Raw genomic sequence first — 55,849 nt, 5'->3', positions numbered from 1 at the left:
GGCCCGATCACCGCGGCCCGGCACGGCATCCGGACCGTGGACATCGGCGTCGCGATCCTCTCCATGCACAGCGTGCGCGAACTGTGCGGCGCCGACGACCCGTTCCTGCTGGCGAACGCCCTGTCCGCGTTCCTGGAGGGCTAGCCGAGGGCTAGTCGGGAGCGGCGCGGGTACCCGGACGGCACCGGAGATTCCGGAACCGAAAGGGGAGGCGACTTCTCATGGGGCTCGGAGGATGCATCATCCTCATCGCCGTGGGGGCCATCCTCACGTTCGCGACCGACTGGCACATGCACGGCGTCAACCTCACCGTCGTCGGCCTGATCCTGATGGCGGTGGGGCTGATCGGCGTGGCGACGTTCAGCGGCATCGCCCGGCGCCGGCGGGTCGTGATGCCGCCGACGCCGGTGGTCGAGGAGGAACCCCACCATCACCATCACCGCGTCGACGGCTACAGCGACGGTTACGGCGTATAGGCGACAGCTCAGGCACCAGACGCAACGGCGATACCAGGAAAGCCACACAGCTCCGTAATTAACTGAGTAATCTGCGGAGTTATGGACTTCACCGTTATCGCCCACGCCGTCAAAGTGGACGACGGCATCAAACGGCTGTCGATGCGCTTCATCAAGAAGTACGCGGCGCCCGGCCGCCAGCGACTGAGCGCCGAACTGTGCGAGGAGATCTCGCGCGAGTTCGGCGAACTCGGTCTCCTCACCGTGCCACGACGCCTGCCGACCTCGGAAAACGAGTTCGTGTTCGTGATCGAGAAGGACAGCATCCTGGGCCAGGCCGTCCTGGTCGCATCCACGCTGGTGATGCTCGACCGGCTCGGTGAAAGTCCGCTGCCCAAGCTCTTCGACAAATACCCCGACGCGCTGACTCATTTGAGTCACTAAACAGGTCACGCACTAACACAGCCGGTTGAAGATCTTATCCAAACCGATCACTTGTGATCTCACCCCGACAAAACAAGCGCGGGGTGATCAACGAAGCCATATGGTCATACCTGCGTGAAGGCAGGCCATTCCCGTGAGGCGACAAGGTCCCTGCGACGCGCGAGCACCGCGTCGCAGCGGAGGCTCCATCACTTCAGTGGACGTGCAATGGAGTAGTGCAATGAACGCCAACGCGAATCGGTCTTCCCTTCCCGCCGCCGGCGGCGAGGGCGATCAATCGTCCCTTTCGATCAGAGATGCACACTTCGCCCCTCCTGAGGGTTATGTCTGTGCCCTCTCCGGTGACCGGGACATGTCCATCGCCGCATGGCTGCACCTGGACGCCGAGGCCCTGGAGTCGAAGGCGGCCGCTTCCGTCTGGGCCGAGTTCCGTGAGCGGCTCTACACGGACCCGATGCTGAACATCCGCCGCGGCGACACGCTGCGCGCCAGGAAACTGGCCGCCGGACAGGGCCGTCCCCGCACGACGTCCGCCCGCCGGGGCCCCAACCGAGCCGAACGCTGGGGCTACCAGTATGTCCTGCGGCGCGGGCTCGAGGTCATCGCGGGCCTGCCCGGCACCACTGTCGGCACCGCCCAGGCGCCCGGCACGACCGCCACGGCGACCGCCGAGGCCCTCCTCGCGCAGCTCTCCCGCCAGCATCGCGCCCAGGGCACGTCCGCGTTCGCCGTCGTCCGCACCAACACCGCTGCCCCGGCCTGGTACGACCTCACGCCCACGCCGGATCGGGCACCGTGCGCCACGGACGGTCCGGAAAGCCTCCTGGAGGCGGCCGAGTTCGTCGCGTACTGCGCCTACCAGCACCACGCGCGGCGCCACAGTCGCCGTTTCCTGTGGCAGTGGCTCCCCGAGCTGCTGTCCGACGCCGAGGGCCCGCTCGCCCTCTGACCGCACCACCGGCCGGGCGCAGGCGGGCAGGCCCCCACCGGCGGGGCCTGCCCGCGCCCGGCACCGGATTCCATCGTCCCGGCGTAGGCCGCCTCGTCGCCTCCCGTCCGCTCCCTCTCACCTCAGGAGGGCACCCATGTCCCTGCCCGCACCCCGCTCCTTCACTGTTGCATGGGGTTCCGAATCCATCCTCGTCTCCAACGTCGAGCCCGAACTGCCGGCCACATCCGCGGACGCCGACATCGAGAAGGTCGTCAAGGCCGGCCGGGACAATCCGGTGACGCTGCTGCCCGATCCCGCCCTGGAGGCCATCGGCCGCGCCACCACCGGCCCCGACGGAACGGCCGTACAACTGCGGCCCACCGCCGAGGAACCGACCGGCCTGCTGATGGTCGAGAACGTCGAGGGCGCGACCCTCCGCTCGGTCGTCACCCGAGTCCACCTGAGCGAGCTGCTGCCCGGCATCCAGCCCCGAACCGGCATGGAGGTCATGGAGATCCCGGACCCCCAGGTCCAAGGGCTCACCGACCAGGACCGGCCCTGCGCGATCGTCCGCTATCGCTTCCAGGACGTCGGCCATCTGCACAACCACGTGTGGCAGACCGTGCACGGGACGCTGTCCCTCAACAGCTACGCCCCCTCCGTCCTCGCCCGCAAGGTGACCCGCAACCTGATCACGCATCCCGTCGAGATCGCCTTCGAAGACGGCACGGAGTCCTTCTACGCCGTCGTGGTCCGCGACGGCATCACTCGGCTCGCGAGCGCCTGGTCCGTACTCGCCGGCCCCGACACCGAACCCGCCGACGCGGCGACGCTCGCGGTGGCGTCTCTGTTCGGGAACCACCACGCCGTGCCGCCCGGCCCGACCGGTTCGACGCTCGGACAACGGCTCGCCGATCACCGGAGGCGCTGGCGCAGGACGCTCCGGGATGAGTTCGAGCGCGAGATCGGCACGTCCGAGCCCGGGCCGCGTGCGGCCCAGATCGCCCAGACCTGCGTCGTACCGGCTCAGATCGCCGTCGGTTCCGAAGGGCATCCGGGGCATCTGCTGGCCGCCGAGGACATCTTCGACGACGCCATCCGCTCCGTCCTGGCCTCGGTCCACGTAGAGTTCAAGCAGTGGGACACAGCCGCCCAGAACGTGGAGGTGGCCACCCGCGCTCTCAAACGTGTGATCCAGCTGGGCGACACCCTGGTCGACAAGGACGACCTCCAGGCGGTGTACGGCCTGGCCGTGGGCCGGATCGCGGCGGAGGAACTGCCGCAGGTGTTCTCCGGTGCCGTGCCCCCACCCGGCACCGCGCTGTGGCGCAGCGTCTACCTCGTGCACGCGCTGACCCGGCCGGAACTCCTGGAACCCCTCAAGGACCAGGCCAAAGCCATCAAGGGCGGCAAGCGGATGGGGCTGAAGGGCTTCGCCGAGCTGCTCGGCCCGCTCGTCGACCTGCCCTGGCGCTCGCACAAGAAGCACGTCACCACGCAGGCACGCAATGCATGGAACAACGGCGGTGTCCTCACCACCGACGTCATCCAGGAGTGGGACCCGTGCCCCACGGACGACTTCACCTCACTCGTGGCGCCCGCCCTGTCCGGTGACGTCAACGCCCGCTGCACGCTGGCCGTGGCGGGCGGCGTGGCTCTGATCGCCGACAAGCTCCTCACCCGGAACGTCGGGTCGGCCCTGATGGTCGCCAAGGAGAAGGGCGGTGTTCCGTTCCGGGCCGACGTCAACCAGATCATCGAGGACCTCTCGCAGCAGCACAACGAGCTGGGCCTGTGGACCCTCGCCTTCGCCGCCGAGCGGTTCCGGAGCGACGCGCTGCCGGAGAACGCGGTCACCATGCGCCAGCTCATCCACAAGCAGAAGACGGGTGCCACGGCCCGCGCCCCCTATGTGCACTTCAAGGTCGACCTGGCGCAGCCCGACAGGATCACACGCGACGCCACCGGCGTCCCCGTGATGCTCCACCAGTGGGACGTCGTCTGGGCCTCCAACCCCGATCGGGCACGCAAAGCGCACTCGCCCAAGCCGTCCTTCATCCCGCCACCCGCTGCCGCCGGCCCGGGGCAGACGCTGGCGACGGCAGGCGCCCAGGTCGGCGGCACACCGACGTCCGCCGGGGTGGGGGGCACGCCGCCGTCCGGCGGGGCCCCGGCTCCGGCCGTGGTACCTGCCGCGGGCGGGTCCACGCCCGCGCAGCGGCCCGCCAGCCAGCGAGCCGCCGACTACAGGACCCTGCTGCGGGACAGCGTGGCGAGCGCCAAGGATGCCATCGACCTGCTGCTGGACCTCGAACCGGAGGTCGGCAGCCATACTCCCATCGTCCCCCCCGCCGTCCTCGACGCTCTGCTCAAGCAGTTGGTGGGTATCCAGACGGACGTGGAGAACCTCCGCAGGAAGATTACCCCTCAGGAGGAACCGGACTTGGAGACCCAGACGGAGGCGGACGCCCGGACGGAGACAGAGACGGACACGGACACGGAGACGGAGGCCGAGGGCACGTCGGTGGTCGCGGCGCTGTGATCCGCTCGACGCTGTGAACAGTTCTCCTACTGCTCGTCCATCCCCGCCAGGACGAGCGGCAGGCGGTCCGCCCCGCCCTCGGTGAGGCGGACCGGGACGCCCCAGTCCTGCTGGTGGACATGGCAGGCGGGGTACTCGTGGGAAGGATCGTCGTCACAGGAGGCGGCCATCGCCGAGACGTGCAGGACGCCTTCCGTGACGGCCGGGTTCAGCTCCAGCTCACGGGACAGGTCCGTATCCGCGCCCTCGCCCCTGAGCAGGAGTCCGGGCGGGGTCGAGGAGACCAGGAGACGCGTCGACGGACCGTAGCGGGTGTCGAGCTTCTGGCCCGCGGGCGCCTGGAAGACGACATCCAACCGCAGGGTGCCGGGGGCGACTTCGGTCGCGGCGCGCCGGGTGCGGTGGGCGACCGACTCCACCCGCACCGCCTCCTCCGGCAGCCGCAGCCGGGTCAGCCGGTGCCGGGCCGACTCCACGACCACGAGGTCCTCGCCGGCGAGCACGGCGTCGCTGGGCTCGCGCAGATCCGTGGCCAGCGTCGTGACCTCGCCGGTCGCCGGGTCGTAGCGGCGCAGGGCGTGGTTGTAGGTGTCGGCGACCGCCACCGAACCGTCCGGCAGCGCGGTGACGCCCAGCGGGTGCTGGAGCAGCGCCTGCCCGGCGGCGCCGTCACGATGGCCGAAGTCGAACAGACCCGTGCCGACCGCCGTGTGGACACGTCCGTCGAGATCCACCCACCGCAGGGCGCTGGTCTCGGAGTCGGCGAGCCACAGCCGGTCGGCGGTGGCCGCCAGGCCGGAGGGCTGGGCGAACCAGGCCTGCGCGGCAGGGCCGTCGACCAGTCCCTCGTTGGTGGTGCCCGCCGCGACGGCGACCGTTCCCGCCGCGGGGTCGTACGTCCACAGCTGGTGGACGCCCGCCATGGCGATCCACACCCTGCCGCCGAACACCGCCACGTCCCAGGGTGAGGAGAGGTCGACCCCGCGGGCCGGACCGGAGGTGGCGGACCCCTGCCACCACTGCTTTCCGGTGCCGGCCAGGGTCGTCACCGCGCCGGTGGCGAGGTCGAGGCGGCGCAGGGCGTGGTTGACGGTGTCGGCGACGACCACGCAGCCGCCGTCCAGCAGGGCCAGACCCTGCGGCTCGCTGAAGGACGCCTCCTGCGGGCCGCCGTCCACGAACCCGCGCATGCCGGAGCCGATCCGCCGTACGACGGTCTCGGCGTCCTCGGCCAGCTCCACCAGCTGGTGCCGGGTGGTGTCGCTGACCAGGAAGTTCCCCGACGGCAGCAGCAGCGCCTTGCCGGGGAAGCGCAGCGTCGTCGGCTCGGGCTCCGGCGGCACGTACGGGCCGTCGCCACGGCGCAGGGTGCCCTTCGCCTCGTGCTCGGCCTCCAACTCCTCGACCAGCCGCTCGATGGCGTGGGCGTGCCCCTCGCCCGCGTGCTGGGCGACGACGTACCCCTCCGGGTCGATCACGACCAGCGTCGGCCAGGCGCGCACCGCGTACTGCTTCCAGGTGGCCAGCTCGGGGTCGTCCAGCACCGGGTGCTCCACCCCGTACCGCTCCACCGCGTCCACGACCGCCTGGTGCTCGGCCTCGTGCACGAACTTCGGCGAGTGCACACCGATGACCACCACCGTGTCCCGGTGCTTCTCCTCCAACTCCCGCAGCTCGTCCAGGACGTGCAGACAGTTGATGCAGCAGAAGGTCCAAAAGTCCAGGACCACGATGCGTCCGCGCAGGTCGGCGAGGGTGTACTGGGTGTCTCCCGTGTTCAGCCAGCCGCCCTTGCCGACCAGTTCGGGGGCGCGGACGCGGGCGCGTCGGGGTGCGGAGTCGGTCATGGCTCCAAGAGTGCCACCCGACTCCGACAGCCGATCCGGCGCCTGTGGAAAAGTCGCTCCCCGGGCCCGGTCAGGGCAGGGCGTGGCCGGTGGTCGCGTCCACGTGGTCCGGGACCTCCTCGTGCCGGTCGCCGACCGTGAGGGTGCCGCTGGGCTCGATGACGAGGATCGTGGTGGGCACGCGCGCGAACGGCTTGTGCTCGGTGCCGCGCGGGACGGTGAAGACCGAGCCCCTGGACAGCACGACCGTGCGCTCCCCGGCCGGCTCGCGCAGGCCGATGTGCAGTTCGCCGTCGAGGACCAGGAAGAACTCGTCGGTGTGGTCGTGGACGTGCCAGAGGTGTTCGCCCTCCACCTTCGCCACGCGCACGTCGTAGTCGTTGACGGTGGTGACGATGCGGGGGCTCCACCGCTCGGTGAAGGAGGCGAGGGCCTGTTCCAGGGAGATCGGTTCCATGGGTTCATCGTGCGGGTGGCCGGGGCCGTCGTACGAGTGCTAGGAATCGCATATGCCGCAAGGATCCTCTCACCGCGTCGTGCTGGTGGTCGACGAGAACTCCAACCCCTTCGAGATGAGCTGCGCCATCGAGGTCTTCGGGCTGCGGCGGCCCGAACTCGGGCGTGACCTGTACGACTTCCGGCTGTGCGCCGCCGATCCGGAGACCCGGATGCGGGACGGCTTCTTCACGCTCACCGGCGTCGCCGGGCTGGCGGCCGCCGAGGACGCGGACACGCTGATCGTGCCGAACCGGCCCGACACCGAGGTCCCGCGCGAGGAGCGTGTCCTGGACGTCGTGCGCCGGGCACACGCGCGTGGCGCCCGGCTCGTCGGCTTCTGCTCGGGCGCGTTCACCCTCGCGGAGGCGGGCCTGCTGGACGGGCGCCGGGCGGCCTGCCACTGGATGTGGGCGGAGGCCTTCCGCGGCCGCTTCCCCCGGGTGCGCCTGGAGCCGGACGTGCTCTTCGTGGACGACGGCGACATCCTGACCGCCTCCGGCAGCGCCTCGGCGCTCGACCTGGGCCTGCACATCGTGCGCCGGGACCACGGCGCGGAGATCGCCAACCATGTCTCCCGGCGCCTCGTCTTCGCCGCCCACCGGGACGGCGGCCAGCGGCAGTTCGTGGAGCGCCCGGTGCCCGACGTGCCCGACGAGTCGCTCGGCCCGCTGCTGGCCTGGGCGCAGGAACGGCTGGGTGAGCCGCTGGCGGTGGCGGACCTCGCCGCCCGCGCGGCCGTCAGCCCCGCCACGCTGCACCGCCGCTTCCGGGGCCAGCTGGGCACGACGCCGCTGGCCTGGCTCACCGGGGAGCGGGTGGCGCTGGCCTGCCGGCTGATCGAGCGGGGCGAGGAGCGCCTGGACGTCGTCGCGGCCCGCAGCGGACTGGGCACGGCGGCCAATCTGCGGGCCCGGCTACGCCGGGAGACGGGGCTGAGCCCATCGGGTTATCGCAGGCGTTTCGGACCGACGGGACCGTGATGACCCGCTCGCGGCGGGGAACGGTCACCGCATGAGACTCCTCGTGCGCGACCGGCTTCTCGGCATCGGTGACGACTACTGGATCGAGGACGAGCACGGCCGGAAGGTGTTCCTCGTCGACGGCAAGGCCATGCGGCTGCGCGACACCTTCGAGCTGAAGGACGCCCAGGGGCGCGTCCTGGTCGACATCCACCAGAAGATGTTCGCGCTGCGCGACACCATGGTGATCGAGCGGGACGGCGAGGGCCTGGCCACGATCCGGCGCAAACGGCTGTCCCTGCTGCGCAACCACTACCGGGTGTCCCTGGCCGACGGCACCGAGCTGGACGTCAGCGGCAAGATCCTCGACCACGAGTTCGCCATCGAGTACGACGGTGAACTCCTCGCGGTGATCTCCCGCCGCTGGCTGCACCTGCGGGACACGTACGGCGTCGACATCGTGCGCGAGGACGCCGACCCGGCCCTGCTCATCGCGGTGGCGGTATGCGTGATCCACCTGGCGCAGAAGGAACGGGAGACCGGCTGACGGCCCTGGCGGGCAGCCGCTCGACTCCCACGGTTCCCGATCGGCCCCGCCGCCGGCTGCGGCCCCGCCAGTGGCGCAGACCCGTCCACGGCCGGGGATCCGTCGGCGGCCGGAGATCCGTCCGCGGCTTGAAGTCCGCTCAGCGGCGTGGGGGTTCGAGGCCCAGGACCCGGTCCTTCAGGGCCGGGAACTGCTCGCGGGTGGCCGCCACCTTCGCCGGGTCGAAGTCGACCGTGAGGACCTCCTCGTCCGGGCCCGCCTCGGCGAGCACCTCGCCCCACGGATCCACCACGATCGAGTGACCCGCCTGCGGAACTCCCGCATGGGTCCCGGCCGTTCCACACGCGAGCACGAACGCCTGGTTCTCCACCGCCCGCGCCTGAGCCAGCAGCGTCCAGTGCGCGCGTCGCCGCTCGGGCCAGCCCGCCGGGATCACCAGCGTCTCGGCGCCGGCGTCGACGAGTCCGCGGAAGAGTTCGGGGAAACGGAGGTCGTAGCAGGTGGCCACGCCGAGCGTGGTCCCGGGCAGCCGGACCGTCACCAGGTCCCGCCCGGCGCCCATCAGCACGGCCTCACCCTTGTCGAAGCCGAAGCGGTGGATCTTGCGGTAGGCGGCAGCCAGTTCACCGGAGGGGGAGAAGACGAGAGAGGTGTTGTAGAGGGGGCCGTCGGGGTCCCGTTCGGGGATGGAGCCGGCGTGCAGCCACACGCCCGCGTCGCTCGCCGCCTTGGCCATCGTCTCGTACGTCGGCCCTTCGAGCGGCTCGGCCTCCCGGCCGAACTCCTCGTAGGCGAAGGCACCGGTGGTCCACAGCTCGGGCAGGACCACGAGGTCGGCGCCGGCCTGCTCCCGCACCAGGGCGGCCACCCGCTGCCGCCGGGAGTCGACCGATTCGTCCTCGTTCACGGCGATCTGGATCAGCGAGGCGCGCACACTACCACCGTCCTGGCATTCGAGTCGTCCATACAGGCCTACGATCGTCACACGAAAGCACTGCCGGGGTGCCTGCAAGCAGCGTAACTTAGCGTCCCAGACACCCACCGAAGTGCAGCCGCCGCCCGCTGGCAACGCCGCCACAACCTGCCCGTGTACCGACCGCCGAGGGGTCCCGTTCCGTGAGTCTGCATCCCACCCTCCAGCCCTACGCCGACGCCTGGACCCACTCCATCGACGCGATATCCGAGATGGTCCAGTCGCTCGCGGAAGGCGAGTGGAACCGGCGGACCCCGTGCCCGGGCTGGTCCGTGCGGGACCTCGTGTCCCATGTGATCGGCCTGGACTGCGAGATGCTCGGCGACCCGCGTCCCATCCACTCGCTGCCCCGTGACCTCTTCCACGTCACCACCGAGCACCAGCGGTACATGGAGGTCCAGGTCGACGTCCGCCGCCACCACACGGCGCCGGAGATGACGGCCGAGCTGGAGTACACGGTCATCCGCCGCAACCGCCAGCTGCGGGGCGAGTCCCGCGACCCCGGCACCACGGTGCGCGGCCCGCTGAGCTCGGAGATCACGCTGGAGCAGGCCTACCGCACCCGGGCGTTCGACGTGTGGGTGCACGAGCAGGACCTGCGCACGGCCCTCGGCCGGCCCGGCAACCTGGACTCGCCCGGTGCGGCCGTGGCGCGGGACGTCCTGCTGGAGGCGCTGCCGAAGGTCGTCGCGAAGGACGCGGACGCGCCGCGCAGCTCGGCGATCGTGTTCGACGTGCACGGCCCGGTGGAGTTCCTGCGCACGATCCGCGTCGACATCCAGGGCCGCGGCACCCTGGAGACCACCCCGGCCCTCGGCCCGGCCGCCACCCTCACCCTCGACTGGGAGACGTACGTCCGCCTCGCCTGCGGCCGAGTCGCCCCGGAGGCGGTGGCGGACCGTGTGAAGACGGAGGGCGACCCGGACCTGGTGGCGGCGATCCTGCGCAACTTCGCGGTGACGCCGTAGCCCTGACGGCAGGAGCACGGGCGCAGCGCCGCCGGCGGAGCACCGCGCGGGGAGGACGCGGCTACGCCGCGGGGACGTGCACCGTCTCCACCCGGCTCGCCACCAACCGCTCCCGCTCCCGCCGCGCGGCCCGCCCCCGCAGCCGCAGAATCTGCGAGACCCCGAGTGCCTGCAGCACGAACACCGCGCTGAACGCCACGGCGTAGTCGTCCCCGGTGGCGTCCAACAGCACCCCGACCGCGAACAGCGTCGTCATCGAGGCGATGAACCCACCCATGTTGGTGATGCCCGACGCCGTGCCCTGTCGCTCGGGCGGGTTGGCCGGCCGCGCGAAGTCGAATCCGATCATGGAGGCCGGCCCGCAGGCGCCCAGCACCGTGCACAGCACGACCAGCAGCCACATGGGCGCGTGCTCGCCCGGGTACAGCAGCGTCGTCGCCCACAGCAGCGCGGTCGTCCCGACCGTGCCCAGCGCCAGCGGCAGCCGGGCCGCGTGGTGCCGGGCGACGATCTGGCCGTAGACGAGCCCGATCACCATGTTGGACAGCACGACCAGGGTGAGCAGCTCACCCGCCGTGGTGCGGCTGAGCCCCTGTGCCTGGACCAGGAACGGCAGGCCCCACAGCAGCAGGAACACCATCGCCGGGAACTGGGTGGTGAAGTGCACCCACAGCCCGAGACGCGTGCCGGGCTCCCGCCAGGCCGCGGCGATCTGCCGGCGGACGTAGGCCGCGCCCTGGTGCGGCGACGGCTCGGGCTCGTGCCCGTCGGGGTGGTCCTTGAGGAACAGCAGGGTCAGGACGAGGACGACGACACCGGCGAGCGCGCTGCCGGCGAACGCCGGGGTCCACCCGATGCCGTGCAGCAGCCGGGCGAGGACCAGCGTGGAGACCAGGTTGCCCGCCATGCCGACCAGCCCGGCGAGCTGCGCGACCAGCGGGCCGCGCCGGGCCGGGAACCAGCGGCTGCCGAGCCGCAGCACGCTGATGAAGGTCATCGCGTCACCGCAGCCGAGCAGGGCGCGGGCGGCGAGGGCGGTGCCGTACGAGGGGGAGAAGGCGAAGCCGAGCTGTCCGGCCGTGAACAGTACGGCGCCGATGCTGAGCACCTTCTTGGTGCCGAGCCGGTCGACCAGCAGGCCGACGGGTATCTGCATGCCGGCATAGACCAGCAGCTGCAGGATGGAGAACGTCGACAGGGCGGAGGCGCCCACATGGAAGCGGTCGGCCGCGTCGAGTCCGGCCACGCCCAGGGACGTACGGAAGATGACGGCGACGAAGTAGACGGCGACGCCCGTGCACCACACGGTGACGGCGCGCCGGCCGCCCGGCGGATCACCCGGAAGAGTGACGTTCCTCGACGGGCCGCTCATCGCACCTCACCCCGGGCGAGGTGCTCGAACCAGCTCACATGCCGATGCACGACCTCGACGGCCGCCTCCGCGTCCCCGGCGCGCAGCGCGGCCAGGATCTCCTCGTGCTCGGCGAGCGTCTTGGCGATCCGGTCGGGGTGGGAGTGCATGACGGCGACGCCCATCCGCAGCTGGCGGTCGCGCAGCTGGTCGTAGAGGCGGGACAGGATCTCGTTGCCGCCGCTGCGCACGATCTCGGCGTGGAAGCAGCGGTCGGTCACCGCGGCCGCGGCCAGGTCACCTGCGGCGGCCTGCGTCTTCTGCAGCTCCAGCAGCTCGGTCAGCCGCTGCAGCAGACCGGGCGGGGCGGGTACGGCCTTGCGGGCGGCGTGCTCCTCGACCAGCTGGCGGGTCTCCACCACGTCGGCGATCTCCTGCGCCGAGACGGGCAGCACCAGGGCGCCCTTCTTCGGGTAGAGCCGGATCAGGCCCTCGGCCTCCAGCCGCAGCAGCGCCTCCCGCACGGGCGTGCGGGAGACCCCGACGGCCTCGGCCAGCTCGCCCTCGGTGAGCAGGGTCCCGCCCTCGTAGCGACGGTCGAGGACACCCTGCTTGACGTGGGCGTACACGCGGTCGGCGGCGGGTGGCGGCTTGTCGTGCCGGCGTGTGGGCTGCTGTACGGCCGTCTGCATGCCCACAGGATAGATACAACACGTACGCATACGGCGGCGACGTCCAGCATCCGGACGTGAAACGGGGGCCCCGCGCAGCGACGGCACAACTTTCTGTGCTACTTACGTGTCTCACACGTGCGGCTCCCTGCTCCCGCCACCTCAACTGGGCCGCACTCCAGGGGCATTCACGACAATCGGGGTATTTTACTTTGATTACCGGCATCAAGGGCACACACGCCACACGTCTTCGCAGAGCCGCCGCCGTCGCCGTCACCTCCGGCGCACTGCTCGCGGCCGGTGCCCTCACCGCGGCGCCCGCTCAGGCGGTCACGACGCCCTCGATCGTGGCCAAGGGCGGCTACGTGATGAACAACGCGAGCGGTTCGACGCTGTACACCAAGACGGCGGACACCCGCCGCTCCACCGGCTCCACCACCAAGATCATGACCGCCAAGGTCGTGCTCGCGCAGTCGAACCTCAACCTCGACAAGAAGGTGACGATCCAGCAGGCGTACAGCGACTACGTCGTAAAGAACCAGGCCTCGCTGGCCCACCTGATCGTCGGCGACAAGGTCACCGTCCGCCAGCTGCTGTACGGCCTGATGCTGCCGTCCGGCTGCGACGCCGCCTACGCGCTCGCCGACACCTACGGTTCGGGCTCCACCCGTGCCGCGCGCGTCAGCAACTTCATCGGCAAGATGAACGCCGCCGCGAAGAGCCTGGGCCTGACGAACACGCACTTCGACTCCTTCGACGGCATCGGCAACGGCAGCAACTACTCGACACCGCGCGACCTGACGAAGATCGCCAGCAGCGCGATGAAGAACTCCACGTTCCGCACGATCGTCAAGACGAAGGCGTACACCGCCAAGACGATCACCAAGACGGGCAGCACCCGCACGATGGGCACGTGGACCAACACCAACACGCTGCTCTCCAGCTACAGCGGCGCCATCGGCGTGAAGACCGGCTCCGGCCCCGAGGCGGGTGCCTGCCTCGTCTTCGCCGCCACCCGTAACGGCAAGACGGTCATCGGCACGGTCCTGGCCTCCACCTCGTACGCACAGCGCGCGGCGGACGCCACGAAGCTCCTCAACTACAGCTTCGCCAAGCTGGGCTGACCCGCCACCAGGCACTGACGGGCCCGTCGCGCGAGCGACGGGCCCGTTCTGCTGCCCGGAAGACCCCGCCGGATGCACGATGAAGCTGATAGTGCTAGCTTCATTAGCACCATGCTGCTGCGTCTGGACAAGAACGACACCCGCCCCCTGCACGAGCAGGTCGCGGCGGCGATCCGGCGGGCCGTCGCCGAGGGCGAGTGCCGCGCCGGTGACCGGCTGCCCTCGGCCCGCGACCTCTCCACCGCGCTGGACATCAATGTCAACACCGTCCTGCGCGGCCTGCGCGAACTGCGGGACGAGGGCCTGCTGGAGTTCCGCCGGGGCCGCGGGATCACCGTCGCCGAGGGGGCGGACAAACGCTCCGGACTGCAGATCAGGGTGCGGGAGCTGATCGCGGAGGCATCCCGGCTCGGCTACAGCCGCACCGACCTCATCGAGATGATCCGGGGGACGACATGACGAACGGGCACGATCCGAAAGGCGGCCGGACCCGCGCCGCGCGCTGGGGCGGCGCGGGATGCGCGGTGGCCGTCGCCGCCCTGCTCGTGGCCCTCCCCTGGGCCGCGCACGACCGGCTGCCCGACCGACTGGCCACCCACTGGAGCGGCGGCGACACCCCCGACGGCTCGGCGCCGCTGTGGGCGGCCTCCCTCTTCCCGGCCGGCGTCTGGCTGCTGATCGCCATCGCCGTGAGCGTGCGCCGGCGCCGCTCCTGGCCGGCCGTACGACCCTGGCGGCTGATCGCGCTGGCGCCCCTGGCGACATTGCTCGTCGGCGCGCAGGCGTCCATCGTCCGCGCCAACCTCGGCCGCACCGACTGGCACGAGGCCCGCGAACCCGCCCTGGACATCGTGCTGATCCTGGTGCCGGCGGTGATCGCCGGCGTGGTGGCCTGGCGCTGGAGCACCCGGCCCACCCCCACACCGGTCACCGCCGCCCCGGAACTGAACCTGCCCGAGGGCGAGCGGCTGGTGTGGTTCTCCCGTGCGGCCAACCCCTGGTTGCAGCTGACGGCCGCGCTGACCGGCCTGGTCGCCGTCGGCGCCCTGGTGGCGCTGGCCGTCGGCCTGTCCGGCTCCGTCGCCCTGCGGCTGGTGTGCGCGGCCTGCGGCGTCACCGCCCTCGCCGGCGCCGTCTTCTCCTCGGCCCAGGCGAAGGTGTCGGAGGCGGGTCTGGAGGTGTCGTTCGGCCCGCTCGGCTGGCCCGTCCGCCGCTGGTCCCCGGCCGCCATCGAGTCCGCCCGCGCCGAGCACCGGCTGCCGTCCCAGGTCGGCGGCTGGGGCTACCGCCTCAGCGGCCTCGGCACGACGGTCATGCTCCGCGCAGGCGACTGCCTGGTCATACGCCCCCGGGGCCGCCGCACGGACTTCGCGGTCAGCGTGGACGACGCCGAACGGGGCGCGTCCCTGCTGAACGCGCTGCTCCGGAGGGCCTGATCCGGGCATGGACCGCCAGGACATCCAGGGGGACCAGGGGGAGGACGGCGGCCGGGCAGCCCCCTGGGACGCGGCCGCCGTGCTGGTGCGGGCCGCGCAGGACGGGGACGCCCTGGCCATGGACGAACTGCTCACACTGGTGACGCCGTACGTGACCCGGCTGTGCCGCCCGATCGCGCCGCACGATGTGGCCGACGCCGTCCAGGAGTCGCTGCTCGCCGTCTTCAAGGGCCTGCGCACGCTCCGCGATCCGCAGGCCTTCTACGGCTGGGTGCGTACGGCCACCGTGCGCGAGGCGGTACGGGTCGCCCGCCGCGCCCCGGCCGAGGAACCGGCCGACCCCGCCGACCTGGCCCGGCTCGGCGGACTGCGCGCGGACGCCCACGGGGAACTGCCGGCCGACGTCCGGGACGTCCTGGCACGGCTGCCGGTCCGGCACCGCGCGGTTCTGGTCCTGCGCGAGCTGGAGGGCCTGGACGAGGCCACCGTCGCCGGTCTGCTGGGCGTACCCCAGGGTACCGTCAAGTCCCGGCTGAGCCGGGCCCGTTCCTCCTTCCGGAAGGCGTGGTCACGATGAGTTCCTCCGATCCGGTACTGCGGCTGCGGGTGCTGGCCGCAGGGCTGCACGCCGGCCTGTACGCCGAGGAGCATCTGCCGCTGCCCTACGGCCGGGTGTGGGCGGTGGCCGCGGACCTGGAGGCCGAACTGCCGCACCTGCTGCCGTTTCTGCGTGAGTTCCGGGTGCCGCCCGGCGACACGGACCGCACACCGGCGCTGGCCGTGGGCCGCTCGGGCCTGACGGAGCCCTTCGAGGTCCGGCTCGCGCCCGGCTGGTGCCTGATGCAGTCCCGCCTCGTCGTCGGCGGCATGGCGGCCACCCCGGAGGCGGACGGCACCCGCTTCGCCGTCCTCGGCGCCACCCGCCCCACCGTCCTGCGACCCGCCCAGTGGCTCTACGGCCGGCTGCTCGGCGAACGGCGCGGACGGGCGTTCATCGACCGGCTCGCCGAGCGGGCGGCACTGCGCTAGACCTCCTGCGCCACGTCAGACCTCCTGTGTGTCCGGATCGAATGGGGTGAACAGCTCACGGATCGCCTCCACCACCTGCTCCGGACGCTCCTGCGGCAGATAGTGACCGGCCCCCGGCACCAGCCGCACCCGCAGCGCGTCGGCGTACGGCTCGGCGCCCGCCAGCATCGACGGCACGACGACGTTGTCCCGCGCACCGCCGAGCAGCAGCGTCGGCACGGTCAGCCGCTGCCGCCGCGCGGTGCCCCGCACCAGCGCCGGTATCTCGTGCAGGACGTACTGCCAGAACAGGGACTGGACGGCGGCTGCGCTGCACGAGGTGGCCCCGACGTACTCGGTGATCTCCGCGTCCGTCCACACGGCCGCCGGGTCGGCGACCTGGTGGCGCAGCAGGAAGCGGGTGAAGCCGGGCCAGTGCCGCAGCACGGCCCGCCCCAGCACCGGGTACTCGACGAACGCGGTGAACCACAGCCGCCACAGGTTCGGCAGCACCGCGCGGTGCCGGGGCCACGGGTGGGACATGTTGAGCGCGAGATAACCGGTGAAGCGCTCCGGCGCGCGCAGGCACAGCCGGAACCCGAGATGCGCTCCCCAGTCGTGCCCGACCAGCCCGACCCGCTCCAGCCCGAGCGCGTCGAGCAGTGCGAGTGCGTCGTCCGCCAGGCCGTCCATGTCGTATCCGCGCCGTGTGCTCTGCGACCAGCCGAAGCCGCGCAGGTCCGGGCAGAGCAGCCGGTACCCGTCGGACAGCTGCCCGGCGACCTTGTGCCACGCGTACCAGTGCTGCGGGAAGCCGTGCAGCATCAGCAGCGGCGTGCCGGTGCCGGCGTACTCGGCGAGATGCAGCCGGATGCCGCGGACGGTCGGCCAACGGTGCTCGGCACGCCCGTCGTTCGGCAGCGGACGTTCGCTGTGCGGTGCCATCCGTGATCCCTCTCGGGCCGGTGCGGTCCCCCGTCGGGCCCGCGCTGCCGGGTCAGGAGTACGGGTCAGCGCGAAAGGTTCCCCCCTTTCTGTTCCTTGTCGTGGTCGGCGGGGAGCTGGTCGTAGGTCTTGAAGGTGTACGAGGCGTCGTACGACAGCCGGTTCCCCTGGGCGGCCGGCAGACCGAGTCGCCGGTTCAGGGCTGCGGTGAGCGGCCCGCAGTGTCCGGCGGCCGGGGCCGCGAACGTGTCGTCGTACGCCGAGAACTCGATCACCGGAGGGTCCTGGGAGACCCACCGGGACGGACCTGAGCGCTTCAGCTGAAAGTCGACGGGATCGCCCGCCCCGATGGTGCAGCCGTGCGGCACCAGCGGGCCGAGGAGCCGGAACCGGAGGCTGAACCGTCCGGTGTAGAAGTCGGACCGGCCGCCGTACTCCGGCGCTATCGCCAGCCCCAGGACGGCCGTGCGATCGCCTGCGGGAGTGCCGGTCAGTCCTCCCGGCAGGGCGGTGGGCGAGCTGTGCATCGCGCCCCACACCTGCCCGTCGCTGCCGTCCGGCATCGGGCCTTCGGCGTGCGTCATGGTGATCGGGGCGAGGCTCACCGTGACGCCGCCCAGGGTCAACCGCGGGGCGGCCGTGTGCACTTCGCATCTCCACCGGCTCGGGTCGACGCCGCCGGGCAGGGTCGGGCAGTCACCGAAATCGGTCGCCGTGGCGGCGGTGACACGCGGCGCGGGGTGGGCGACACCCGGCGCGGAGTAGGCGACACCTGGCGCGCACACCGCCGCCGTACCGGCGAGGACGGCGGCGCCCGCGACGGCAGCGGCACGGCGGACGGGAGAGGAACCAGGGCGAGCGGCAGCGGATTTCGTCATGTCACCAGCGTGCCGCCGCGGCCACTCCACCACCATCCGTGACGTCCCCGACCGAACCCTCACGCGTCCCTGATGGAAGGTCAGGGGCGGTCGCCAGGAGTGGAGTCGAAGCGCCCGCCGTCAGCGGAGCCCGGGAATCCGCCGGAGCTCACCGACCTTCAGCGCCTTGCCCACCACCAGATAGCCGAGACCCAGTGCGAGCGTGCCGGCGACGGTCGTCAGGACCGCCCCCGCCGTGCCGTCCCCCAGCACACCAGCACAGCCCCGTGCCGCCGCCCAGCCGGCCAGGGCGCCGACGCCTCCGGCGCACAGCAGCTTGGCGTAGGTGCGGCGCAGGGTGCCGTCGTCGAGCCGGCCACCGGTGCGGCGGGCCAGCAGGCGGGCGGTGAGGACGAGTCCGGCGACGTAGGAGACGCTGTAGGCACCGGCCATGCCGGTGACCGCCCATCGCACCGGCAGCAGCAGATGGCAGGCGGTGGCGAGCGCGATGTTCACCGCCTGGGTCCACACGGCCATGAAGAACGGCGTACGGGTGTCCTCGAAGGCGTAGAAACCGCGCAGCAGCAGGTACTGCGCCGAGAACGGGATCAGCCCGAGCCCGAAGGCCTGGAGCATATGGCCGAGCGGCGCGGCGCTGGCGGGATCGGCGGCACCGTGGGCGAACAGGAGGGTGGCGATGTCCGGCCCGAGCGCGGTGAAGAGGAAGGCGGCAGGGACGATGACGACCCCGCTGACCCGCAGCGCCCGGGACAGATCGGCACGCAGATCACCGATCCGCCCTTCGGCCACCGCCTTGCTCATACGCGGCAGCAGCGCCGTGACCAGGGAGACGGTGACGATCGACTGGGGCAGCATCCAGATCGTCTGCGCGGTGCTGTACGCCGTGTAGCCGACGCCCGCGTTCGGCAGTCGTGTGTCGGCGGCCGTGGCGAAGTTGGTGACGACGGTGAGCCCGACCAGGTTGGTCAGCACGAACAGCAGCGTCCACTTGGCAGCGTGGACCCCGGATCCGAGCCCCGCGCCACGCCAGTCGAACCGCGGCCGGAACCGGAAACCGGCGGCACGCGCGAAGGGAACGAGGGCCAGGGCCTGCACGGCGATCCCGAGGGTCGTACCGACACCGAGCCAGCGGACCTGGGCGTCCGTGACGTCGGCGACGGAGTGGGGGACGGTCATCATCCCGAGATAGACGCCGAACATGGAGACGAGGACGACGTTGTTGAGCACGGGCGTCCACATCATGGCGCCGAACTTCTCCCGTGCGTTCAGCACTTGGCCGAGGATCGCGAACAGCCCGTAGAAGAAGATCTGTGGAAGCAGGAACCTGGCGAAGACGACGGTCAGCCGGAACGCCGCGTGCTCCTTGGGCGTATCCCTGATGTACAGGCTCACGATCTCCGGCGCTGCCCACACGGCGAGCAGCGTCCCGACGGCCAGCACGCTGACGACGAGCGTCACCAGCCGCTGTTCGTACGCCCGCCCGCCATCGGCATGCGTCGCCCGGGCCCGCACCAGCTGCGGCACCAGCACGGCGTTCAGCGCGCCGCCGATCAACAGGGTGTACAGGCTGGTCGGCACGGTGTTGGCCGTGTTGTACGTGGTGGCGAGCAGCCCGGTCCCGAGCGCGGCCCCCTGCAGCACCTGCCGGATCAGACCGCTGGCCCGCGAGACGACAGTGCCGGCGGCCATGAGCGCAGAGGCGCGCCCCACCCCCGCCGTCGCCTTGGGTTTCGCATGCCGGGCTGCGGTCTTCTCCCCCGTTACCATGCGGTAAATCTACGGCAGTTGAGAGGCGTGCCCGCCCGCCAGGGGACCGGCGAAGGGACCCCGAGCGGCGATGTCCGGAGTTCTCGGTGATCGAGACGGTTCAGCGGGAGGGTTCCTACTCTCTCGAAGAGGCCGAGGTGCATCCGCCGAACCGGGCGCCCCCGTCGCCTACGCCATGCCGGACCAGGTCGCCGAGGCCATCGTCCGGCTGGAGGCCCACAATTCACAGCTGTGCGTGGCGCCGGTGTACGTGCTCCACCGGAGCTGAGAGCCGGACCCCGAAGAAGAGGGGGCGGCCGCAAGTCCATGTTGCGGCCGTCCCCTCGTGCTTCCGACGCTGTCGGCGCCGGATCGTCACGCCCAGGTGATCAACCGCTTCGGCTGTTCCAGGATCGCCGCGAGATCCGCCAGCACCTTCGAGCCCAGTTCGCCGTCCACCAGGCGGTGGTCGAAGCTCAGCGCCAGCGTCGTCACCTGACGCGGCTTGACCTTGCCCTTGTGGACCCACGGCTGGAGCTTGATCGCGCCGATCGCGAGGATCGCCGACTCGCCGGGGTTGAGGATCGGCGTGCCGGTGTCGACGCCGAAGACACCGACGTTGGTGATCGTGACGGTGCCGCCCTGCATGGCCGCGGGGGAGGTCTTGCCCTCCCGTGCCGTCGACACCAGCTCGCCGAGTGCGGCGGCCAGCTGCGGCAGCGTCTTGTCGTGCGCGTCCTTGATGTTCGGCACGATCAGGCCGCGCGGGGTGGCCGCCGCGATGCCCAGGTTGACGTAGTGCTTCTGCACGATCTCCTGGTTGGCCTCGTCCCAGGACGCGTTGATCTCGGGGTTGCGCTTGATGGCGACCAGCAGGGCCTTGGCGACGAGGAGGAGCGGGTTGACCCGCAGGCCCTGCATCTCCTTGTCCTGCTTCAGCTCCTCGACCAGCTTCATCGTGCGGGTCACGTCGACCGTCACGAACTCCGTGACGTGCGGCGCCGTGAACGCCGAGCCGACCATCGCCGCCGCCGTGGCCTTGCGGACGCCCTTCACCGGGATGCGGGTCTCCCGGGCGCCGTCGTAGGAGGCGACCGGCGCCGGTGTCACCGGGGCGGTGGCGGCCGGGGCGGCGGTGGCGACCGGCTCGGCGGCCTTCGGCGTGGCCGCCGCGTGGACGTCCTCGCGCGTGATGATGCCGTCCGGGCCGGACGGGGTGACCGTGTCCAGGTCGACGCCGAGGTCCTTGGCCAGCTTGCGCACCGGCGGCTTGGCCAGCGGGCGGGCCTTGTCGATGACCGGCGCGTGGCCGTTCAGCTCGGCCTGGATCGCCTGTGCCGGGGCCGGGACGGTGACCTCGGGGCCCTTGCGGGGGCGCCGCTTGGTGGAGGAGGTCGACACGCCGTAGCCGACGAGGACCGGCTGGCGGCCCTGCGCCTTCGGCTCCTCCTCGGCCGGCTGCGCGGGCTGCGCCTCGGGCTGTTCCGTCACCGGCGGCGCCGCTCCGCCCGCCACGTCCACCGCGATGATGGCCGTACCCACGTCGACCGTGGTGCCCTCGGGGAAGTGCAGTGCGCGCACGACACCGTCGTAGGGGATGGGCAGTTCGACGGCCGCCTTGGCGGTCTCGACCTCGCACACCACCTGGCCGTCGGTGACCGTGTCACCCGGCTGGACATACCACTTGAGGATCTCGGCCTCGGTGAGTCCCTCGCCGACGTCCGGCATCTTGAACTCGCGTACGGACGCTTCCGTCATCGTCGTCACGACCCTCTCCTCAGTACGCCAGCGAGCGGTCGACGGCGTCGAGCACGCGGTCCAGGTCCGGCAGGTACTCCTCCTCCAGACGCGCCGGCGGGTACGGGGCGTGGTAGCCACCGACCCGCAGGACGGGCGCCTCCAGGTGGTAGAAGCAGCGCTCGGTGATCCGTGCGGCGATCTCCGCACCGGAGCCGAGGAACACCGGCGCCTCGTGGACCACGACCAGTCGGCGGGTCTTCTCCACCGAGGCCTGGATGGCGTCGAAGTCCAGCGGAGAGACCGAGCGCAGGTCCAGGACCTCCAGGGACTTGCCCTCCTCGGCCGCGGCGGCCGCGACCTCCTGGCAGAGCTTCACCATCGGGCCGTAGGCGGCCAGGGTCAGATCGGTGCCCTCGCGGACGACCTGCGCCTTGTGGAGCGGGGCCGGGATCGCCTCGAGGTCCACCTCGCCCTTGTCCCAGTAACGGCGCTTCGGCTCGAAGTAGATCACCGGGTCGTCGCTCTGGATGGCCTGCTGCATCATCCAGTACGCGTCCGCCGCGTTCGACGGAGACACGACCTTCAGGCCCGCCACGTGCGCGAACAGCGCCTCGGGGGACTCCGAGTGGTGCTCGACCGCGCCGATGCCGCCGCCGTAGGGGATGCGGACGACGATGGGCATCTTGACCTTGCCCAGCGAGCGCGCGTGCATCTTCGCGAGCTGGGTGACGATCTGGTCGTACGCCGGGAAGACGAAGCCGTCGAACTGGATCTCGACCACCGGGCGGTAGCCGCGCAGGGCGAGGCCGATCGCGGTGCCGACGATGCCGGACTCCGCCAGCGGGGTGTCGATGACACGGCTCTCGCCGAAGTCCTTCTGGAGGCCGTCCGTCACCCGGAACACGCCGCCGAGCTTGCCGACGTCCTCGCCCATGACCAGGACCTTGGGGTCCTCCTCCAGGGCGCGGCGCAGCGACTCGTTGATGGCCTTCGCCATCGCCATCTTCTCGGCCATCTCAGCGACCCCCTTCAGCTGCGTCCGCGAACGACGCCTGGTAGGCGGCGAACTGCGCGCGCTCCTCGTCGACGAGCGCGTGCCCGTCCGCGTACACGTTCTCGAAGATGGCGAAGTGGTCCGGGTCGGGCATGGCGCGGACCGCTTCGCGCACTCGCTTGCCCAACGTCTCGGACTCGGCCTCGAGTTCCGCGAAGAATCCTTCGTCCGCGTGGTTCGAGGCCTCCAGGTAGCGGCGAAGGCGCAGGATCGGGTCCTTCGCCTCCCAGGACTGCCGCTCCTCGTCACCCCGGTAGCGGGAGGGGTCGTCGGAGGTGGTGTGGGCGCCCATGCGGTAGGTGTACGCCTCGACCAGGGTGGGGCCCTCGCCGTCGCGGGCGCGCTCCAGCGCCCACTTGGTGACCGCGAGGCACGCCAGTACGTCGTTGCCGTCCACGCGCACGCCGGGGAAGCCGAAGCCCTGCGCGCGCTGGTAGAGCGGCACGCGGCTCTGCTTCTCGGTCGGCTCGGAGATCGCCCACTGGTTGTTCTGGCAGAAGAACACCACGGGCGCGTTGTAGACCGCGGAGAAGGTGAACGATTCAGCCACGTCGCCCTGGCTGGAGGCGCCGTCGCCGAAGTAGGCGATCACCGCGCTGTCCGCGCCGTCCTTGGTGATGCCCATCGCGTAGCCGGTGGCGTGCAGCGTCTGGGAGCCGATGACGATCGTGTACAGGTGGAAGTTGTTGCTGTTCGGGTCCCAGCCGCCGTTGTTCACACCGCGGAACATGCCGAGCAGGTTGGTCGGGTCGACCCCGCGGCACCAGGCGACGCCGTGCTCGCGGTAGGTCGGGAAGACGTAGTCGTCGTCGCGCAGGGCGCGGCCGGAGCCGATCTGGGCGGCCTCCTGGCCGAGCAGGGAGGCCCACAGGCCCAGCTCGCCCTGGCGCTGCAGGGCGGTGGCCTCGGCGTCGAAGCGGCGGGTGAGCACCATGTCCCGGTACAGACCGCGCAGGTCTTCGGGGGTGAGGCCGGCGACGTAGGCGTCGTACTCGGCGTTCTTGACCCGCTTGCCCTCGGGCGTCAGCAGCTGCACGAGCTCCGGCTCGGCGCTCTGCTTCGCGGCGGCGCGCGTGGTGCGCTTGGTGCCGGTGGCTCCGGACGCGGTCCCGGCCCTGCCGGTCTTCGCCCCGGTGGTGCCAGTCTTGGTGCCGGTGGTGCCGGCCTTGCCTGCGGCGCTGCGTCGCGGCTTGCGCGCGGCACTGCTGTCCACGGTCACGTGTGCTCCTCCGTCGTTCCGGCCCCCGGGGTTGCCGGTAGGCCAGTGCGGCTCACCTGTCTCGACCACCGGGCACGGGGTGGGTGCCACTCGGCCGGGAACAGGCGTGACAGGTGCCCCGGCGAGCGCCCTGCAACCATCACGTTACCCAGTGCTCCACATTTCTGTGAAACCCCACCTGACCTGCGATTTTGCTTGGATTTCCAAGTAAATCGGAGAAGGCTGGAAGCGTGCTGGTCACAGCCTTGCGAAAGGCCGGAGCACCGGCACGTTATCCCGCACACCCAGCTCTCGGGAAGAGTTTGTGTCGGAGACCGATCCCGTGCGCGAAGCACGAAAAATCAGCGTATTTCATCTCGCGGACCGGCAAACGTTTGCGTCTCCCCGAGAAGTCGATCAAGAATTGCGTGTCGAGTCCGCCGCGGAACTCGGTATGCGGCGCCATCCCCAGGCCGCCGCTTATGCCGCCCGAATGCAGGCGGAAAAAAGCGGAAGTGCCGGAACTCTCTGATAAAGCCTGCCGCGTGACCGAAAGCGATCATCGGCGACTGCCTGTGACAAGCCCCAGCTCACAGCGGCTTTTCGTGCCCTAGCATCTGCGGCGTGCCGCGCTCTTGTGTACCACCCCTTGTACCCCATGCGCCCCCTCTCAGCGCCCTGCTCCGCCTGTACGCCGCCGGTACCGCCCTCACCTGTGAGCCGGTCGACCAGGGCCTGCTGAACCGCGGCTACCGGCTGCGCACCACCCGCGGCCGCTATTTCCTCAAGCACCACTTCGACCCCGACACCGCGGACCCGGCCGCCATCGAGCGCCGGCACCGCGCCACCCAGCGCCTGGCCGACCTCGGCGTCCCGGTCTCCGTACCGCTCGCGCACCGCGAGGGCCGTACGGTCGCCGTCGTGGGGGGCCATGCCTACGCCCTGCACCCCTGGATCGACGGCAGGCACCGACACGGCGGCCAGCTCACGCTCCGGGGGAGCGCACGCCTGGGGGCGCTCCTGGGGGCCGTACACGCCTGTCTGGAGCGCGTGATGCCCCCCAAGGGGCGCACCCGCCCGGCTACGAGCCCCCACCCCGTGGAGAGCGCCGATCCGGACGACACCTTCGCCCTCATCGACGACCTGCTCGCCCACGTACGGCGGCACCGCCCCGCCGACGCCTTCGACGAGCTCGCCCGGCACCGGCTGCTGGAACGGCGGGCGCTGCTGGAGCAGCACGCGGGCCGGCGGCCGCCGCGTGGCGACTCGGTGGGCTGGGTGCACGGCGACTTCCACCCGTTCAACCTGCTCTACAAGGACGACGCCCCGGCGGCCATCGTCGACTGGGACCGGCTCGGCGTGCAGCCCCGCGCCGAGGAGGCCGTACGTGCCGCCGCGATCTTCTTCGTCCGGCCCGCGGGCGCCCTGGACCTGCCGAAAGTACGCGCCTACGCGCGCGCGTACCGGCGCGCGGCCGGCGCCACACCGGCGGAGCTGACGGCGGCCGTGCACCGGGTGTGGTGGGAGCGGCTGAACGACTTCTGGATGCTGCGCTGGCACTACGAAAGGGGCGACACGCGCGCGGACTGCCAGTTCCCGGCCGCGTCGGCGCTCGCGGTGTGGTGGACACGCGAGTACGACGCGGTGTGCGACGCGTTCGTACGGTGAGCGCCCGCGGTCACGGGCCGGGACACCTCGGCATGCCCGCGCCCGCGGCGACGGCCCGGATCACCTCAGGGTGACGCGGTCACGGGCGCGGTGGGCGTCCTTCAACCGGTGGGGTCGCCCGCGCCGCCGTCCGCCGTGTTCCCGACGGTGGTGCCGCCGTCCGCCGTGTTCCCGACGGTGGTGCCGCCGTCGGTGGTGCCCGCGTCGGTGCCGGCGTTGGTGGTACCGGTGTCCGTGCCGCCGGTGGTGGTGCCGGTGTCCGTGCCGCCGGTGGTGGGGTCCGTGGACTGCGACGGGGAGGTCTGCGGGTCCGACGGCTCGTCGGTGGGGCCCGTGGACTGCGACTGCGAGGTCTGCGGGTCCGACGGCGGGTAGCCGCCCCCGCCCGAACTCGTGTCCGAGCTGGTGTCGGTGTCGGTGTCCGTGGGCTGGTTGGTGTTGTCGTCCGACGGGGTCGGGGAGTCCGAGTGGTCCTTCGTGGACTTCGAGTGCGTCGTCGCCGGCTTGGTGTCCGTACCGGGGTGGGTGCCGGTGCCGGTGCCCGCGCTCTTCAGCGCCAGCGCGACACCCGCCGCGATCGCGATGACCGCGAGGACGGCGAGGATCCACAGCTTGCCGCGGCCGCTGCCCTTGTTGCCGTGCCCCTCGAAGCCGCCGTCGTCGCCGTGGCCGTACCCCTGGGGCAGGATCGGCTGCGGGATCTGCGCGGTCCCGGCGCCGAAGTCGCCCGGGTGCTGCATCGCGGTGGTGCCCGCGAAACCGGCCGCCGGGGTGTGCCGGCCGTCGTGGGCCTCCACCGGGCCGGTGTTCCAGGTGCCGGTGTGAGCACCCTGCTCGTAGAGCATCTGCAGGCCGTACTGGACCAGGCCGCGCATCTCCTCGGCCGTCTGGAACCGGTCGTCGGGCTCCTTGGCGAGCGAGCGCATGACCAGGCCGTCCAGCTCCGGCGGCACGGCGTCGGAGACCTGGGACGGGGGCGTGGGGATGTCCTGGACGTGCTGGTAGACCACCGACAGCGGGGTCTCGCCGGTGAACGGGGGCCGCAGCGCGAGGAGTTCGTACAGCAGGCAGCCGGTCGCGTACAGGTCGGAGCGGTGGTCCACGGCCTTGCCGAGCGCCTGCTCCGGGGAGAGGTACTGCGGCGTGCCCATGACCATGCCGGTCTGCGTCATCGTTGTCGAGGCGCCGTGCAGGGCGCGGGCGATGCCGAAGTCCATCACCTTGACGGCACCGCTGTCGGTGATGATCACGTTGGCGGGCTTGATGTCGCGGTGCACGATGCCGTGCTGGTGCGAGTAGGCGAGCGCTTCCAGCACTCCGGAGACGATGATCAGGGCCTGCTCGGGACCCGGTGCCTCGGCGTTCAGCAGCAGATCGCGGATGGTGCGGCCCTCGACCAGCTCCATCACGATGTACGGCACGGACTGGCCGCCGACGAAGTCCTCGCCGGAGTCGTACACGGCGACGATCGCGTGGTGGTTCAGGCCGGCGACGGACTGCGCCTCGCGCGTGAAGCGGGCCTTGGAGACCGGGTCCTCGGCCAGGTCGGCGCGCAGCAGCTTCACCGCGACGGTACGGCCCAGACGGACGTCCTCGGCCGCGAACACCTCGGCCATGCCGCCCCGGCCCAGCCGGTGGGTCAGCCGGTACCGGCCGTCGCCGACGAGCCCGCCGTTGCCCCACAACTCCGGCGCGTCCGACATACCGCCGCCACTCGCCTCGGGGTCGGACGGGCCCTGGGCGCGCTGCGTCTGTGCCATCAGTCCTCGCCGTCGTTTCTGCCCGCGGTGCGCGCGGTGTTGTCACGGTCTCCGTCGGCCACGCTACAGCCTCCGCGCGGGCCACCGGTTCGGAACCGGAACCCGGACCGGCCGGAGCCGGACCGGTCATGAAACCCGTAGCACGCGCTGTCGTGCAAATTCTGTGCACTGGTCGTACGCCCCCTGTAACGCTTGCGCGACGCTTCTTGCGCGTACGGTCACGGAACGGGCACCGAGCTTGACGTGTCAGTGCCCTGGGGCAGACTTGGCCGGGAATGACACATTCGATCAAGGCCCGCGCGATGAGCGAAGGCGCCGGGCGGCCAGTGGGGGACGCGGAGAGATGAGCCAGGACGGCGCACACGGGCGGTACGCGGGACAGGCGCTGGCCGGTGGCCGCTACCAGCTGCGCGACTTGCTCGGCGAGGGCGGCATGGCCTCGGTGCACCTGGCGTACGACGCCGTGCTCGACCGCCAGGTCGCGATCAAGACGCTCCACACGGAACTCGGCCGGGAGCAGGCCTTCCGCGAGCGCTTTCGGCGCGAGGCCCAGGCCGTGGCCAAGCTCACGCACACCAACATCGTCTCGGTCTTCGACACCGGCGAGGACGATCTCGGTGGTCTGACGACGCCCTACATCGTCATGGAGTACGTCGAGGGCCGCCCGCTGGGCTCGGCCCTCGAAGAGGACATCCGGCAGTACGGCGCGATGCCGGCCGACAAGGCACTCAAGGTCACCGCGGACGTGCTGGCCGCGCTGGAGATCAGCCACGAGATGGGGCTGGTCCACCGCGACATCAAGCCGGGCAACGTGATGGTGACCAAGCGCGGCGTGGTCAAGGTCATGGACTTCGGCATCGCCCGCGCCATGCAGTCCGGTGTGACGTCGATGACGCAGACCGGCATGGTCGTCGGCACCCCGCAGTACCTCTCCCCCGAGCAGGCCCTCGGCCGTGGCGTGGACGCCCGCTCCGACCTGTACTCGGTCGGCATCATGCTGTTCCAGCTGGTCACCGGGCGGCTGCCGTTCGACGCCGACTCACCGCTGGCGATCGCCTACGCGCATGTCCAGGAGGAGCCGGTGGCTCCTTCGTCGATCAACCGGTCCCTGCCGCCGGCGGTGGACGCCCTGGTCGCCCGCGCGCTGAAGAAGAACCCGAACGAGCGCTTCCCGACCGCCGAGGCCATGCGGGACGAGTGCCTGCGCGTCGCCGGCTCCTTCCAGGCGGCCGCGCCGAGCATCGTGTCGGGCGCCGCGCCGACGCAGAGTGGTGCGGGCGTCGGCTCCGCGGTGTTCCCGCCGGTCGGCCAGAGCGCCCCGACGGCCCCCGGACCGGTCCAGACGCCGTACACGCCCGGCCCGTACGGCGCGCCGCAGACACCCGCCCCGTCCTACGGCTACCCGCAGCAGGGCGGCTACCAGACGCCGCCTCCGATGGGCTACGGCCCGCAGGCTCCGCAGGCCGCGTCGACCCCGCCGCCGTACACGGTCGCGCAGCAGCCGTCCGCCGCGGGCTCCGGCGGGGGCAAGAGCAACAAGCCGGTGATCATCGGCTCGGTCGCCGTGTCGCTCGTCGCGGTCGTCGCCCTGGTCGTCGCGCTGACGCTGAACAGCGGCAGCGACGACCAGGCCGGCAAGGGCGGGGCGAGTGCCTCCGCGTCCAGCTCCCGGAAGGCCGGCTATCGCGGGCCGGACAGGAGCCGGGTGATCGACAAGGAGAAGTGCACGAGTCCGACGGAGGCCTGGGACGACCCCAACAAGGTCCAGCTGCCCGACTTCCGGTACAAGGACATCAACTCCGTGAAGGACTGCATCCAGGCCGCCGGCTGGAAGATCAAGGTCGACAAGCAGGACGACAACACCTGGGGCGACGGCACGGTCCTGAACCAGTTCCCCTCCCAGGGCTCGGATGTCAGCCAGAAGGACCCGGGCACCATCGAGGTGACCGTCTCGACGGGCAACCCTGCCTGACACCATCCGCCCCACACGCGACGAGCGGAGCCCGGCACGATTCCGTGCCGGGCTCCGCTCGTCGCTGGTCGCTCGTCGCTGCGCCCGTTACAGGTACGGACCGCCCGAGCGGCCCGTTGCGCGGGGGTCGTCGCCGCCCTCGTGACCGGACACACCCGGCGGGAGCGCGCGGCGCATCTGCTCCAGCTGGGCCCGCGCGGCCATCTGCTGGGCGAACAGCGTCGTCTGGATCCCGTGGAAGAGGCCTTCCAGCCAGCCCACCAACTGGGCCTGCGCGATCCGCAGTTCCGCGTCGCTCGGGGTCGCGTCATCCGTGAACGGCAGGGAGAGCCGCTCGAGTTCCTCGACCAGCTCCGGCGCGAGGCCGTCCTCCAGCTCCTTCACGGAGCTGGCATGGATCTCCTTCAGCCTCACCCGGCTCGCCTCGTCCAGCGGAGCCACGCGCACCTCCTCCAGGAGCTGCTTGATCATGCTGCCGATCCGCATGACCTTGGCAGGCTGCTCGACCTGCTCCGTCACCGGAATCTCGCGGGAGTCGTCGTCCCCGTTGCCGCCGCCGAGCGCCATCCCGTCCTGGCCCACGACGAGGATCTGGGGGTTCTCCGGCGACCGTTCGTTCCTCGGCATCTCCATGCCGCCATTCTCTCGCACCCGTACACCTCATCACCGTGGTGCCCCCTCATGGGGCTGATCCACCGTTTAGACCCAACGGAGCATTCTGAAATGCCCTGTTTGCCATTGAATGTGAGGCTTATTTCCGTCGGTCATCCATCGATCACGCCATCCGGGCTCCGGGAGGTCACCGACGTGACTCCATGGCTGCGCATCACGTTCCCCTGTGCACGGCTGCTGCTCGTCCTCGCGGCGGCTCTTCCCGCGTACGGCACCGTCCCCCTGTACGCCACCGTCGCGTACGGCGCCGAGTCCCCGGTCGGGTCCGCCGCCCCGGGACACCCGCACCGGGCCGCCCCCGCGGACGAGGGCCGCCCCGGCCATGCGGGGCAGACCGCGGGCTCGGCGTCCGCGGAGCTGCCGGCGGACGCAGGCTCGGGCGGGGCCGGTGCCGAGCACCCGGACCCGCCCGGCCACCGTCACGGCCACCAGGGTCCCGTCACCGCCTCGCGCGACCCCATACCCACCGATTCCGCCTCCGCCTCGTACCGCCCGGTGGCCGTCGAGCCGTCCCGTGCGGGCAGCCGCGCGGGCGAGGGACGGCTGCGGCCGGGCCGGCCGGACGGGCCGCCGGCCGCGGAGGAGGGCGACGACGATCCCGTGACCACCCCCGCTCCGGACAGCGGCCGGCCGGAGGAGCCGGAGACCGCGGACCTCCCGACCGTGACGCCGTCGGCCTCGGCCGTCCCCGACCAGGCCGGCCTCGACCCCGCCCGGACCCCGGCCCAGAGCGCCGCCGCCCAGCAGAGCGGGAACGCCACCGAACCGGTCCTGCAGCTCCTCCCGCTGGGCAGCGGTCTGGTGCTCATAGGCCTCGGCCTGGGGCTGGCCTTCCTGGCCCTCCGACTCCGCCGAGGCTGACGGCACCGACGTACCCCACCCATCGGCGGGCAGCCGTACCCTCACAGCCTCGGGCAGTCGTACCCGCGCAGCTACGGGCAGTCGTACCCGCACAGCCGCGGGCAGTGGTGCCGCCGGGGCGTCAGGGCCTCAGGGCCTCAGGGGGCCACCAGCAGCACCTTGCCGACGTGCCCGCTCTCCTCCACCACCCGATGCCCCTCGGCCGCCTCCGGCATCGGCAGCTCACGGTCCACGACCGGCCGCACATGCCCCCCGGCGAGCAACGGCCACACATGCTCCCGCACCGCCGCCACGATCGCCGCCTTCTCGGTCAGCGGCCGCGCCCGCAGCGAGGTCGCGCTGATCGCGGCCCGCTTGCCCAGCAGCATGCCGATGTTCAGCTCACCCTTGACGCCGCCCTGCATGCCGATGATCGCGAGCCGTCCGCTGACGGCGAGCGCCCGGACATTGCGGTCCAGATACTTCGCCCCCATGTTGTCGAGGATCACATCGGCCCCCGCGCCCCCGGTGGCCTGCTTGATCTCGGCGACGAAGTCCTGTTCCCGGTAGTTGACGAGGATGTCCGCGCCCAGTTCGGCGCAGCGCTCCAGCTTCTCCTTCGTGCCCGCCGTCACCGCGACCTTGGCCCCGACGGCCTTGGCGAGCTGGATGGCCATGGTGCCGATGCCACTGGACCCGCCGTGCACGAGCAGCGTCTCGCCGGGCAGCAGGTGGGCGATCATGAACACGTTGGACCAGACCGTGCAGACCACCTCGGGCAGCGCGGCCGCCTGCGTGAGGCCGACCCCGTCGGGCACGGGCAGCAGCTGCCCGGCCGGTACGACGACCTTCTCCGCGTAGCCGCCGCCCGAGAGCAGCGCGCACACCTCGTCGCCGACGGCCCAGCCGGACACGCCGGAGCCGAGCGCGGCGACCCTGCCGGAGCACTCCAGGCCGGGGTAGGGGGACGCACCGGGCGGCGGGTTGTAGAAGCCCTGGCGCTGCAGGATGTCGGCACGGTTGACGGCACTGGCCACCACCTCGACCAGTACCTCGCCCTCGCCGGGCTCCGGGTCGGGGACCTCCGCCCACACCAGCGCCTCAGGACCACCAGGTTCGGGAATCGTGATCGCATGCATGCGCGCGACGCTACTCCCCGTGGACGGCGTCTTCGAGGCGGACCCGCTCGCTCCCGGGGGCCCGGGGCGCCCCGTCAGTCGCGGGACATCTGCCGGGTGCCCGGGCCGGTCTGGGCACCCGGAGTGACACGGACGATCGTGATGAGCCGGTCGGTCAGCTGGAGCGTGCCGACGGCCGGGTCGTCGTAACCGAGCACCCGGTGCCCGCGTACGACGCTCAGGACGAGGTCGTCGGTCTCACGCGCCCGCTTGCCCACCTCGCTGCGGACGACCGGGCGTTCCACGAGGTCCAGTCCGCTGCCCTGCTGGATCAGGTCCTCCATGACCATGCCGGCGGCGGGGCTGAGCACGGAGAGGCCGAGCAGCCGGCCGGCCGCGCTGGCGCTGGTGATGACGGCGTCGGCCCCGGACTGCTTGAGCAGCGGCGCGTTCTCCTCCTCGCGCACGGCGGCCACGATCTTCGCGCTCCGGTTGAGCTGCCGTGCCGTCAGCGTGACGAGGACGGAGGTGTCGTCGCGCTGCGGGGCGACGATGATCTGCCGGGCCTTGTGCACCTCGGCCCGTTTCAGCACGTCACTGCGGGTCGCGTCGCCCATGACTCCCGCATAGCCCTCGGCGTTCGCGGCGTCGACCGCCTTGGCGCTCGGGTCGACCACGACCACCTGATCCCTCTTCAGCCCCGTCGCGCAGACGGTCTGGATCGCCGACCGGCCCTTGGTACCGAACCCGATGACGACGGTGTGGTCACGCAAGGTGGACCTCCAGCGCTTTCTCGAAAGTACCCTAAGGCCCATGGACAACGACCTTGTGCAACGCGCCCGTTGGGGCGACTTACAGGGGCAGAACTGGGCCGGCCTGGTCCGGCTCTCCTTCGAAGTGGACGAGGGGCCCGGTACCGGTGAGAGCGACGGTACCGGCACCACGGAGGGCAAGGCCGCATTCCGACCGATGACAGGGCGGGACATCCGGAGCCGGGACGAGCAGGAAAAGGACAACCGGTCCTTCGTCGAGTCGCGCGGGGGGCGGTACGTCTACACCTACGAGGAGCCCGACACGAGCGCGTGGAAGCGCAAGCGCGTCCGTCTACCGAACGGAGAGATCGGATACCGCGTGATCCGTCCGGTCTTCGAGGGCGCACTCGAAGACCTGAAGCGAGGCGTCGCGCCGAACGGCGAACGGTTGGACGGCCTGATCGTCTACGACATCGACCGCCTCACGCGCGACAACCGGCACCTTGAGGACGCGATCGAGGTCGTGGAGAACTTCAAGCGTCCCATCCTCGACATCACGGGCACTTTGGATCTCCTGACCGACAACGGACGCACGGTCGCGCGCATCGTCACCGCTACCGCCAACAAGCAGTCCGCCGACACGGCCCGCCGGGTGACGCGCAAGCACCGTGCGCTGCAACAGGCCGGCATCCCGACCGGCGGAGTCAGGCCCTTCGGGTGGAAGAAGGACAAGCGCACTCTCGACCTGGATGAGGCCGAGTGGCTACGACGGATCGTCCATTGGCTGCTCGCGGGAAAGCCGATCTCCGCCGTCATCAGGAAGCTGAATGAGGCTGGAGTGACCACGTCGACCGGCCGGAAGTGGTCGCATCCAGGGCTCAAGGCAGTGGTGAGGAACCCCCGCCTTTGCGGCTACCGCTCCCGGCAGGTCATCGACATCGACCCGGTGACAGGCACAGAGAACAAGCGGGTCGAGATCGTCTTGGACACCGAGGGCAAACCCGTCGTCGGGCAGTGGGAACCCGTGATCTCCGTCGACGAATGGGAGGCCGTCACAGAGCTGCTCGGGGCGAACCCTGAGCCGGGTCTTGGACACAACACACGTAAGTACCTCTTGCGGGGCACTCTGAGATGCGACCGCGACGGGTGCGGCGCGCCGCTTCGGGTCCGAAAGGCCGAGAAGAGCCGCAACAAACCGGAGGGCTACTTCTACTACACGTGCCCCAGCAGCGGCAGCGTCCCGTCAGGCTGCGGCGGTACGAAGATCGGTGGTCCGGAGACGGACAAGGCCGTCTCCATGATGGTGATCGCGAAGCACCAGGAGGAGGCGGCCAAGCGGCAGGCCGAGCCGGAGGTCGCGACGTGGGACAAGGAAGAGGAGCTGGAGCGGGTCGACGAGGACATCGAGGATCTGAAACAGGCTCGCAAGGCCCGGATCATCACCGCCGAGACGTACTTCACACAGCTTGCAGAACTCGAAGCCGAGAAGCGCCGTCTCAGGAATGAGCGAAACCGCGTCCTGCGGAGCAAACACGCAGCGCAGAATGCGCCGGTCGATCTCGCAGAGGCTTGGGGCGGCTTGTTGCTCAGCGAGCAGCGCGCGTACGTCGAGGACCTGTTGGTTGCCGTACTGGTCGCACCCGCAGTCGGACGCGGGAGGCCCGTACGCGAGCGTCTGACTCCGGTGTGGAGGTCGAAGGGGAAGCAGCCGGAAGCGGAGTCTGAGGACGGCTCTCAATAGCCTCCGGCACCCGGCAGGCAGGACGAGGGGCGATGGGCAGACCGAGGATCGTGTTCGCCCGTCGCCAGTCGTCGTCTCCTTCCAGGGGAAGTCTCAAGCGGACCTCCCCTCACGGTTCACCCAGTCCTCGGCGGCCATCTCGCGATTGAGTACGAGATCGTTCGCGATACCTGCCGCGATGAGGGCGGCGCCGGGGGTGTGGCCAGAGCCGACGTAGCGCCAGTTCCGTTCCGTGATCGCACCCGGTAGGTCGGTGTGGCCCAGGTGGTGGGCCCGCTCAGCGCGGAGTGCTGCGTAGGTGGTGGAGTAGGCCCGGGATTTGGTCAGGATGTGGCCCCGGTAGCCGAGGGTGTGCGCCCAGTCTCGAAGGCGAAGACAGGCGTACTCGGGAAGGCCGCCGAGGCGCCAACACGTCCGTATGAGGGCACGGACGTGTTGACTCACAGGCACCGACTCGATGTCGCCCCAGGTCGAAAGCGGGTAGTCGGTGCCGGCGCCTGTCACTCGCGCCCTTGGTGACGTACTTGGCCACGTACGCGGCCACCGCGTCGTCATCCGGGTCGCCACCGTCGGCCCGTAGGGCCCGTACGTCGATCTGGGCGCCCCATAGCAGGCTCAGCTCACCAGCGGCCGGGCTGTAGGGGGTGCGGCCCATGACCCGCCGCGCGGAGGCGCATACGGCGCCTGTGAGCAGTTCGGCCGTTGCCCAGGCCGGGGGTTCGTCGTCGGGTCCGGTCGGTCCGTCGAGGCGGACCACGGCATGCACACGCTCACGGGTGACCAACCCGACGTGCGCCGGACACGGCATGACCGTGCCCAGTCCTCACCCGATCGCACGAGTCTCGGATGTCGCCTACTAATGCCGGGCCTCCGGCGGGATGTTGCCTTCAGCGATCCGATCGCCAACTACATTCCCTTGCTGCTCGCTCCGGTGAGGCCCGCCGACAGTGAGGCATCTTTATCCCGAGCGATTACGTGATGTCCTTCACTTGGGCTGCTTCCTCCATCAGATCCATAAAGAAGAGTAGCGAGCCCAGTGCCGGCAAAAGGCTTGTCAGAGTCCAAAGGGTAAGGAAGCCAGCAACGCCACCAAACGCAACCCTAAACCCTTTAAGCAAACAGTCAGGCATTCCCGCCACCAGAAGCAGGAAGATACCCGAAAGCACACCTAGGAAAATCAAGGCAAGAAAAGGGGAAAAGAACTTAGCAACAGGCGTTTGGCTGGTCATCCTCAATTTCCTCAGGAGTTGAGTATCCAAGGCCCTTGCCATCATGGCCAGCCCACCAATCACCGCACCCATGATGATACCGAGCAAAGCGGCGGCGACGCGGGTTACATCGGCAAGTTTAGGGGAGTCGATGTACACCAGCCACGCTCCACCCGCTCCACCCGCAAGCGCGAAAAGCAGCGTAGCGACTGACCAGTTTTTGGGGGCAAGGCCAGCGAAGGATAGGAATCTGTTAAGCGCCTTATCGCCCTCTGTCCAGCCGCGTGGCTCCGGAGGATACGCGGCTTCACCGCCTTGCTGTTTAACGGTCAAAGCAGCCCCGTTTCTCCATGCCAAGGCCAGTTCTGCATCAGCCAAGCTAGTGCAAATAGGAGCGCCAATAGTTCTACGACTTCCCGCGGCCCGCCAGAATCCTTGACCTCATACTCCTCAGGATCACCGTCTGATTCCCACCGACCACCGTTCGTCGACTGGGCCGACACGGACATGCCACCCTTTTCTACTTCTGAGCCAATTTTGTATAGCTCCAAATCCGAAACATTCAGGCCTGCCTGCTCTTGAGTTTCATAGATCTCCAGCCTCCTTTCGGCCGCCAGCTCCCTCATGCGCTCCCGAGCCTCCCGGTATGTATCACCAGGATTTGCAGGCTTCAAGGCCATGGACAGCTCCTTGATAAATCCAAGGCTTTTGATGCCTGCCGACAGACGGCGGCGGGAACAAATTAGATCAACGTCAATGATCAGTCCTGCATTGATTTCCGCACCCTCGGCTACGTGGCGCAAAAAAGTTTGTACAGTGTCTGCCGCGTTACGCGGCGTGGCCTCATTCGAGACGTACATGGCTAGCCATCGCCCATGCTGATGAAGGGCAAAAAGAGAACCTTCTGCAGTGGCACAGATGACGGAATCACGTTTCACGGCTCGAACTTCGGGATCTGACGTCTCCGACTTCAGCGCATCGTCCACCCAAGACATCTGATGACGTTTTAGCTCTTGCACCAGCAAGGTGAAGGCCATCTTGTGTTCATCAGATTGCCGTTGCCCAACCGCAGGCGACTCGTAAGTATCCCTACCAGGGACAGAACGAATGTTCACCCGTCCGAAGATAACTCTAGCCATGTGCTTATATCATCATATTGAAGGCTGAGGGAAAAGAAGCTAATCGAGTGAAGGGTGGTATGCGCCGCCAGCAAGGATTGGGGACACTGTGCGCACTGGAGCTCACCGCTTCCAAGACCGAGCACGGCTTGTGGCGGTCTAGCCTGCAACCACCCTTCACCTGGAGAGTCGCGTGCCGTAAGCACGCGTGGCGTCCGTGGCGGGTGGACGTCACTGAACGGGAACAGCGAAAGCCCCCACCGTCTTGGTGCGGGCTTTCGCTGTTCCCGCTCTTCGGTGATCCAGCGCCGGAAGCCAAGGGCAACAATGTCGGAGTGGTCCCCAGCATCACGACACCGACAGCAGAGGAAACGCACGATGAGTGCCCCACAGCAACCAGGGTCGGGCAGGACTCGTCTCCCGCTCCTGCGCTCCCTCCGTTATTGGTCCAGAACTGAGGACGGTCAATCAGTCCGTTTGCCGGTCGGCGCGACGCTGCCACCCCTGCAACAGGTGCTTCGGCGCCTGTCTCTGGCACTGCTGCTGCTTGTCCTCACGACGCTGCTCGTCTGGGTGGACCGTGCCGGCTATCGAGACAGCGCGGACAGCACAGTGGACTTGATCGACTCGGCGTACTACGCGACCGTCACGCTCTCCACCACCGGATACGGCGACATCACCCCGGTCAGCCACGGCGCCCGGCTCACCAACATCTTCGTCATCACGCCCCTGCGCGTGCTGTTCCTGATCATCCTGGTCGGCACCACTCTGGAGGTCCTCACCGAACGCACGCGGAATCAGGTCCGGATCGAGCGTTGGCGCGCTCGCATCCGGGATCATGTCGTTGTGGTCGGCTATGGCACAAAGGGCCGTCATGCCGTCGAGACTCTTCTGGGGCAGGGGAAGTCAAAGGACCAAATCGTCGTGGTCGATCCGCAGAAGAAGGCAGTGGACCTTGCCACCAGTGATGGGCTCGCCGCGGTACACGGCGACGCCACCCGCACAGAGACGCTGAGCAGAGCAGAGCTGCACCAGGCGGCTCACGTCATCGTGGCTCCCCAGCGCGACGACACCGCAACCTTGGTCGCCCTCACTGCTCGGCAGCTCAATACGAGAGCCTCGATCGTCGTTGCCGTCCGGGAGGACGAGAACATTCCCCTGCTGAAGCAGAGTGGCGCCAACGCCGTGATCACCAGCTCCAGTTCAGCCGGCCGGTTGCTCGGCCTGGCCATGTCCAGTGCGCGCAGTGCGGACGTCCTGGAGGACCTGATGACGTACGGGAGCGGACTAGATCTTGTGGAGCGCCCAGTGACCACGGACGAGGTAGGGAAGTCTCCGCGTCAGAGTTCTGATCTTGTTGTCGCCGTCATGCGACGCAAGGAGATGCTGGACTACACCGATCCCCGAACAGAAACTCTCCAGACCGGGGACCGGTTGATCACCATTCAGCGTGCTGTGCCCCAGCGCTGATCAGGCAAAGCATCCAGCGGTTCAGGCGCCATTCCTCCCGTGTGCGTTCGGTGAGGACCTCCAGCGTGGTGCCGACCAGGATGATCAGGAACAGCACGCGCAGGGGTGTGATGACGAAGATGTTGGTGAGCCGGGCGCCGTCGCTGACCGGGGTGATGTCGCCGTATCCGGTGGTGGAGAGCGTCACGGTCGCGTAGTAGAAGGCGTCGAGCAGGTCGACCGGGCCATCGGCGTTGTCGCGGTAGCCGTCGCGGTCGGCGTAGACGACCAGCGCGGTGGCGACCAGCACGAGCAGGGCCATGAGCAGCCGTTTGACGACCTGGCGGATCGGGCGGTCCACCACTTTCCTCGGGAGTTTCACCCGCTGGGTCACCAGATGCTCGCCCGCCTGGCGGGCGATGGCGTCATGGCCCGGAAGTTTCACGTGAAACACACCTCGATGCCGGCCGCCGCCCACGGCAGGGCGATCAGCTCCGCCTCCTCCCCCTGCGGTGCCCCACCCGGCGGTACGACGGCCAGCGCGTCGGCAGCGGCGACACCGCGGAGCATGGCCGGACCGTTGAAGTGCAGCGGTACGGCAAGGTCGCCGCGCAGCATCACGGGGACGAGCCGGGTGTCGTACGGGTGCCCCTGGACCGCCTCCCTGAGCGGCAGCGCGTACGGCTCCGGGGCGGGGTGGGCGGCGAGGGTGCGCAGCAGCGGCTCGGCGAGCGTGAGGAGGCCGGAGACGGCCGCGAGGGGGTTTCCGGGCAGGCCGACGAGGTGCTGGTTGTCCTTGGTGCGGGCCAGCAGCATGGGGTGGCCGGGGCGCACCTTGACGCCGTCGACGAGGAGTTCGGCGCCGATGCGTTCCAGGACGGGGTGGACGTGGTCGACGGGGCCGCCGGCCGTGCCGCCGGTGGTGATGACGAGGTCGGCCCGGGAGCCGGTGACGGCCCGCTGGAGGGCCTTGGCATCGTCGCCGATCCTGCGCACGGCCAGGACCTCGGCACCGAGCGCGCGCAGCCAGGGCGGCAGCATGGGGCCGAGCGCGTCCCGGATGAGCCCGTCGCGCGGCAGTCCCTCGGTGAGCAGTTCGTCACCGAGCACGAGGACTTCGGCACGCGGGCGCGGTACGGCGGTGACGGTGTCGTATCCGGCCGCCGCGGCCAGTCCCAGGACGGCGGGGGTGACCACGGTGCCGATGGGCAGCAGCTGGTCACCGCTGCGGCATTCCTGGGCGCGCGGGCGGATGTCCTGGCCGTGTGCCATCTCGCGGGTGGCGTGGAGCCGGTCCTGTGCGTCGACGCGGCCGTGTTCGCTGCGCAGGACGGCGGTGGTGTCGGCGGGGATGCGGGCCCCGGTCGCGATGCGGACCGCCTCGCCGTCGCTGAGCGGCTCGGGCTGCGCATGCCCGGCGAGCACTCCCTCGTCCCGTACGTCCCAGGGGCCGGGTCCGGCGACCGCCCAGCCGTCCATCGCGGAGGTGTCGAAGGAGGGCAGATCGGTCAGCGCGTTGAGGGGGGCGGCCAGGGTGAGGCCGAGGGCGTCGGCGAGCGGCACGGTGACGGGGGCGGGGCGGACCCGGGCGCGGGCGGCGCGGGCGGCGGTCTCGCGGGCCTCGGGCCATGGGGTGGCCCGGTGCCGCTCGCTGTGTGCTCCGGGCGCCGGGGCGGGCACCTGGCCCTGGCCCCCGGGGTCGTCCTTGGCTTCCCTCACCAGAGCCAGGGCCTCCTCGACATCGAGGTCGTCGCGGTCCTCGGCGGGCGCTCCGGCCCGCGTTCCGGGGGCGGTCATCCGGCGTCCGGGGCACTCGGGCCCCCGCTGTCGCCTTCGTTGTTCTCCTCTTCCCAGCGCAGCGCGAGCGCGGCCGCCTTGCGCGCGGCCTCGGCGACGGCCTCGGGGCCTCCCTTGCCCTGGGCCGCTGCGTAGCCGACGAGGAAGGTGGTCAGCGGGGCGGCCGGGCGGGCCACGCCGTGCGCGGCGTCGCGGGCCAGGTCGAGCAGGACGCCGGTGTCGACATCCAGGTCGATGCCCAGTTCGTCCTTGACTGCGGAGATCCATTCATCCAACACGTGCCCATGCTCCCTGATGCGTGCCCTGGCGTCGGCGATGTCGTCCCAGGTGTCGCAGTCGAAGGACGCGAGCAGGTCCGGGACACGGGTGAGGCGGAGGGCGCCGGTCAGCCGGCGCAGCGGCAGCCCGGTCAGTCCGTCCGGGCCGGCCGTGAGGCCGGCCAGCTCGCGGCGGAGCGCGGCGGTGCGGTAGGCGGCCACGAGGGGCTGATCGCGGCCGTCGGCGTCGGTGAGCAGCGCGCCGTCGGCTCCGGTGCCGCACAGGGCGGTCAGCAGGCGCCGCAGCGTGTCCGGCTGGAGGAAGGGCAGGTCGGCGGAGAGGACGACGGCGTGTTCGGCGGTGGTGAGCCGCAGGCCTGCGGCCAGCGCGGCGACCGGTCCGCCGCCGGACGGTTCCTCGCGCGCCCAGCGGACGGGCCGCGCGGTGGGCCGCCGGTCGGCCACCACGACGGTCGTCCCCGCGCCGGCGCAGGCCGTGAGGACCCGGTCGAGCAGGGCCCGGCCGCCGACGCGCAGGCCGGGCTTGTCGGCTCCGCCGAGCCGCCGGGCGGCGCCGCCGGCCAGCACGACGGCGTCGTACGGCACCGGCGTCCCGGGGGCGGCGGGGGCGTTGTCGGTCACCCCCCGAGTATGTCCCGAGGGGTGCTGCTCGTGTCTCCCGAGGGGGCCTTCCCCGCGGGTGTCACAGGGTGCGCAGGAGCACCGCCGGGTGTTCCACGCAGTCCGCCACGTAGCGAAGGAAGCCGCCCGCTGTGCCGCCGTCGCACACCCGGTGGTCGAAGGTGAGCGAGAGCTGGACGACCTGGCGGACCGCCAGCTCTCCTTCGTGGACCCACGGCTTGGGGACGATCCGGCCGACGCCGAGCATGGCCGCCTCGGGGTGGTTGATGATCGGTGTGGAGCCGTCGACGCCGAAGACCCCGTAGTTGTTCAGTGTGAAGGTTCCGCCGGTGAGCTCCCCTGGGGTGAGCGTCCCGGTGCGGGCGGCCTCGGTGAGCCGGGCGAACTCGGCGGTCAGCGACTCGGCGTCGCGCGCGTGGGCGTCCCGGACGACCGGTACGACGAGCCCGCGCGCGGTCTGCGCGGCGAACCCGAGGTGGACCTGGTCGAGCTGGACGATCTCGCGGGCTTCGACGTCGACGTAGGAGTTCAGTTCGGGGAACCGGGCGAGCGCGGCCGTGCAGATGCGGGCGAACAGCGCGAGGAGGGAGATCTTCGGCCCTCCCGCGGCGTTCATCGCGGCACGCGCGCCCATGAGTTCGGTCGCGTCGGCGTCGACCCAGCAGGTGGCGTCCGGGATCTCCCGGCGGCTGCGGGAGAGCTTGTCGGCGACGGCACCGCGAACGCCCTTGAGGGGGATGCGGATGCCCGCGGCGCGCGTGGCCGAGGCCGCGGCGGGTGCCGGCGGGGCCACGACGGGACTGTGCGTCGCGGCGGGTGCCCCGGCCGTACGGCTGCCCGGGGCGGCCCCGGCCCGCAGGGCGTCCTCGACATCCGAGCGCAGGATCAGTCCGTCGGGGCCCGAGCCTGCGAGCTGCCGCAGGTCCACACCGCCCTCGCGGGCCAGCCGGCGGACCAGGGGGGAGATCACGGGCACCGGGCCCTCCAGGTGGAGTGCGTGCACGCGCGCGTGGGCCGTCCCGTCGGTCGCCTTACCGGTGGGGTCCGCGGCCTGGTCGGGCCGCGGGTCCGGGCCGGTCTTCGAGGGCGCGCTCGTGTTCCGTGCGCCGCCCGGACCGGTGCTGCCGTTCGCGGTACCCGTCACCACGGGCGTCGGCCGCACCCTCCGGCGCCGGGCCGGCGCGTCGGAGGTGCCGTATCCGACCAGGACGTTGCCGGAGCCCTCCGGCTCGGTGTGCGCGGCCGGTTCACCGACGGCAACCGTCAACAGCGGTGCGCCCACCGGCAGTTCGGTGCCCTCCTCGCCGAAGCGGGCGGTGACGACACCACCGTAGGGGCAGGGCACCTCGACCATCGCCTTGGCCGTCTCCACCTCGACGACCGGCTGGTCGATGGCGACGACGTCACCCACCTGGACCAGCCAGCGGACGATTTCCGCCTCGGTGAGTCCCTCGCCGAGGTCGGGGAGCTTGAACTCCAGCACCTGTGCCATCAGCCCTCGGCCTCCCACTGCAGCCGGGCCACGGCGTCCAGGATGCGGTCGACGCCGGGCAGGTGGTGCCGCTCCAGCATGGGTGGCGGGTAGGGGATGTCGAAGCCGGCCACGCGCAGCACCGGCGCCTCCAGGTGGTGGAAACAGCGCTCGGTGATCCGGGCCGCGATCTCGCCGCCCGGTCCGCCGAACCCGGTGGACTCGTGGACGACGACCGCGCGTCCGGTGCGGCGCACGGCCGCGCAGACCGTCTCGTCGTCGAACGGCACCAGCGAGCGCAGGTCGACCACTTCCAGGTCCCAGCCCTCGGCCTGCGCGGCCTCGGCGGCCTCCAGGCAGACCGGCAGGGAGGGGCCGTAGGTGATCAGTGTGGCGCTGCTGCCGGGGCGGCGCACCATCGCGCGGCCGATGGGCTCGACCTTTGCGGGGTGCTCGGCGTCCCAGGAGTCCTTGGACCAGTACAGCCGCTTGGGCTCCAGGAAGACGACCGGGTCGTCGGAGGCGATGGCCTGGCGCAGCAGGCCGTAGGCGTCGGCGACGGTCGCGGGTGTGACCACGTGCAGGCCCGGGGTGGCCATGTAGTAGGCCTCGGAGGAGTCGCTGTGGTGCTCGACGCCGCCGATTCCGCCGCCGTAGGGGACACGGACGGTGATCGGCAGGGGCATCTTGCCGCGGGTGCGGTTGCGCATCCGGGAGACATGGCTGATGAGCTGCTCGAACGCCGGGTAGGCGAACGCGTCGAACTGCATCTCCACCACCGGGCGCAGGCCGTACATGGCCATGCCGACAGCGGTGCCGAGGATGCCGGCCTCGGCGAGGGGGGTGTCGGTGCAGCGGTCCTCGCCGAACTCCTTGGCGAGGCCGTCGGTGACGCGGAAGACGCCGCCGAGGGTGCCGACGTCCTCGCCCATGACGTGCACGGACGGGTCGGCGGCCATCGCGTCGCGCATCGCGCGGGTGAGGGCCTGCGCCATGGTGGCGGGCTTGACGGCGACGGTGGTCATCGGGCCCCGCCTTCCTGCGTGCCGTGCTGCTCCTGCTCGGCGTCCAGTTCGGCCCTGAGCAGGGCGCGCTGTTCGCGCAGCTGGGCGGTGGTCTCGGCGTAGACGTGGTCGAAGAGGTCCATCGGGTTCAGTTCGGGGTCGCGGTTCATGGCTTCGCGCAGGGAGGCGGCCATCGCCTCGGCGTCCTGCCGGGCGGCCTCGATGCCGGCCTCGTCGATCAGCCCGCGCGTGGTCAGTTCCGCCTCCAGCAGCTCGATCGGATCGTGGGCGCGCCAGGCCTCGACCTCGGCGTCGCCGCGGTAGCGGGTGGCGTCGTCGGCGTTGGTGTGGGCGTCGATCCGGTACGTCACCGCCTCCACCAGGGTCGGGCCGCCGCCGGCGCGCGCGTGCCGTACGGCGTCGCTGAGGACCTCGTGCACGGCCGCGGCGTCGTTGCCGTCGACCAGCCGGCCCGGCATGCCGTATCCGACGGCCTTGTGGGCCAGGGAGGGCGCGGCGGTCTGTTTGGCGAGGGGGACGGAGATCGCGAAGCCGTTGTTCTGGACGAGGAAGACGACCGGCGCCTGCCAGACGGCGGCGAAGTTCAGTGCCTCGTGGAAGTCGCCCTCGCTGGTGCCGCCGTCGCCGACCAGGGCGAGCGCGACCACGTCGTCGCCCTTGAGCCGGGCGGCGTGCGCGAGGCCGACGGCGTGCGGGAGCTGGGTGGCCAGCGGGGTGGAGAGGGGGGCCACGCGGTGGGTGTGGGGGTCGTAGCCGCTGTGCCAGTCGCCGCGCAGCAGGGTGAGGGCCTCGACGGGGTCCACGCCCCGGGCGACGACGGCGAGGGTGTCGCGGTAGCTGGGAAAGAGCCAGTCGCGCTCTTCCAGGGCCAGGGCGGCGGCGACCTCGCAGGCCTCCTGGCCGGTGGTGGAGGGGTAGACGGCGAGGCGGCCCTGCTTGGTGAGCGCGGTGGCCTGCGTGTTGTAGCGGCGGCCGCGCACCAGCTGGGCGTAGAGCCGGCGCAGCAGGTCCGGGTCTGCCTCGGCGGCCGCCTCGGTGCCGAGGACGCGGTAGGGCTCGGCGTCGGGCAGCAGCGGCGCGGGGTCCATACGGGGCTGCCAGGCGGGCGGCGGCGAAGGCCGGTACGCGCCCCGCTGCTCCAGAACCGTCATGACGGCACCTCCTCGTGGGAGCGGCTACGGGAGGCGCGTCGACTCTGATGCGCCTCACCAACCGATTGTTCGGTCGTCGGCACATTTTGGCTACAGCCCCCTCCAGGCTGTGGACAAACGGTTCTCCACAGCCTGGAATGAACGCAGGACGTCCACGCCGAGGGAGCGGGGGGCAATGGCAGCTGAACAAATGGCCGACGGACCGCAGGACGGCGTCCCGCTGCCCCCGCGCCCGCTGGACGCCATCGACCAGGACATCCTGAAGATCCTTCAGGCGGACGGGCGCGCCTCGATACGGTCCGTCGCCGAACGTGTCCACGTCTCGCGCGCCAACGCCTACGCGCGGATCAACCGGCTCGTCGAGGACGGAGTCATCCGGGGCTTCAGCGCGCGTGTGGACCACGAGCGGGCGGGGCACGGCACCTCGGCGTACGTCACGCTGAAAATCGTCCAGAACACCTGGCGCACGGTCCGCGAGCAGCTCAGACAGTTGCCCGGCGCCTCCCACATCGCGCTGGTGGGCGGCGACTTCGACGTGCTGCTGCTGGTGCACACGCCCGACAACCGGGCGCTGCGCGAGCTGGTGCTCACCCGGCTCCAGGCGATCCCCGAGGTGCTCAGCACGCGCACGCTGCTGGTGTTCGAGGAGGACGACCTGGAGCCGGAGGCCTGAGCTGAGGAGTGCCCGAGGCGCGACCGGGGGGTGCCTGAGACGTGGCGAAGGGAGTGCCGGAGGCACGGCCCGAAGGTGCGCCGCAGGCGTGAACCGGGGAAGTGCCGCGGGCCCGGTCGAGGGCGTGCCCGCGGCCTGGGGTCAGCTCTGCTTGAGGCCCGCGAAGACGAGCTGGACCACCGCGTCGGCCACCTCGCGCTCGCCGGCGCCCCGCGGGTCCGGCCGGTACCACTCCACGATCGAGTTGATCATTCCGAAGACCAGCCGGGTGGCCAGGCGGACCTCGACGTCACCGCGGACGTCCCCGTCGGCCGCCGCGGCCTTCAGCAGTTCCGCGACCCGGTGGTCGAAGTCGCGCCGCCGCTCCAGCGCCCACCGCTCGGTCTCGGTGTTGCCGCGCACACGCAGCAGCAGCGTCACGTACGGCAGCTCGCCTATGAGCACCTCGACCATGCGCCGCACGACGTACTCCAGCCGGTCGACGGACCGCCCCACGCACGCGTGCTCCTCGTCCAGGATGGCGAACAGACCGTCCAGGGCCCGGCTGACCGCCCGGCGCAGCAGCTCCTCCTTGCCGCTGACGTGGTGGTAGATCGACGACTTGGAGATGCCGGCCGCCTTGGACAGGTGCTCCATGGAGGTGCCGTCGTAGCCGCGCTCGTTGAAGACCCGCACGGCCACGGAGAGCAGTGTCTCGGGCGTGTACGTGTCACGCTTGGCCGTGGTCATGAGGTGCCCTCCCGCCTGTCCTCGACGGCGTACGCGTGGCGGTAGAGCGCGAGGGAGGGCGCGTAGCGTCCGGAGGGGTCGCGCTCGTGCATCTCGTCCAGGACGTCGAAGGCGAACTCGCGGCCGAGCCTGCGGTCCCACTCGAACGGGCCGACGGGGTAGTTCACGCCGAGACGCATGGCCGTGTCGATGTCCTCCTCGGTGGCCACGCCCTTGGCGACGGCGTCGTGGGCGAGGTCGATGATCCGGGCGACCGTACGCGCGACGATCATGCCGGGGACGTCGCCGATGACGCTGACGTCCTTGCCGAGGGCCTGGAAGAGGCCGGTGGCCTCGGCGAGGGTCCGCGGTGAGGTGTCGGGGGAGGCGGACAGCGCCACGCGGGTGGCCGTGCGGTAGTCCAGGGCGAGGTCGAAGTAGACGACGTCCCGGAACTCCACGCCGGTCTGCCCGTCGGCGAGGACCAGCTGGCCACCGCTCGGCAGCACCAGGCGGGTGCCGTTGTCCTCGTCCTCCTCGCGGACCTGGATGCCCGCCTCGCGGATCAGCGTGAGCAGCTCGGCCGCGGGGCCCAGGCCGCCTTCGGCGACGACGTACGCGGGCGGTTGCTCCTTGTCGGCGGTGTGCGGCTCGGGCCGCTCCGCGCCTTCGGCGTGGTCGTACCAGCCGTGCCCGGTCTTGCGGCCGAGGCGGCCGGACTCCACCAGCCGGCGCTGGGCCAGGGACGGGGTGAAGCGCACGTCCTGGAAGAAGGACTGCCACACGGAGTGGGTCACGGACTCGTTGACGTCCTGGCCGATCAGGTCGGTCAGTTCGAAGGCGCCCATCCGGAAGCCGCCGGACTCGCGCAGGATCGCGTCGATGGTGGCCGGGTCGGCGGCCTGGGCCTCGTGGACCGCGAAGGCCTCGGCGTAGAACGGGCGGGCGATCCGGTTGACGATGAAACCCGGGGTGTCGGCGCAGGCCACCGGGGTCTTGCCCCAGGAGCGGGCGGTCTCGTACGCGCGTGTGGCCGACGTGACGTCGGTGGCGAACCCGGAGACGACCTCGACCAGCGGCATGAGCGGTGCCGGGTTGAAGAAGTGCAGGCCCACGAGGCGGCCGGGATGGCGCAGGGGGCCGCCGATGGCCGTCACCGACAGCGAGGAGGTGTTGGTGGCGAGCAGGCAGTCGTCGGCGACGATGTCCTCCAGCGCGCCGAAGAGCTCTTGTTTGACGTCCAGCCGCTCCAGGACGGCCTCGACGACGAGTCCGCAGTCCGCCAGTTCGATGAGGCTCTCCACGGGCTGCAGGCGGGCGCGCGCGGCGTCCCGGTCGGCGCCGGGGAGCTTTCCCTTCTCCACGAGCCGGTCGAGGCGGGCGCCGATCGCTGCGGCCGCGTCCCGGGCGCGCCCGGCGGCTGCGTCGTACAGCCGCACGGGGTGGCCGGCGACCAGCGCGACCTGGGCGATGCCCTGGCCCATGGTGCCGGTGCCGACGACGGCCACGGGGCTGCTGAGGTCGAGTGCTGTCATGTGCGCGATCCTCCCGCACGACGTTTTCCACAGATGCGCCGGACCCCCTTGTCCCGACCGATCGTTCGGTTACTCTAGCTCTGACCGGCCGTCCCTGCCCATGTTTCTGCCCAGGTCAATGAACTCGACGAAGAGTTCTCCAGACGAGGAGTTGGTCCCGTATGGCCGCCGAACTGACCACGCACGAGCTGATCGCGAAGCACCGGCCCACCCTGGACCAGGCGCTGGAAGCGATCCGTACGCGCGCGTACTGGTCCCCGCATCCCGAGCACCCGAAGGCCTACGGCGAGAACGGCAGCCTGGACGCGGCGGCGGGCAAGGCGGCCTTCGACGCCCTGCTGGGCAACCGCCTCGACCTCGGCCAGCCCGGCACGGACGACTGGGTGGGCGGCGAGGTCTCGCCGTACGGCATCGAGCTGGGCGTGACCTACCCGCACGCGGACATCGACGCCCTGCTGCCCGCGATGAAGGCCGGGCAGCCGGCCTGGCGGGACGCGGGCCCCGAGATGCGGGCCGTGGTCTGTGTGGAGATCCTCAAGCGGATCAGCGACCGCACGCACGAGTTCGCGCACGCGGTCATGCACACCTCCGGCCAGGCCTTCATGATGGCGTTCCAGGCGGGCGGCCCGCACGCCCAGGACCGCGGTCTGGAGGCGGTGGCGTACGCCTACGCGGAGCAGATCCGCACGCCCGGGACGGCCGAGTGGACCAAGCCCCAGGGCAAGCGCGACCCGCTGGCCCTCACCAAGCAGTTCACACCGGTCCCGCGCGGCCTCGCCCTGGTCATCGGCTGCAACACCTTCCCGACCTGGAACGGCTACCCGGGCCTGTTCGCCTCCCTGGCGACCGGCAACGCCGTCCTGGTCAAGCCGCACCCGCGCGCGGTGCTGCCGCTCGCGCTCACCGTGCAGGTGGCCCGGGATGTGCTCGCCGAGGCCGGCTTCGACCCGAACCTGGTCGCGCTGGCCGCCGAGCGCCCCGGCGAGGGCATCGCCAAGACCCTCGCCGTCCGCCCCGAGATCCGGATCATCGACTACACGGGGTCGACGTCCTTCGGTGACTGGCTGGAGGCCAACGCCCGCCAGGCGCAGGTCTACACCGAGAAGGCCGGCGTCAACACCGTGATCGTGCACTCCACGGACGACTACAAGGGCATGCTGTCCAACCTGGCGTTCTCCCTGTCCCTGTACAGCGGCCAGATGTGCACCACCCCGCAGAACCTGCTGATCCCCCGGGACGGCATCCGGACCGAGCAGGGCGCCAAGACCTTCGACGAGGTCACCGCCGACATCGCCCGCGCGGTCGACGGCCTCCTCGGCGACGACGCGCGCGCGAACGCGCTGCTGGGCGCCATCGTCAACCCCGACGTCAAGGCCCGCCTGGAAGCCGCCGCCGGCCTCGGTGAAGTCGCCCTCGCCTCCCGGGAGATCACTAACCCGGAGTTCCCGGACGCGGTGGTCCGCACCCCCGTGCTCGTCAAGCTGGACGGCGCCAAGCCCGACGACGAGGCCGCCTACATGAGCGAGTGCTTCGGGCCGGTCTCCTTCGCCGTCGCCGTCGACTCGGTGACCGACGCGGTGGAGCTGCTGCGCCGCACGGTCCGCGAGAAGGGCGCGATGACGGTCGGCGCCTACACCACCGACAGCGAGGTCGAGCAGGCCGTCGAGGAGGTGTGCCTGGAGGAGGCGGCCCAGCTGTCGCTCAACCTGACCGGCGGGGTGTACGTGAACCAGACGGCGGCCTTCTCCGACTTCCACGGCTCGGGCGGCAACCCCGCGGCGAACGCCGCACTGTGCGACGGCGCGTTCGTGGCGAACCGGTTCCGGGTGGTGGAGGTCCGCCGGGAGGTCTGAGCCCTCTCAGTCCGCGGCGGGTGCGCCCCCGGCCGCGCTCCAGTGGTACAGCGTCATCGCCACGCTGGTGGCGAGGTTGTAACTGGAGACCTGGGGGCGCATCGGCAGGGCCAGCAGATGGTCGGCACGCGCGCGCAGCTCGGCCGACAGGCCGCTGCGCTCGGAGCCGAACGCCAGCACGGCGTCGTCGGGCAGCTCGGTGCCGCGGATGTCCGCGCCCTCCGGGTCGAGCGCGAACAGCGGCCCGGCCGGCAGTTCGTCGACGCCGAGGTGTTCCACCGCGGTCGCGAAGTGCAGGCCGGCACCGCCGCGCACCACCGTGGGATGCCAGGGGTCGAGCGTGCCCGTGGTGACCACTCCGGTCGCCCCGAAACCGGCGGCCAGCCGGATCACGGCACCGGCGTTGCCCAGGTTGCGGGGGTTGTCCAGGACCACGACCGGGGCGGTTCGGGGGGTGCGGGCCAGCGCACGCAGGTTGGCCTCGCGTGACGGCCGTACGGCGAGCGCGGCCACACCGGTCGGGTGGGGCCGCGGGACGAGGGAGGCGTAGGTCTCCGCGGACACCTGCGTGAGCAGCGCGTCCAGTGCGTCCCGTACGTCTTCGGCCAGTTCCTCGGCGAGGGCGAGCGCTGCCCGCCGGTCGGTGGCGACCGCCACCGGGACCTCGGCCCCGAAGCGCAGCGCGTGCTTGAGGGCGTGGAAGCCGTCGAGCAGCACGGCGGCACCGGCGTGCTCGCGCCAGCGGCTCATCGGGTCGGTCATGCGGTGAACCCTACGCGGCCCTCCGCGCTCTCCTCGGGCGTGCGGGGCTTGCCTTCGGGCCTGTGACCGGGCTCGTCTTCGGGGGAGCGGGGCGCGGGCACCGTGCGGTCACCGCGCCGGGCGATCCGCCCACGCGCGCCCGCCACCAGCGCGCCCAGCCGGCGCAGGAACGAGGTCGGCAGGAAGACCGCGTCGGCGGTGATCATCGCCAGCGAGAAGAACGGCAGGCCGAGCACGACCGCGATCACCGCGTGCTCGAGCATCATCACGACCAGCAGGACGTTCTTGACCCGCCGGTTGAACAGGGTGAACGGGAAGGCGACCTGCACCATGACCGTCCCGTAGGCGGCGACCATCATGATCGTGCCGCTGGAGGACATCAGGTCGGCCAGCCCGGGCCAGGGCGAGAAGTAGTCCAGGTGGAGGGGGTAGTAGACGGCGGTGCCGTCCTGCCAGCGCGAGCCCTGGATCTTGTACCAGCCGGCCGTCGCGTAGATCAGACAGGCCTCGGCCATGATCACGAACAGGGCGCCGTTGTGCACGACGTTGGCGATGACGTCCAGCAGGATCCGCGGCTCCCGGGACTTCACCCAGCGGCCGACGGACCACCACAGTCCCAGCACCGCCCAGGTCGTCCACAGCAGCGCGGGGATCAGCCAGCCGTTGTCGAACCGGCCGGTGCACGTCGCCAGGACCAGCGTCAGGCCGGACACCGCCCACAGCGACGGCCCCACCCGGTCGGCGGAATCGCGCTCACCACGCGCGCGTGCCGCCTCCGCGTGCGCCGCCCGCCGCGCGTCCAGCGACCACACCTGTCCGCACCGTGTGAACACGAGGTACAAGGACATCAGGTGCAGGACGTTGTCGCCGCCGTCGCCGACGAAGACGCTGCGGTTCTGCAGCGACAGCACGCCGACCATGAACAGCACGGACGCCGTACGGGTGCGCCAGCCGAGCAGCAGCGCCGCACTGGCGAGGATCGCCAGCGCGTAGAAGCACTCGAACCACAGCTGCCCGTCGGACCACAGCAGGACCGTGAAGGCGTGGTTGTCGGCGGTCAGCTCCTTGGCGAGGTTCCAGCCCCACGGTCCGGCCGGACCGTACAGCTCCTGGCGGTGGGGGAACTCGCGCAGCAGGAACAGCAGCCAGGTCCCGGCGAACCCGATGCGGACCACGGCGCTCTGGTACGGCCCCAGGGCCGCACCGGTGACGCGGGCGATCCCGCGCGAGAGGGGCAGGGAGAACCCGTTCACCGCACACCTCCGGCTGCCTCGTCGGCGGTCACCGTCCACCAGGGCATCACCCGGTAGACCGGCTTGTCGGACACCCGCTCGCGGCTCCAGGCGGGCGGCTGCACATTGGTGGTGCTGGCACGGACCTGAACCCGCCGGATGACGCCGTCCCGGCTGATCGGATCGGTCCGGTACAGGCGCATCACCACGATCCGGCTCACGTACTGCTCGGAGAGGGAACCGCGCATGCCGACGGGACGGTTGTCGGCGGTGTGCGTCGCGACGAAGAAGTCCCAGGCGCGGCGCAGCTCGTTCTGCTGGGTGTGGCTGGGCACCAGGTTCCCGTCGATGGCGGCGCCGTCCTGGGCGGACAGGTCCCTCCAGCCGGTGGTGCGCAGGGTGCCGTCCTTCATGCGCACCTCGGCCCGCACCTGGACGGCGATGTTCTGCTGCAGCGGATTCGGGGCGAACAGCTTCCAGTTCTGCTCGAACTCCGGGTACACCCACTGCTCGACGGCCCTTCCGTGCTGCTTGGTCACCGTGTTCGCCGGGGCGAGGCTGAGGAACACCATCAGGAGATGCACACAGGCGGCGACGCCCACCACCGCCAGCGCCAGCGCGGCGGCGACCTGGTAGCGGGGGGAGAGGGCGGCTACGCCGGTGCGGGGGGCGGGGTGCGGCGCGGCGGCCTCGGCCGGGCCGGCCTGCGGTGCGCAGGCGCCCGGCGCGGCCTGCCGGCCTCCCGGCGCGCTGTCCGCACCCGGGGCCGGCTGGGCCGGCTGGGCCGGCTGGGCCGGCTGGGCCGGCTGGGCCGGCTGGGCCGGCTGGGCCGGCTGGGCCGGCTGGGCCGGCTGCCCAGCGTCCGCGTCACGGGAGTCCTCGCCCGCCGCCGAACCCTCACGGCCGGCCGCATCCGCCGTCGCCCGCGTATCCGCGCTCACGGGCGCATCCACAGCCGGCGCACCCGCCGTGGGGTCCTTGTCGACCGGGGCGCCCTCCGGGAGACGCGCCCCCGCCGGCCCGCCGGCGCCGGGTCGCGCCTCCGGGTCCTCGTCGTACGCGTCCATTCCGCCCCGTCCCCCGTTTCGGCTCAGTCGTTCGGCTCAGCAGTCGAGCTCCGTGATGCTGCGCCCGCCACGAGCGCCCCATGATTCACGTACGCCGCTCTCGGCGTCCGCACGGAACGGTACTCAGCCCCGGCCGCCGGGCGCAGCCCCGGGTACGGGCAGGTGCCGTGGTCCTTGCCACGCGGTACGGCTCCGGCACCGGCCATACCCGCCTTTCGACCCCCTTGTCCACAGGCCGCCTGGCGGAGTTTTCCACAGCGGTTGACACCCCACCGCGCCCGGCACACCATTGATGCGCACGGACCGAACGATCGGTCGGGAAAGGTTCACCGAAGAGCCCGAGGTCAGGGGGACCGCATGGCCACAGCAGCCGCGCAGCGCACGGCCCGCACCGCGGACAGCGCACCGGACACCGTCGACACGGCGGCCTACCAGCACGCCTTCGACGCGGCCGTGGCCGCCGACGAACGCATCGAGCCCCGCGACTGGATGCCCGACGCCTACCGCGCGACGCTGGTCCGGCAGATCGCCCAGCACGCCCACTCCGAGATCATCGGCATGCAGCCCGAGGCCAACTGGATCACTCGCGCGCCCTCCCTGCGCCGCAAGGCGATCCTGATGGCCAAGGTCCAGGACGAGGCCGGCCACGGCCTGTACCTGTACAGCGCGGCCGAAACCCTCGGCACCAGCCGCGACGAGCTGCTCGACAAGCTGCACAGCGGCCGCCAGAAGTACTCCTCGATCTTCAACTACCCGACGCTGACCTGGGCCGACGTCGGCGCGATCGGCTGGCTGGTCGACGGCGCCGCGATCACCAACCAGGTACCGCTGTGCCGCTGCTCCTACGGCCCTTACGCCCGGGCGATGGTGCGGGTCTGCAAGGAGGAGTCCTTCCACCAGCGCCAGGGCTACGAACTGCTGCTGGCCCTGAGCAAGGGCACCCCGCAGCAGCACGCGATGGCACAGGACGCCGTCGACCGCTGGTGGTGGCCCTCCCTGATGATGTTCGGCCCGCCCGACGACGAGTCCCAGCACTCGGCACAGTCCATGGAGTGGAAGATCAAGCGCCACTCCAACGACGAACTGCGCCAGCGCTTCGTCGACATCTGCGTCCCCCAGGCCGAGTCCCTCGGCCTCACCCTCCCGGACCCCGACCTGCGGTGGAACGAGGAGAGCGGACACCACGAATTCGGCCCGATCGACTGGACCGAGTTCTGGGACGTCCTCAAGGGCAACGGCCCCTGCAACGAACAGCGGATCACCCAGCGCCGCCGCGCCCACACCGAGGGCGCATGGGTGCGGGAAGCGGCCGCCGCCTACGCGGCCAAACACACCGGTGGCACGGACGGCACCGGTGAGGCAGGACACGAGACAGGAGCGGAGCGAGCATGAGCACCACCGACTGGCCCCTGTGGGAGGTCTTCGTGCGCTCCCGGCGCGGCCTCTCCCACACCCACGCCGGCAGCCTGCACGCCCCCGACGCGGAGCTGGCCCTGCGCAACGCCCGCGATCTGTACACCCGCCGCGGCGAAGGCGTGTCGATCTGGGTCGTCCCGGCCGCCGCGATCACCGCGTCCTCGCCGGACGAGAAGGACCCCTTCTTCGAACCGGCCGCCGACAAGCCCTACCGGCACCCGACCTTCTACGAGATCCCGGAAGGGGTGAAGCACCTGTGACCGCCACCGGCCCCGCCACCGTCCCGGTGACCGCCGCGCTCGCCCTCGGCGACGACGCCCTGGTGCTCTCCCACCGGCTGGGCGAGTGGGCCGGGCACGCCCCCGTCCTGGAAGAGGAGGTCGCCCTCGCCAACATCGCCCTCGACCTGCTCGGGCAGGCCCGGATACTGCTGTCCCTGGCCGGCGACGAGGACGAACTGGCCTACCTGCGCGAAGAGCGGGCCTTCCGCAACCTCCAGCTGGTCGAACAGCCGAACGGCGACTTCGCCCACACGATCGCCCGCCAGCTCTACTTCTCCACCTACCAGCAGCTGCTCTACGCCGAACTGGCCGGAGGCGACGGCCCGTTCGCGCCCCTCGCCGCGAAAGCGGTCAAGGAGGTCGCCTACCACCGCGACCACGCCGAGCAGTGGACGCTCCGCCTCGGCGACGGCACGCAGACCAGCCACGAGCGGATGCGCAGCGCCTGCGAGGCACTGTGGAAGTTCACCGGGGAGATGTTCCAGCCGGTGGAAGGACTCGACGCCGACTGGACACGCCTGGAGGCGCACTGGCAGGAGTCCGTCACAGACGTCCTCGGCCGCGCCACCCTCCCCCTCCCCGAGGGCGCCCGCACCGGCGCCTGGTCGGCCGGCGCGGGTCGACAGGGCCTGCACACCGAACCGTTCGGACGGATGCTCGCCGAGATGCAGCACCTGCACCGCAGCCACCCGGGGGCGTCATGGTGACCGCCACCGCCCTGGAGAAGGAACTGCTGGAGCTGGCCGGCTCGGTGCCCGACCCCGAGCTGCCGGTGCTCACACTCCAGGAGCTGGGCGTGGTGCGCGCGGCACGTCTGCACGGCAGGGACACCGTCGAGGTCGACCTCACCCCCACCTACACCGGCTGCCCCGCCATCGAGGCGATGAGCGTGGACATCGAACGGGTACTGCGCGCCCACGGCATGCGCCAGGTCACGGTCCGCACGGTGCTCACGCCTGCCTGGACGACCGACGACATCACGCCCGAAGGGCGACGCAAACTGCGGGAGTTCGGCATCGCTCCCCCGCGCGTCCGCAGCGCCTCCGGCCCGGTTCCGCTGACCCTCGGCCCGACGCACACGCACACGCACACGCACACGCACACGACGGAGACCGAACCGGTCCGCTGCCCGCACTGCGGCTCGCCCGACACCGAGCTGCTGAGCAGGTTCTCCTCCACCGCGTGCAAGGCCCTGCGCCGCTGCCTCGCCTGCCGTGAACCGTTCGACCACTTCAAGGAGTTGTGATGGCGCGCTTCCACCCGCTCCCGGTGGCCGCGGTCGACCGGATCACCGATGACTCCGTCGCCCTCACCTTCACCGTCCCGCCCGGACTGCGCGAGGAGTACCGGCACACGGCCGGCCAGCACCTGGCACTGCGCCGACACGTCGACGGCACCGAGGTCCGTCGCACGTACTCGATCTGCTCCCCCGCACCCGACCCGGCCGGCGCCGGCCCGGACACGCTGAGAGTGGGCGTGCGGCTGGTGGAAGGAGGGGCCTTCTCCCCCTACGCGCTGAAGGAGATCAACGCCGGCGACGAGCTGGAGGTGATGACCCCGGCCGGCCGCTTCACCCTGGAACCGGCGCCGGGACTGTACGCGGCGGTCGTCGGCGGCAGCGGCATCACCCCGGTGCTGTCCATCGTCGCCACCCTGCTGGCCCGCGAACCGGCGGCCCGGTTCTGCCTGATACGCAGCGACCGCACGGCCGCCTCGACGATGTTCCTGGAGGAGGTCGCCGACCTGAAGGACCGCTACCCCGAGCGGCTTCAGCTGGTGACGGTGCTCTCCCGCGAGGAACAGCAGGCGGGCCTGCCGTCCGGCCGGCTCGACCGTGAGCGGATCGCCGGGCTGCTGCCCGCGCTGCTGCCGGTCGGTGAGGTGGCGGGCTGGTTCCTGTGCGGGCCGTACGGACTGGTGCAGGGCGCGGAGAAGGCGCTGCGCGAGCTCGGCGTGGACCGGTCCCGCATCCACCAGGAGATCTTCCACGTGGACGCGGGCTCGGCGCCGGCCGCCACCACACGGACACCCGCGCACAGCACGGTGACCGCCCGGCTCGACGGACGCGGCGGCACCTGGCCGGTGCGGGAGAGCGAGTCCCTGCTGGAGACGGTCCTGCGCAACCGCCCCGACGCGCCCTACGCCTGCAAGGGCGGAGTGTGCGGGACGTGCCGCGCCTTCCTGGTCTCCGGCGAGGTCCGCATGGACCGCAATTTCGCCCTGGAGGCGGAGGAGACGGAAGCCGGATATGTACTGGCCTGCCAGTCGCATCCGCTGACGGAGCAGGTGGAGCTGGACTTCGACCGCTGAGGCCTGCACGGGGCCGCCTCGGCATGGGGCGGGGAGGGGCCGGGGGCGGGTGGGGG

53 protein-coding genes and 4 pseudogenes (1 of these 57 cut by a window edge) are annotated in these 55,849 nt (G+C 71.0%); 27 read left to right on the top strand and 30 right to left on the bottom strand.

Annotated features, from left to right (window positions below):
* The 5 genes from IO33_RS0135315 to IO33_RS44740 all read left to right on the top strand — a co-directional run.
* Positions 1-144, top strand: partial view of a M18 family aminopeptidase gene (locus IO33_RS0135315; RefSeq protein ID WP_031172730.1) — the 3' end only. Its footprint begins 1,155 nt before the window's first position; the window shows 144 of its 1,299 coding nt (coding positions 1,156-1,299); its start codon lies beyond the left edge, outside the window; it ends in the stop codon at positions 142-144.
* Between the two features lie 77 nt (positions 145-221).
* Positions 222-476, top strand: a complete 255-nt coding sequence (locus IO33_RS0135310) for a DUF6458 family protein (RefSeq protein ID WP_031172728.1) — start codon at positions 222-224, stop codon at positions 474-476.
* Between the two features lie 81 nt (positions 477-557).
* A complete protein-coding gene (locus IO33_RS0135305) occupies positions 558-899 on the top strand; it encodes a hypothetical protein (protein WP_031172727.1) in 342 nt (113 codons plus the stop codon).
* A gap of 352 nt (positions 900-1,251) precedes the next feature.
* Positions 1,252-1,848 carry a hypothetical protein gene (locus IO33_RS0135300; protein ID WP_031172725.1) on the top strand — a complete coding sequence of 199 codons (597 nt, stop codon included), beginning with the start codon at positions 1,252-1,254 and terminating at the stop codon, positions 1,846-1,848.
* Positions 1,849-1,984: 136 nt separating this feature from the next.
* The gene (locus tag IO33_RS44740) at positions 1,985-4,372 is read left to right on the top strand and encodes a hypothetical protein (RefSeq protein ID WP_245235955.1); all 2,388 of its coding nucleotides are present in this window, start codon (positions 1,985-1,987) and stop codon (positions 4,370-4,372) included.
* 26 nt (positions 4,373-4,398) lie between these two features.
* On the opposite strand, the gene IO33_RS0135290 is transcribed toward IO33_RS44740, so the two are convergent.
* On the bottom strand, positions 4,399-6,219 hold the full coding sequence (locus IO33_RS0135290; protein WP_031172721.1) for a thioredoxin-like domain-containing protein: 1,821 nt from the start codon (positions 6,217-6,219) through the stop codon (positions 4,399-4,401).
* A gap of 70 nt (positions 6,220-6,289) precedes the next feature.
* Entirely contained in the window at positions 6,290-6,676 is a 387-nt protein-coding gene (locus IO33_RS0135285; protein ID WP_031172719.1) for a cupin domain-containing protein, read from the bottom strand.
* A gap of 52 nt (positions 6,677-6,728) precedes the next feature.
* Here IO33_RS0135285 and IO33_RS0135280 point away from each other — a divergent pair, with 52 nt between their 5' ends.
* Entirely contained in the window at positions 6,729-7,697 is a 969-nt protein-coding gene (locus tag IO33_RS0135280) for a GlxA family transcriptional regulator (protein WP_031172717.1), read from the top strand.
* Positions 7,698-7,728: 31 nt separating this feature from the next.
* Positions 7,729-8,223, top strand: a complete 495-nt coding sequence (locus IO33_RS0135275) for an LURP-one-related/scramblase family protein (protein WP_031172715.1) — start codon at positions 7,729-7,731, stop codon at positions 8,221-8,223.
* Between the two features lie 139 nt (positions 8,224-8,362).
* Here the strand turns inward: IO33_RS0135275 and IO33_RS0135270 are convergent, their stop codons facing one another.
* The gene (locus tag IO33_RS0135270) at positions 8,363-9,157 is read right to left on the bottom strand and encodes a carbon-nitrogen family hydrolase (RefSeq protein ID WP_031172713.1); all 795 of its coding nucleotides are present in this window, start codon (positions 9,155-9,157) and stop codon (positions 8,363-8,365) included.
* A gap of 182 nt (positions 9,158-9,339) precedes the next feature.
* Between IO33_RS0135270 and IO33_RS0135265 the strand changes: the two genes are divergently transcribed.
* Positions 9,340-10,164 carry a maleylpyruvate isomerase family mycothiol-dependent enzyme gene (locus tag IO33_RS0135265; RefSeq protein ID WP_031172711.1) on the top strand — a complete coding sequence of 275 codons (825 nt, stop codon included), beginning with the start codon at positions 9,340-9,342 and terminating at the stop codon, positions 10,162-10,164.
* A 61-nt stretch (positions 10,165-10,225) separates the two neighbouring features.
* Here the strand turns inward: IO33_RS0135265 and IO33_RS0135260 are convergent, their stop codons facing one another.
* Positions 10,226-11,536 (bottom strand): MFS transporter, encoded by a 1,311-nt coding sequence (locus IO33_RS0135260; protein WP_031172709.1) that lies wholly within the window; start codon positions 11,534-11,536, stop codon positions 10,226-10,228.
* The gene (locus tag IO33_RS0135255; protein WP_031172707.1) at positions 11,533-12,207 is read right to left on the bottom strand and encodes a GntR family transcriptional regulator; all 675 of its coding nucleotides are present in this window, start codon (positions 12,205-12,207) and stop codon (positions 11,533-11,535) included. The genes IO33_RS0135260 and IO33_RS0135255 overlap by 4 nt, the downstream gene beginning before the upstream one ends.
* A 191-nt stretch (positions 12,208-12,398) precedes the next feature.
* On the opposite strand from IO33_RS0135255, the gene IO33_RS0135250 reads away from it, so the two are divergent.
* The 5 genes from IO33_RS0135250 (at position 12,399) to IO33_RS0135230 (ending at position 15,775) form a co-directional block, all read left to right on the top strand.
* Positions 12,399-13,310: a D-alanyl-D-alanine carboxypeptidase family protein gene (locus tag IO33_RS0135250; protein WP_031172706.1), complete on the top strand. Its 912-nt coding sequence runs from the start codon at positions 12,399-12,401 to the stop codon at positions 13,308-13,310.
* A 111-nt stretch (positions 13,311-13,421) separates the two neighbouring features.
* Entirely contained in the window at positions 13,422-13,769 is a 348-nt protein-coding gene (locus IO33_RS0135245) for a GntR family transcriptional regulator (protein ID WP_031172704.1), read from the top strand.
* Complete coding sequence (locus tag IO33_RS0135240) at positions 13,766-14,746, top strand: hypothetical protein (RefSeq protein ID WP_037686773.1); 981 nt, start codon at positions 13,766-13,768, stop codon at positions 14,744-14,746. Before IO33_RS0135245 ends, IO33_RS0135240 begins: the two co-directional genes overlap by 4 nt.
* A gap of 118 nt (positions 14,747-14,864) precedes the next feature.
* Positions 14,865-15,323 carry an RNA polymerase sigma factor gene (locus tag IO33_RS0135235; protein ID WP_245235956.1) on the top strand — a complete coding sequence of 153 codons (459 nt, stop codon included), beginning with the start codon at positions 14,865-14,867 and terminating at the stop codon, positions 15,321-15,323.
* Positions 15,320-15,775, top strand: a complete 456-nt coding sequence (locus IO33_RS0135230; RefSeq protein WP_157857960.1) for a hypothetical protein — start codon at positions 15,320-15,322, stop codon at positions 15,773-15,775. The genes IO33_RS0135235 and IO33_RS0135230 overlap by 4 nt, the downstream gene beginning before the upstream one ends.
* 15 nt (positions 15,776-15,790) lie before the next feature.
* Here the strand turns inward: IO33_RS0135230 and IO33_RS0135225 are convergent, their stop codons facing one another.
* The 3 genes from IO33_RS0135225 to murJ all read right to left on the bottom strand — a co-directional run bounded on the left by IO33_RS0135225 (position 15,791) and on the right by murJ (position 19,266).
* Positions 15,791-16,699: an alpha/beta fold hydrolase gene (locus tag IO33_RS0135225; RefSeq protein WP_051927140.1), complete on the bottom strand. Its 909-nt coding sequence runs from the start codon at positions 16,697-16,699 to the stop codon at positions 15,791-15,793.
* 65 nt (positions 16,700-16,764) lie between these two features.
* The gene (locus IO33_RS44735; RefSeq protein WP_051927146.1) at positions 16,765-17,577 is read right to left on the bottom strand and encodes a hypothetical protein; all 813 of its coding nucleotides are present in this window, start codon (positions 17,575-17,577) and stop codon (positions 16,765-16,767) included.
* 120 nt (positions 17,578-17,697) lie between these two features.
* Complete coding sequence (gene murJ, locus IO33_RS0135215) at positions 17,698-19,266, bottom strand: murein biosynthesis integral membrane protein MurJ (protein ID WP_107069459.1); 1,569 nt, start codon at positions 19,264-19,266, stop codon at positions 17,698-17,700.
* Positions 19,267-19,430: 164 nt separating this feature from the next.
* On the opposite strand from murJ, the pseudogene IO33_RS52915 reads away from it, so the two are divergent.
* A pseudogene (locus tag IO33_RS52915) lies at positions 19,431-19,576 on the top strand (DNA-binding protein); the annotation flags it as partial.
* Positions 19,577-19,698: 122 nt separating this feature from the next.
* On the opposite strand, the gene IO33_RS0135205 reads toward IO33_RS52915, so the two are convergent.
* Genes IO33_RS0135205 through pdhA (IO33_RS0135195) form a run of 3 tightly spaced genes read right to left on the bottom strand, consistent with a single transcriptional unit; the run spans position 19,699 to position 23,336 of the window.
* Complete coding sequence (locus IO33_RS0135205) at positions 19,699-21,090, bottom strand: dihydrolipoamide acetyltransferase family protein (RefSeq protein WP_031172689.1); 1,392 nt, start codon at positions 21,088-21,090, stop codon at positions 19,699-19,701.
* A gap of 10 nt (positions 21,091-21,100) precedes the next feature.
* On the bottom strand, positions 21,101-22,078 hold the full coding sequence (locus IO33_RS0135200; RefSeq protein WP_031172686.1) for an alpha-ketoacid dehydrogenase subunit beta: 978 nt from the start codon (positions 22,076-22,078) through the stop codon (positions 21,101-21,103).
* A 1-nt stretch (position 22,079) separates the two neighbouring features.
* Entirely contained in the window at positions 22,080-23,336 is a 1,257-nt protein-coding gene (pdhA, locus tag IO33_RS0135195) for a pyruvate dehydrogenase (acetyl-transferring) E1 component subunit alpha (protein WP_031172684.1), read from the bottom strand.
* 304 nt (positions 23,337-23,640) lie between these two features.
* Between pdhA (IO33_RS0135195) and IO33_RS51850 the strand changes: the two genes are divergently transcribed.
* Positions 23,641-23,847, top strand: a complete 207-nt coding sequence (locus IO33_RS51850; protein ID WP_157857959.1) for a hypothetical protein — start codon at positions 23,641-23,643, stop codon at positions 23,845-23,847.
* 92 nt (positions 23,848-23,939) lie between these two features.
* Positions 23,940-24,983: a phosphotransferase gene (locus IO33_RS0135190; RefSeq protein ID WP_051927139.1), complete on the top strand. Its 1,044-nt coding sequence runs from the start codon at positions 23,940-23,942 to the stop codon at positions 24,981-24,983.
* A gap of 101 nt (positions 24,984-25,084) precedes the next feature.
* On the opposite strand, the gene IO33_RS0135185 is transcribed toward IO33_RS0135190, so the two are convergent.
* Positions 25,085-26,743 carry a protein kinase domain-containing protein gene (locus IO33_RS0135185; protein ID WP_031172682.1) on the bottom strand — a complete coding sequence of 553 codons (1,659 nt, stop codon included), beginning with the start codon at positions 26,741-26,743 and terminating at the stop codon, positions 25,085-25,087.
* A 343-nt stretch (positions 26,744-27,086) separates the two neighbouring features.
* On the opposite strand from IO33_RS0135185, the gene IO33_RS0135180 reads away from it, so the two are divergent.
* A complete protein-coding gene (locus tag IO33_RS0135180; RefSeq protein ID WP_031172680.1) occupies positions 27,087-28,715 on the top strand; it encodes a Stk1 family PASTA domain-containing Ser/Thr kinase in 1,629 nt (542 codons plus the stop codon).
* Between the two features lie 87 nt (positions 28,716-28,802).
* Here the strand turns inward: IO33_RS0135180 and IO33_RS0135175 are convergent, their stop codons facing one another.
* Positions 28,803-29,348 carry a bacterial proteasome activator family protein gene (locus IO33_RS0135175; RefSeq protein ID WP_031172678.1) on the bottom strand — a complete coding sequence of 182 codons (546 nt, stop codon included), beginning with the start codon at positions 29,346-29,348 and terminating at the stop codon, positions 28,803-28,805.
* 174 nt (positions 29,349-29,522) lie between these two features.
* Here IO33_RS0135175 and IO33_RS0135170 point away from each other — a divergent pair, with 174 nt between their 5' ends.
* Complete coding sequence (locus IO33_RS0135170; protein ID WP_031172676.1) at positions 29,523-30,248, top strand: hypothetical protein; 726 nt, start codon at positions 29,523-29,525, stop codon at positions 30,246-30,248.
* Between the two features lie 137 nt (positions 30,249-30,385).
* On the opposite strand, the gene IO33_RS0135165 is transcribed toward IO33_RS0135170, so the two are convergent.
* Both IO33_RS0135165 and IO33_RS0135160 read right to left on the bottom strand, forming a co-directional pair.
* Positions 30,386-31,366: an NAD(P)H-quinone oxidoreductase gene (locus IO33_RS0135165; protein WP_031172674.1), complete on the bottom strand. Its 981-nt coding sequence runs from the start codon at positions 31,364-31,366 to the stop codon at positions 30,386-30,388.
* 74 nt (positions 31,367-31,440) lie between these two features.
* Positions 31,441-32,133, bottom strand: a pseudogene (locus IO33_RS0135160) (potassium channel family protein); the annotation flags it as partial.
* Between the two features lie 25 nt (positions 32,134-32,158).
* Between IO33_RS0135160 and IO33_RS0135155 the strand changes: the two are divergent.
* On the top strand, positions 32,159-33,838 hold the full coding sequence (locus tag IO33_RS0135155) for a recombinase family protein (protein WP_051927138.1): 1,680 nt from the start codon (positions 32,159-32,161) through the stop codon (positions 33,836-33,838).
* 93 nt (positions 33,839-33,931) lie between these two features.
* Here IO33_RS0135155 and IO33_RS52910 read toward each other — a convergent pair whose 3' ends face one another.
* The 4 genes and pseudogenes from IO33_RS52910 to IO33_RS50680 all read right to left on the bottom strand — a co-directional run bounded on the left by IO33_RS52910 (position 33,932) and on the right by IO33_RS50680 (position 36,083).
* Positions 33,932-34,393, bottom strand: a complete 462-nt coding sequence (locus IO33_RS52910; protein WP_342448384.1) for a replication initiator — start codon at positions 34,391-34,393, stop codon at positions 33,932-33,934.
* Positions 34,386-34,646: pseudogene (locus IO33_RS53855) on the bottom strand (replication initiator); the annotation flags it as partial. The gene IO33_RS52910 and the pseudogene IO33_RS53855, both read right to left, overlap by 8 nt.
* Before the next feature lie 163 nt (positions 34,647-34,809).
* On the bottom strand, positions 34,810-35,205 hold the full coding sequence (locus IO33_RS51420; RefSeq protein WP_031172668.1) for a hypothetical protein: 396 nt from the start codon (positions 35,203-35,205) through the stop codon (positions 34,810-34,812).
* Between the two features lie 170 nt (positions 35,206-35,375).
* On the bottom strand, positions 35,376-36,083 hold the full coding sequence (locus IO33_RS50680) for a hypothetical protein (protein ID WP_209438970.1): 708 nt from the start codon (positions 36,081-36,083) through the stop codon (positions 35,376-35,378).
* A gap of 459 nt (positions 36,084-36,542) precedes the next feature.
* On the opposite strand from IO33_RS50680, the gene IO33_RS0135140 reads away from it, so the two are divergent.
* Positions 36,543-37,634 (top strand): potassium channel family protein, encoded by a 1,092-nt coding sequence (locus IO33_RS0135140; protein WP_031172666.1) that lies wholly within the window; start codon positions 36,543-36,545, stop codon positions 37,632-37,634.
* A 13-nt stretch (positions 37,635-37,647) separates the two neighbouring features.
* Here IO33_RS0135140 and IO33_RS0135135 read toward each other — a convergent pair.
* From IO33_RS0135135 to pdhA (IO33_RS0135110), 6 genes and pseudogenes are all read right to left on the bottom strand, one after another.
* Positions 37,648-38,058, bottom strand: a pseudogene (locus IO33_RS0135135) (potassium channel family protein); the annotation flags it as partial.
* Positions 38,055-39,410 carry a molybdopterin molybdotransferase MoeA gene (locus IO33_RS0135130; RefSeq protein ID WP_031172662.1) on the bottom strand — a complete coding sequence of 452 codons (1,356 nt, stop codon included), beginning with the start codon at positions 39,408-39,410 and terminating at the stop codon, positions 38,055-38,057. The gene IO33_RS0135130 and the pseudogene IO33_RS0135135, both read right to left, overlap by 4 nt.
* A complete protein-coding gene (locus tag IO33_RS0135125; protein WP_031172660.1) occupies positions 39,407-40,309 on the bottom strand; it encodes an NTP transferase domain-containing protein in 903 nt (300 codons plus the stop codon). Before IO33_RS0135125 ends, IO33_RS0135130 begins: the two co-directional genes overlap by 4 nt.
* Positions 40,310-40,370: 61 nt before the next feature.
* Positions 40,371-41,801: a dihydrolipoamide acetyltransferase family protein gene (locus tag IO33_RS0135120; protein WP_031172658.1), complete on the bottom strand. Its 1,431-nt coding sequence runs from the start codon at positions 41,799-41,801 to the stop codon at positions 40,371-40,373.
* A complete protein-coding gene (locus tag IO33_RS0135115; protein WP_031172656.1) occupies positions 41,801-42,805 on the bottom strand; it encodes an alpha-ketoacid dehydrogenase subunit beta in 1,005 nt (334 codons plus the stop codon). Before IO33_RS0135115 ends, IO33_RS0135120 begins: the two co-directional genes overlap by 1 nt.
* Entirely contained in the window at positions 42,802-43,956 is a 1,155-nt protein-coding gene (gene pdhA, locus IO33_RS0135110) for a pyruvate dehydrogenase (acetyl-transferring) E1 component subunit alpha (RefSeq protein ID WP_031172654.1), read from the bottom strand. The genes IO33_RS0135115 and pdhA (IO33_RS0135110) overlap by 4 nt, the downstream gene beginning before the upstream one ends.
* Positions 43,957-44,131: 175 nt before the next feature.
* Between pdhA (IO33_RS0135110) and IO33_RS0135105 the strand changes: the two genes are divergently transcribed.
* Entirely contained in the window at positions 44,132-44,629 is a 498-nt protein-coding gene (locus tag IO33_RS0135105) for an Lrp/AsnC family transcriptional regulator (protein ID WP_390987408.1), read from the top strand.
* A gap of 141 nt (positions 44,630-44,770) precedes the next feature.
* Here IO33_RS0135105 and IO33_RS0135100 read toward each other — a convergent pair whose 3' ends face one another.
* Positions 44,771-45,358: a TetR/AcrR family transcriptional regulator gene (locus IO33_RS0135100; protein WP_031172651.1), complete on the bottom strand. Its 588-nt coding sequence runs from the start codon at positions 45,356-45,358 to the stop codon at positions 44,771-44,773.
* Positions 45,355-46,872: a 3-hydroxyacyl-CoA dehydrogenase gene (locus tag IO33_RS0135095; RefSeq protein WP_031172650.1), complete on the bottom strand. Its 1,518-nt coding sequence runs from the start codon at positions 46,870-46,872 to the stop codon at positions 45,355-45,357. Before IO33_RS0135095 ends, IO33_RS0135100 begins: the two co-directional genes overlap by 4 nt.
* A 161-nt stretch (positions 46,873-47,033) precedes the next feature.
* On the opposite strand from IO33_RS0135095, the gene paaN reads away from it, so the two are divergent.
* Entirely contained in the window at positions 47,034-48,725 is a 1,692-nt protein-coding gene (gene paaN, locus IO33_RS0135090; protein ID WP_031172648.1) for a phenylacetic acid degradation protein PaaN, read from the top strand.
* Positions 48,726-48,731: 6 nt separating this feature from the next.
* On the opposite strand, the gene IO33_RS0135085 is transcribed toward paaN, so the two are convergent.
* The 3 genes from IO33_RS0135085 to IO33_RS0135075 are packed head-to-tail and all read right to left on the bottom strand — an operon-like array spanning position 48,732 to position 51,786.
* Positions 48,732-49,487: a TrmH family RNA methyltransferase gene (locus IO33_RS0135085; protein ID WP_031172646.1), complete on the bottom strand. Its 756-nt coding sequence runs from the start codon at positions 49,485-49,487 to the stop codon at positions 48,732-48,734.
* Positions 49,484-50,740, bottom strand: coding sequence for an HTTM domain-containing protein (locus IO33_RS0135080; RefSeq protein ID WP_037686770.1), 1,257 nt, complete (start codon positions 50,738-50,740; stop codon positions 49,484-49,486). The genes IO33_RS0135085 and IO33_RS0135080 overlap by 4 nt, the downstream gene beginning before the upstream one ends.
* Positions 50,737-51,786 (bottom strand): DUF5819 family protein, encoded by a 1,050-nt coding sequence (locus IO33_RS0135075; protein ID WP_031172642.1) that lies wholly within the window; start codon positions 51,784-51,786, stop codon positions 50,737-50,739. Before IO33_RS0135075 ends, IO33_RS0135080 begins: the two co-directional genes overlap by 4 nt.
* Before the next feature lie 357 nt (positions 51,787-52,143).
* Here IO33_RS0135075 and paaA point away from each other — a divergent pair, with 357 nt between their 5' ends.
* From paaA to IO33_RS0135050, 5 genes are read left to right on the top strand one after another with little or no spacing between them, the layout of a single operon-like run.
* Positions 52,144-53,178 (top strand): 1,2-phenylacetyl-CoA epoxidase subunit PaaA, encoded by a 1,035-nt coding sequence (paaA, locus tag IO33_RS0135070; protein ID WP_031172640.1) that lies wholly within the window; start codon positions 52,144-52,146, stop codon positions 53,176-53,178.
* A complete protein-coding gene (gene paaB / locus IO33_RS0135065; RefSeq protein WP_014673816.1) occupies positions 53,175-53,462 on the top strand; it encodes a 1,2-phenylacetyl-CoA epoxidase subunit PaaB in 288 nt (95 codons plus the stop codon). Before paaA ends, paaB begins: the two co-directional genes overlap by 4 nt.
* Positions 53,459-54,190 (top strand): 1,2-phenylacetyl-CoA epoxidase subunit PaaC, encoded by a 732-nt coding sequence (gene paaC / locus IO33_RS0135060; protein WP_078964018.1) that lies wholly within the window; start codon positions 53,459-53,461, stop codon positions 54,188-54,190. Before paaB ends, paaC begins: the two co-directional genes overlap by 4 nt.
* The gene (gene paaD / locus IO33_RS0135055; protein ID WP_031172636.1) at positions 54,184-54,729 is read left to right on the top strand and encodes a 1,2-phenylacetyl-CoA epoxidase subunit PaaD; all 546 of its coding nucleotides are present in this window, start codon (positions 54,184-54,186) and stop codon (positions 54,727-54,729) included. Before paaC ends, paaD begins: the two co-directional genes overlap by 7 nt.
* Entirely contained in the window at positions 54,729-55,793 is a 1,065-nt protein-coding gene (locus IO33_RS0135050) for a 2Fe-2S iron-sulfur cluster-binding protein (protein WP_031172634.1), read from the top strand. The genes paaD and IO33_RS0135050 overlap by 1 nt, the downstream gene beginning before the upstream one ends.
* The last annotated feature ends 56 nt before the right edge of the window (positions 55,794-55,849 follow it).

Source organism: Streptomyces durhamensis (assembly GCF_000725475.1).
Classification (GTDB): Bacteria; Actinomycetota; Actinomycetes; order Streptomycetales; family Streptomycetaceae; genus Streptomyces; species Streptomyces filipinensis.
The sequence above is the reverse complement of the archived record's forward strand: the minus strand, read 5'-3'. Positions and strand labels throughout refer to the sequence as shown.

Coding starts and splice junctions, on each gene's coding strand:
- IO33_RS0135140 (WP_031172666.1), top strand. CDS start 36,543: ATGAGTGCCCCACAGCAACCAGGGTCGGGCAGGACTCGTCTCCCGCTC.
- murJ (WP_107069459.1), bottom strand. CDS start 19,266: ATGGCCGCCGGCACTGTCGTCTCGCGGGCCAGCGGTCTGATCCGGCAG.
- paaB (WP_014673816.1), top strand. CDS start 53,175: ATGAGCACCACCGACTGGCCCCTGTGGGAGGTCTTCGTGCGCTCCCGG.
- IO33_RS0135115 (WP_031172656.1), bottom strand. CDS start 42,805: ATGACCACCGTCGCCGTCAAGCCCGCCACCATGGCGCAGGCCCTCACC.
- IO33_RS0135245 (WP_031172704.1), top strand. CDS start 13,422: ATGCTGCTGCGTCTGGACAAGAACGACACCCGCCCCCTGCACGAGCAG.
- IO33_RS0135240 (WP_037686773.1), top strand. CDS start 13,766: ATGACGAACGGGCACGATCCGAAAGGCGGCCGGACCCGCGCCGCGCGC.
- IO33_RS0135180 (WP_031172680.1), top strand. CDS start 27,087: ATGAGCCAGGACGGCGCACACGGGCGGTACGCGGGACAGGCGCTGGCC.
- IO33_RS0135230 (WP_157857960.1), top strand. CDS start 15,320: ATGAGTTCCTCCGATCCGGTACTGCGGCTGCGGGTGCTGGCCGCAGGG.
- IO33_RS0135235 (WP_245235956.1), top strand. CDS start 14,865: ATGGACGAACTGCTCACACTGGTGACGCCGTACGTGACCCGGCTGTGC.
- IO33_RS0135300 (WP_031172725.1), top strand. CDS start 1,252: ATGTCCATCGCCGCATGGCTGCACCTGGACGCCGAGGCCCTGGAGTCG.
- IO33_RS0135185 (WP_031172682.1), bottom strand. CDS start 26,743: ATGGCACAGACGCAGCGCGCCCAGGGCCCGTCCGACCCCGAGGCGAGT.
- IO33_RS0135105 (WP_390987408.1), top strand. CDS start 44,132: ATGGCAGCTGAACAAATGGCCGACGGACCGCAGGACGGCGTCCCGCTG.
- IO33_RS0135305 (WP_031172727.1), top strand. CDS start 558: ATGGACTTCACCGTTATCGCCCACGCCGTCAAAGTGGACGACGGCATC.
- paaN (WP_031172648.1), top strand. CDS start 47,034: ATGGCCGCCGAACTGACCACGCACGAGCTGATCGCGAAGCACCGGCCC.
- IO33_RS44740 (WP_245235955.1), top strand. CDS start 1,985: ATGTCCCTGCCCGCACCCCGCTCCTTCACTGTTGCATGGGGTTCCGAA.
- IO33_RS0135100 (WP_031172651.1), bottom strand. CDS start 45,358: ATGACCACGGCCAAGCGTGACACGTACACGCCCGAGACACTGCTCTCC.
- IO33_RS0135255 (WP_031172707.1), bottom strand. CDS start 12,207: ATGCAGACGGCCGTACAGCAGCCCACACGCCGGCACGACAAGCCGCCA.
- IO33_RS0135285 (WP_031172719.1), bottom strand. CDS start 6,676: ATGGAACCGATCTCCCTGGAACAGGCCCTCGCCTCCTTCACCGAGCGG.
- IO33_RS0135130 (WP_031172662.1), bottom strand. CDS start 39,410: ATGACCGCCCCCGGAACGCGGGCCGGAGCGCCCGCCGAGGACCGCGAC.
- IO33_RS0135050 (WP_031172634.1), top strand. CDS start 54,729: ATGGCGCGCTTCCACCCGCTCCCGGTGGCCGCGGTCGACCGGATCACC.
- IO33_RS0135075 (WP_031172642.1), bottom strand. CDS start 51,786: ATGGACGCGTACGACGAGGACCCGGAGGCGCGACCCGGCGCCGGCGGG.
- IO33_RS0135120 (WP_031172658.1), bottom strand. CDS start 41,801: ATGGCACAGGTGCTGGAGTTCAAGCTCCCCGACCTCGGCGAGGGACTC.
- IO33_RS0135260 (WP_031172709.1), bottom strand. CDS start 11,536: ATGAGCGGCCCGTCGAGGAACGTCACTCTTCCGGGTGATCCGCCGGGC.
- IO33_RS0135155 (WP_051927138.1), top strand. CDS start 32,159: ATGGACAACGACCTTGTGCAACGCGCCCGTTGGGGCGACTTACAGGGG.
- paaA (WP_031172640.1), top strand. CDS start 52,144: ATGGCCACAGCAGCCGCGCAGCGCACGGCCCGCACCGCGGACAGCGCA.
- IO33_RS0135175 (WP_031172678.1), bottom strand. CDS start 29,348: ATGGAGATGCCGAGGAACGAACGGTCGCCGGAGAACCCCCAGATCCTC.
- IO33_RS0135225 (WP_051927140.1), bottom strand. CDS start 16,699: ATGGCACCGCACAGCGAACGTCCGCTGCCGAACGACGGGCGTGCCGAG.
- IO33_RS0135290 (WP_031172721.1), bottom strand. CDS start 6,219: ATGACCGACTCCGCACCCCGACGCGCCCGCGTCCGCGCCCCCGAACTG.
- IO33_RS0135085 (WP_031172646.1), bottom strand. CDS start 49,487: ATGACCGACCCGATGAGCCGCTGGCGCGAGCACGCCGGTGCCGCCGTG.
- IO33_RS52910 (WP_342448384.1), bottom strand. CDS start 34,393: ATGACGACGCGGTGGCCGCGTACGTGGCCAAGTACGTCACCAAGGGCG.
- pdhA (WP_031172654.1), bottom strand. CDS start 43,956: ATGACGGTTCTGGAGCAGCGGGGCGCGTACCGGCCTTCGCCGCCGCCC.
- IO33_RS0135275 (WP_031172715.1), top strand. CDS start 7,729: ATGAGACTCCTCGTGCGCGACCGGCTTCTCGGCATCGGTGACGACTAC.
- IO33_RS44735 (WP_051927146.1), bottom strand. CDS start 17,577: ATGACGAAATCCGCTGCCGCTCGCCCTGGTTCCTCTCCCGTCCGCCGT.
- IO33_RS0135200 (WP_031172686.1), bottom strand. CDS start 22,078: ATGGCCGAGAAGATGGCGATGGCGAAGGCCATCAACGAGTCGCTGCGC.
- IO33_RS50680 (WP_209438970.1), bottom strand. CDS start 36,083: ATGGCCTTCACCTTGCTGGTGCAAGAGCTAAAACGTCATCAGATGTCT.
- IO33_RS0135095 (WP_031172650.1), bottom strand. CDS start 46,872: ATGACAGCACTCGACCTCAGCAGCCCCGTGGCCGTCGTCGGCACCGGC.
- paaD (WP_031172636.1), top strand. CDS start 54,184: ATGGTGACCGCCACCGCCCTGGAGAAGGAACTGCTGGAGCTGGCCGGC.
- IO33_RS0135165 (WP_031172674.1), bottom strand. CDS start 31,366: ATGCATGCGATCACGATTCCCGAACCTGGTGGTCCTGAGGCGCTGGTG.
- IO33_RS0135310 (WP_031172728.1), top strand. CDS start 222: ATGGGGCTCGGAGGATGCATCATCCTCATCGCCGTGGGGGCCATCCTC.
- IO33_RS0135280 (WP_031172717.1), top strand. CDS start 6,729: ATGCCGCAAGGATCCTCTCACCGCGTCGTGCTGGTGGTCGACGAGAAC.